The 57,671-nt window shown below is 60.6% G+C and carries 48 protein-coding genes, 2 tRNA genes and 1 pseudogene (2 of these 51 cut by a window edge); 41 read left to right on the top strand and 10 right to left on the bottom strand.

Going from position 1 to position 57,671, the window contains the following annotated elements:
* Nucleotides 1–1,183 carry the 5' portion of an MFS transporter gene (locus HWX91_RS14420; protein ID WP_028194368.1) on the bottom strand. 116 nt of this gene lie to the left of the window's left edge, so 1,183 of the gene's 1,299 nt are visible here — the first part of the coding sequence; its start codon is at nucleotides 1,181–1,183; the stop codon falls past the left edge of the window.
* Between the two features lie 155 nt (nucleotides 1,184–1,338).
* On the opposite strand from HWX91_RS14420, the gene HWX91_RS14415 reads away from it, so the two are divergent.
* Nucleotides 1,339–2,082, top strand: coding sequence for a GntR family transcriptional regulator (locus tag HWX91_RS14415; protein ID WP_028194367.1), 744 nt, complete (start codon nucleotides 1,339–1,341; stop codon nucleotides 2,080–2,082).
* A 219-nt stretch (nucleotides 2,083–2,301) separates the two neighbouring features.
* Nucleotides 2,302–3,612 carry an MFS transporter gene (locus HWX91_RS14410; protein ID WP_028194366.1) on the top strand — a complete coding sequence of 437 codons (1,311 nt, stop codon included), beginning with the start codon at nucleotides 2,302–2,304 and terminating at the stop codon, nucleotides 3,610–3,612.
* A gap of 56 nt (nucleotides 3,613–3,668) precedes the next feature.
* Here HWX91_RS14410 and HWX91_RS41070 read toward each other — a convergent pair whose 3' ends face one another.
* From HWX91_RS41070 to HWX91_RS14390, 5 genes are all read right to left on the bottom strand, one after another.
* Nucleotides 3,669–3,803, bottom strand: coding sequence for a hypothetical protein (locus tag HWX91_RS41070; protein WP_025496059.1), 135 nt, complete (start codon nucleotides 3,801–3,803; stop codon nucleotides 3,669–3,671).
* Between the two features lie 3 nt (nucleotides 3,804–3,806).
* Complete coding sequence (locus tag HWX91_RS14405; protein ID WP_028194365.1) at nucleotides 3,807–4,862, bottom strand: permease; 1,056 nt, start codon at nucleotides 4,860–4,862, stop codon at nucleotides 3,807–3,809.
* A gap of 27 nt (nucleotides 4,863–4,889) precedes the next feature.
* Nucleotides 4,890–5,957: a tRNA 2-selenouridine(34) synthase MnmH gene (mnmH, locus tag HWX91_RS14400; protein WP_028194364.1), complete on the bottom strand. Its 1,068-nt coding sequence runs from the start codon at nucleotides 5,955–5,957 to the stop codon at nucleotides 4,890–4,892.
* Nucleotides 5,958–6,086: 129 nt separating this feature from the next.
* Entirely contained in the window at nucleotides 6,087–7,151 is a 1,065-nt protein-coding gene (selD, locus tag HWX91_RS14395; RefSeq protein WP_028194363.1) for a selenide, water dikinase SelD, read from the bottom strand.
* 113 nt (nucleotides 7,152–7,264) lie between these two features.
* Nucleotides 7,265–7,723, bottom strand: coding sequence for a beta-xylosidase (locus HWX91_RS14390; RefSeq protein ID WP_244144071.1), 459 nt, complete (start codon nucleotides 7,721–7,723; stop codon nucleotides 7,265–7,267).
* Between the two features lie 169 nt (nucleotides 7,724–7,892).
* Between HWX91_RS14390 and fdnG the strand changes: the two genes are divergently transcribed.
* The 35 genes and pseudogenes from fdnG (at nucleotide 7,893) to HWX91_RS14215 (ending at nucleotide 47,995) form a co-directional block, all read left to right on the top strand.
* On the top strand, nucleotides 7,893–10,961 hold the full coding sequence (fdnG, locus tag HWX91_RS14385; protein ID WP_081832918.1) for a formate dehydrogenase-N subunit alpha: 3,069 nt from the start codon (nucleotides 7,893–7,895) through the stop codon (nucleotides 10,959–10,961).
* Between the two features lie 9 nt (nucleotides 10,962–10,970).
* Nucleotides 10,971–11,903, top strand: a complete 933-nt coding sequence (gene fdxH, locus HWX91_RS14380) for a formate dehydrogenase subunit beta (RefSeq protein ID WP_028194360.1) — start codon at nucleotides 10,971–10,973, stop codon at nucleotides 11,901–11,903.
* Nucleotides 11,890–12,555, top strand: a complete 666-nt coding sequence (locus HWX91_RS14375) for a formate dehydrogenase subunit gamma (RefSeq protein WP_025647526.1) — start codon at nucleotides 11,890–11,892, stop codon at nucleotides 12,553–12,555. Before fdxH ends, HWX91_RS14375 begins: the two co-directional genes overlap by 14 nt.
* A 102-nt stretch (nucleotides 12,556–12,657) precedes the next feature.
* Complete coding sequence (gene fdhE, locus HWX91_RS14370; RefSeq protein ID WP_028194359.1) at nucleotides 12,658–13,653, top strand: formate dehydrogenase accessory protein FdhE; 996 nt, start codon at nucleotides 12,658–12,660, stop codon at nucleotides 13,651–13,653.
* Nucleotides 13,654–13,692: 39 nt separating this feature from the next.
* Entirely contained in the window at nucleotides 13,693–15,123 is a 1,431-nt protein-coding gene (gene selA, locus HWX91_RS14365) for an L-seryl-tRNA(Sec) selenium transferase (RefSeq protein WP_028194358.1), read from the top strand.
* The gene (gene selB / locus HWX91_RS14360; RefSeq protein ID WP_028194357.1) at nucleotides 15,120–17,033 is read left to right on the top strand and encodes a selenocysteine-specific translation elongation factor; all 1,914 of its coding nucleotides are present in this window, start codon (nucleotides 15,120–15,122) and stop codon (nucleotides 17,031–17,033) included. The genes selA and selB overlap by 4 nt, the downstream gene beginning before the upstream one ends.
* A gap of 48 nt (nucleotides 17,034–17,081) precedes the next feature.
* A tRNA-Sec gene (locus HWX91_RS14355) sits at nucleotides 17,082–17,174 on the top strand.
* A 1,597-nt stretch (nucleotides 17,175–18,771) separates the two neighbouring features.
* Nucleotides 18,772–19,605: a phytanoyl-CoA dioxygenase family protein gene (locus tag HWX91_RS14350; protein WP_028194355.1), complete on the top strand. Its 834-nt coding sequence runs from the start codon at nucleotides 18,772–18,774 to the stop codon at nucleotides 19,603–19,605.
* Nucleotides 19,606–19,621: 16 nt separating this feature from the next.
* A complete protein-coding gene (locus tag HWX91_RS14345; protein ID WP_028194354.1) occupies nucleotides 19,622–20,035 on the top strand; it encodes a RidA family protein in 414 nt (137 codons plus the stop codon).
* A gap of 76 nt (nucleotides 20,036–20,111) precedes the next feature.
* Nucleotides 20,112–21,476 (top strand): DUF1329 domain-containing protein, encoded by a 1,365-nt coding sequence (locus tag HWX91_RS14340; protein ID WP_028194353.1) that lies wholly within the window; start codon nucleotides 20,112–20,114, stop codon nucleotides 21,474–21,476.
* A gap of 76 nt (nucleotides 21,477–21,552) precedes the next feature.
* The gene (locus tag HWX91_RS14335; protein WP_028194352.1) at nucleotides 21,553–23,382 is read left to right on the top strand and encodes a DUF1302 domain-containing protein; all 1,830 of its coding nucleotides are present in this window, start codon (nucleotides 21,553–21,555) and stop codon (nucleotides 23,380–23,382) included.
* A 73-nt stretch (nucleotides 23,383–23,455) separates the two neighbouring features.
* On the top strand, nucleotides 23,456–25,816 hold the full coding sequence (locus HWX91_RS14330; protein WP_028194351.1) for an efflux RND transporter permease subunit: 2,361 nt from the start codon (nucleotides 23,456–23,458) through the stop codon (nucleotides 25,814–25,816).
* A gap of 17 nt (nucleotides 25,817–25,833) precedes the next feature.
* On the top strand, nucleotides 25,834–26,799 hold the full coding sequence (locus tag HWX91_RS14325; RefSeq protein ID WP_028194350.1) for a WD40/YVTN/BNR-like repeat-containing protein: 966 nt from the start codon (nucleotides 25,834–25,836) through the stop codon (nucleotides 26,797–26,799).
* 88 nt (nucleotides 26,800–26,887) lie between these two features.
* Nucleotides 26,888–28,366: a flavin monoamine oxidase family protein gene (locus HWX91_RS14320; RefSeq protein ID WP_028194349.1), complete on the top strand. Its 1,479-nt coding sequence runs from the start codon at nucleotides 26,888–26,890 to the stop codon at nucleotides 28,364–28,366.
* On the top strand, nucleotides 28,367–29,047 hold the full coding sequence (locus HWX91_RS14315) for a c-type cytochrome (RefSeq protein ID WP_028194348.1): 681 nt from the start codon (nucleotides 28,367–28,369) through the stop codon (nucleotides 29,045–29,047).
* A gap of 217 nt (nucleotides 29,048–29,264) precedes the next feature.
* Nucleotides 29,265–30,398, top strand: coding sequence for a saccharopine dehydrogenase family protein (locus tag HWX91_RS14310; protein ID WP_028194347.1), 1,134 nt, complete (start codon nucleotides 29,265–29,267; stop codon nucleotides 30,396–30,398).
* A 58-nt stretch (nucleotides 30,399–30,456) separates the two neighbouring features.
* Nucleotides 30,457–32,010 carry an AMP-binding protein gene (locus HWX91_RS14305; RefSeq protein WP_028194346.1) on the top strand — a complete coding sequence of 518 codons (1,554 nt, stop codon included), beginning with the start codon at nucleotides 30,457–30,459 and terminating at the stop codon, nucleotides 32,008–32,010.
* A 26-nt stretch (nucleotides 32,011–32,036) separates the two neighbouring features.
* Entirely contained in the window at nucleotides 32,037–33,278 is a 1,242-nt protein-coding gene (locus tag HWX91_RS14300) for a thiolase family protein (protein ID WP_028194345.1), read from the top strand.
* 188 nt (nucleotides 33,279–33,466) lie between these two features.
* On the top strand, nucleotides 33,467–34,153 hold the full coding sequence (locus tag HWX91_RS14295; RefSeq protein ID WP_028194344.1) for a TetR/AcrR family transcriptional regulator: 687 nt from the start codon (nucleotides 33,467–33,469) through the stop codon (nucleotides 34,151–34,153).
* A gap of 172 nt (nucleotides 34,154–34,325) precedes the next feature.
* On the top strand, nucleotides 34,326–35,615 hold the full coding sequence (locus HWX91_RS14290; protein ID WP_028194343.1) for an acyl-CoA dehydrogenase family protein: 1,290 nt from the start codon (nucleotides 34,326–34,328) through the stop codon (nucleotides 35,613–35,615).
* A 542-nt stretch (nucleotides 35,616–36,157) separates the two neighbouring features.
* On the top strand, nucleotides 36,158–37,642 hold the full coding sequence (locus HWX91_RS14285) for a flavin monoamine oxidase family protein (protein ID WP_028194342.1): 1,485 nt from the start codon (nucleotides 36,158–36,160) through the stop codon (nucleotides 37,640–37,642).
* Between the two features lie 10 nt (nucleotides 37,643–37,652).
* A complete protein-coding gene (locus tag HWX91_RS14280; protein WP_028194341.1) occupies nucleotides 37,653–38,309 on the top strand; it encodes a c-type cytochrome in 657 nt (218 codons plus the stop codon).
* 34 nt (nucleotides 38,310–38,343) lie between these two features.
* Nucleotides 38,344–39,021 (top strand): hypothetical protein, encoded by a 678-nt coding sequence (locus tag HWX91_RS14275; RefSeq protein ID WP_028194340.1) that lies wholly within the window; start codon nucleotides 38,344–38,346, stop codon nucleotides 39,019–39,021.
* Between the two features lie 16 nt (nucleotides 39,022–39,037).
* Entirely contained in the window at nucleotides 39,038–39,772 is a 735-nt protein-coding gene (locus HWX91_RS14270) for a hypothetical protein (protein ID WP_028194339.1), read from the top strand.
* Between the two features lie 36 nt (nucleotides 39,773–39,808).
* A complete protein-coding gene (locus HWX91_RS14265; RefSeq protein ID WP_028194338.1) occupies nucleotides 39,809–40,105 on the top strand; it encodes an EthD family reductase in 297 nt (98 codons plus the stop codon).
* A gap of 90 nt (nucleotides 40,106–40,195) precedes the next feature.
* The gene (locus HWX91_RS14260) at nucleotides 40,196–41,785 is read left to right on the top strand and encodes a Re/Si-specific NAD(P)(+) transhydrogenase subunit alpha (RefSeq protein WP_028194337.1); all 1,590 of its coding nucleotides are present in this window, start codon (nucleotides 40,196–40,198) and stop codon (nucleotides 41,783–41,785) included.
* Between the two features lie 10 nt (nucleotides 41,786–41,795).
* The gene (locus HWX91_RS14255) at nucleotides 41,796–43,205 is read left to right on the top strand and encodes an NAD(P)(+) transhydrogenase (Re/Si-specific) subunit beta (protein ID WP_028194336.1); all 1,410 of its coding nucleotides are present in this window, start codon (nucleotides 41,796–41,798) and stop codon (nucleotides 43,203–43,205) included.
* A 104-nt stretch (nucleotides 43,206–43,309) separates the two neighbouring features.
* Complete coding sequence (locus tag HWX91_RS14250; protein ID WP_028194335.1) at nucleotides 43,310–43,621, top strand: high-potential iron-sulfur protein; 312 nt, start codon at nucleotides 43,310–43,312, stop codon at nucleotides 43,619–43,621.
* 44 nt (nucleotides 43,622–43,665) lie between these two features.
* On the top strand, nucleotides 43,666–43,803 hold the full coding sequence (locus tag HWX91_RS14245; protein WP_156034499.1) for a hypothetical protein: 138 nt from the start codon (nucleotides 43,666–43,668) through the stop codon (nucleotides 43,801–43,803).
* Nucleotides 43,804–43,884: 81 nt separating this feature from the next.
* Nucleotides 43,885–44,211, top strand: a complete 327-nt coding sequence (locus HWX91_RS14240; RefSeq protein ID WP_028194334.1) for a HAMP domain-containing protein — start codon at nucleotides 43,885–43,887, stop codon at nucleotides 44,209–44,211.
* A 208-nt stretch (nucleotides 44,212–44,419) separates the two neighbouring features.
* Nucleotides 44,420–44,504 (top strand) — tRNA-Leu (locus HWX91_RS14235).
* Nucleotides 44,505–44,676: 172 nt separating this feature from the next.
* A pseudogene (locus HWX91_RS14230) lies at nucleotides 44,677–45,900 on the top strand (tyrosine-type recombinase/integrase).
* 770 nt (nucleotides 45,901–46,670) lie between these two features.
* On the top strand, nucleotides 46,671–47,123 hold the full coding sequence (locus HWX91_RS14225) for a hypothetical protein (RefSeq protein WP_081832917.1): 453 nt from the start codon (nucleotides 46,671–46,673) through the stop codon (nucleotides 47,121–47,123).
* Nucleotides 47,124–47,133: 10 nt separating this feature from the next.
* Entirely contained in the window at nucleotides 47,134–47,841 is a 708-nt protein-coding gene (locus HWX91_RS14220; RefSeq protein WP_028194332.1) for a nucleotide-binding protein, read from the top strand.
* Nucleotides 47,831–47,995 carry a hypothetical protein gene (locus tag HWX91_RS14215; protein ID WP_156034498.1) on the top strand — a complete coding sequence of 55 codons (165 nt, stop codon included), beginning with the start codon at nucleotides 47,831–47,833 and terminating at the stop codon, nucleotides 47,993–47,995. Before HWX91_RS14220 ends, HWX91_RS14215 begins: the two co-directional genes overlap by 11 nt.
* Before the next feature lie 22 nt (nucleotides 47,996–48,017).
* Here HWX91_RS14215 and HWX91_RS14210 read toward each other — a convergent pair whose 3' ends face one another.
* The 4 genes from HWX91_RS14210 to HWX91_RS14195 all read right to left on the bottom strand — a co-directional run bounded on the left by HWX91_RS14210 (nucleotide 48,018) and on the right by HWX91_RS14195 (nucleotide 53,041).
* The gene (locus HWX91_RS14210) at nucleotides 48,018–49,355 is read right to left on the bottom strand and encodes a flavin monoamine oxidase family protein (RefSeq protein ID WP_244144070.1); all 1,338 of its coding nucleotides are present in this window, start codon (nucleotides 49,353–49,355) and stop codon (nucleotides 48,018–48,020) included.
* A 379-nt stretch (nucleotides 49,356–49,734) separates the two neighbouring features.
* Nucleotides 49,735–50,451, bottom strand: coding sequence for a TetR/AcrR family transcriptional regulator (locus HWX91_RS14205; protein ID WP_042273755.1), 717 nt, complete (start codon nucleotides 50,449–50,451; stop codon nucleotides 49,735–49,737).
* A gap of 184 nt (nucleotides 50,452–50,635) precedes the next feature.
* Nucleotides 50,636–51,466: a phytanoyl-CoA dioxygenase family protein gene (locus HWX91_RS14200; RefSeq protein ID WP_028194330.1), complete on the bottom strand. Its 831-nt coding sequence runs from the start codon at nucleotides 51,464–51,466 to the stop codon at nucleotides 50,636–50,638.
* Between the two features lie 441 nt (nucleotides 51,467–51,907).
* Nucleotides 51,908–53,041, bottom strand: a complete 1,134-nt coding sequence (locus tag HWX91_RS14195) for an MFS transporter (protein ID WP_028194329.1) — start codon at nucleotides 53,039–53,041, stop codon at nucleotides 51,908–51,910.
* A gap of 819 nt (nucleotides 53,042–53,860) precedes the next feature.
* Here HWX91_RS14195 and HWX91_RS14190 point away from each other — a divergent pair.
* The 4 genes from HWX91_RS14190 to HWX91_RS14175 form a co-directional block, all read left to right on the top strand.
* Entirely contained in the window at nucleotides 53,861–54,274 is a 414-nt protein-coding gene (locus HWX91_RS14190) for a RidA family protein (RefSeq protein ID WP_028194328.1), read from the top strand.
* Between the two features lie 27 nt (nucleotides 54,275–54,301).
* Entirely contained in the window at nucleotides 54,302–55,666 is a 1,365-nt protein-coding gene (locus HWX91_RS14185; RefSeq protein ID WP_028194327.1) for a DUF1329 domain-containing protein, read from the top strand.
* Between the two features lie 76 nt (nucleotides 55,667–55,742).
* Entirely contained in the window at nucleotides 55,743–57,572 is a 1,830-nt protein-coding gene (locus HWX91_RS14180) for a DUF1302 domain-containing protein (protein WP_028194326.1), read from the top strand.
* A gap of 62 nt (nucleotides 57,573–57,634) precedes the next feature.
* Nucleotides 57,635–57,671: the beginning of an efflux RND transporter permease subunit gene (locus tag HWX91_RS14175; RefSeq protein ID WP_028194325.1), read on the top strand. 2,324 nt of this gene lie beyond the right edge of the window; 37 of the gene's 2,361 nt are visible here — the first part of the coding sequence; its start codon is at nucleotides 57,635–57,637; its stop codon lies beyond the right edge, outside the window.

Below are 57,671 nucleotides of genomic sequence, written 5' to 3'. Positions count from 1 at the left end.
CCATCGCGAGGCCGTAAGCAATGGCAGCATCGATGCCGATTGCCATGCCGAGAGACATCGAATGACTCATGTAGCCGACGAGGACAGGGAAGCCCGCCGAGGCGATCCGTCCGAAGTTGTAGCAGAATCCGACCCCCGTGCCGCGCATGTCGGCCGGATACAGTTCGTTGAAAAGCGGACCGAGGCTGGCAGGAATGCCCGCGGCGAACAAGCCGAGTGGGAAGCCGAGCACGAGCATTTGCGTGTTGGTCAACGGCAGCATGACATAAGCGAGAACCGTGACGATGCAGCAGAACGCGAAGAGGGCGATATTGCGCCGCCGCCCAATGCGATCGAGCAGATAGGCGCTCGCCATGCAACCGCACCAGAACGCTACGATGACAACCGCCAGATAACCGCCGGTGTTCAGAACCGACAGGTGCCGCTCTTTCGCAAGGAAGGTGGGCAGCCAGCTCATGATCGCGTAGTACCCGCCATGCGCGCCGGTGCCGAGCACGGCGCCGATCACGGTGGTTTTGAGCACACGCGGCTGGAAAACCTGGGTGATCTGCCCGAGCACGGAGGGGCTGGGTGCGCTGCTTACCGGCGCGACGCGCGCCGGCTCCTTCAGATTGCGCCGTACGAATAGAACCAGGCCGGCCGGCACCAGGCCGACGGCGAACATCACGCGCCATGCGGTGTCCGACGGCAACCAGGAGAACGCCACGGCATACACCAGCACGGCCGCGCCCCAGCCAACCGCCCAGGCGCTTTGCACGGCGCCCATAGCCTTGCCGCGATGTTCGGTACGAATGGTTTCCGCCATCAATACCGCGCCTGCTGCCCACTCGCCGCCAAACCCGAATCCTTGCAGCGCCTTGAGAACCAGCAGTTGCGGGAAGTTTTGCGCGAACGCGCAGAGGAACGTGAAGCCGGCAAACCACAGGATCGTCAATTGCAAGGTCCGGACGCGGCCGATGCGGTCCGACAAGGCCCCCGCGATCCAACCGCCCAGCGCCGAAGATATCAGCGTCACGCTGCTGATCGCGCCCGCCTGCGTATGGTCGATGCCGTACGCGGCAATGATCGCAGGAATGGCCAGGGTGAACATCTGCACGTCGAGCGCGTCGAGCCCCCAACCCGCAAAGCATCCCCAAAATGTGTTGCGTTCCAGGGGCGTGCCCTGCTTGTACCACGTGAACATAGCCGTCTCCGTTATGTCATTCATGTAGTCATATATATGACTACATGAATGATCGCCGTAACGTCGTGGAAAGTCATTGAGTATTAACCCTTGCTCACGTCGTTGTCGCGCGATGTTGTACAGTAGTTACTCCTCTGAACAACTATATGAGCACCATGCAAGCGGCCTCTTTTGTGACCAAGCCGGACGATCGGCTGCCCCGTTATCAGCAATTACGTGACGATCTGGTCGGCCGCATTGCTGCAGGCGAATGGGCGCTCGAGGAAGCCATTGCCACAGAGGCGGAGTTGGGGCAGTTCTACAACGTCTCCACCGGAACGGTTCGCAAGGCGATTGATCTGCTCGTTGCCGACGGCGTGCTCACGCGCAGCCAGGGCAAGGGCACCTTCATCCGGCGGCCGCGTTTCGATTCGTCGCTGTTTCGCTTCTTCCGCTTCAAGTCGCGCGACGGCAAACCGGTGCGGCCGACAGCGCGCGTGCTCAAGCGCGAAATCGTCAAGCCCCGCGAAGAAATTCGCGCTGCTTTGGGAATGAAAGCCGCCGAGAAAGCGATCCATTTGTCGCGTGTGCGCCTGATTGAAGGTCAGGCGGTTCTGTCGGAAGAAATCTGGTTGCCGCGTGCGCGTTTCGAACCCTTGGCCACGCTCCCGCTTGGCGATTTCGAAGACCTGCTGTATCCGTTGTACGAACGTCTGTGCCGGCAGATCGTGGCGTCCGCCACGGAAATTCTAAATGTAGAACAGGCCACGTCCGAAGATGCTTCGCTTCTCGATATAGCGGCCGGCAGCCCCGTTATTCAGGTTCAGCGTGTCGCGTCGGACTTCGCCGGCACGCCGTTCGAATGGCGCAGCACTCGCGGCGCCGCCACGACGTTTCAGTACCAGGTGGAAATCCGCTAAGCCAGCGCTCCGCTGGAATCCCGCTGACCCAGCGCTCCGCTGGCATCCCGCAGACCGTACGCGCCTATTGGGGTATCACCTCATGGCGCTCGACGCCAGTTCATATAAACATATATATGACTACATCAATCTGGCCGTTCCCTCAAATTCTGTCGACGTAGCGGCTGACCTGCCGCCTGACGAGCGTCGACGGCGGCCGGCGAGAAAACCGGAGCGGACATGTCTACGCAGGCAGGATTTGAGCAGCAGGTAATGAGGAAGATGGCGTGGCGGCTGATGCCGCTGCTGATCGTCATGTTTCTGATTTCGTTTATCGACCGCCAGAACGTCGGTTTCGCCAAGCTGGAGATGGTGCATGCCCTTGGCATGACGGAAGCTTCATACGGGCTGGGGGCTTCGCTCTTCTTCATCGGCTACCTTATTTTCGAGGTGCCCAGCACGCTGGCGCTGCATCGTTTCGGCGCCCGGACCTGGCTCGCCCGCATCATGATGACCTGGGGCGTGGTCACGGTACTGATGGCATTCGCGCGCTCGCTGCCCGTCTTCTATTCGTTTCGCTTCGCACTGGGTGTGGCCGAAGCCGGTTTTTATCCCGGCGTCATCTACTACCTGACGCAGTGGTTCCCACAAAGCTATCGCACCAAAGTGCTCGGCTTCTTCACACTGGGCAGTTCGCTCGCCAACATGCTGGGCTCGCTGGTGGGCGGTCTTCTGCTGACGTTGGGCGGTACATGGGGCTTCGCGGGCTGGCAGTGGGTGTTTATCGCCACCGGTATTCCCGCCATTCTGATTGCGTTTGTCGCGCTCAGGTTCTTGCCGAATTCAGTGCAGGACGCGCCGTTTCTCTCGCAGCAGGAGAAGGATGTCGTCGTTGCCGCGCTGAAGCGGGAAGCGTCGGAAGACGCCAAATCGAGCCGGCCTTGGGGCGCGCTACTCGATCCGAAGGTTCTCATGTTCGCGCTGACATACATGTTGATGTCGACGTCGTTGTACGGCGTGACTTACTGGATGCCGACGCTGCTGAAAAGCGATGGCGTATCGTCGTCGCTCAACGGTGTGTTGAACATGATTCCGTGGGCGCTCGCGACGCTGCTTCTGCTGTGGCTGCCCGGTAAGCTCAAACGTGAGCGCGTCGTGCTGAAGGCGATGAGCGGGGTGGCCGGCATCGGCGTCGTGTGCTTCGCGTCGAGCCTGATCTTGCCGACCGCGTCGTTGCGCTTTGCCGCGCTATGTCTAGGCGGGGCGTGCATTCCGTTGCTCTATCCGTGTTTCTGGTCGTTGCCCCCGCGCTTCTTCTCGGGCGCAAGAGCCGCGGCGAGCGTGGCGGCGATCAACGCGATCGGCAATCTGGGCGGCTTTGCCGGACAGAATCTGATGCCTTACGTCGGCAAGGTGGCGCACAGTCAGGTCGCGCCGATGCTGGTGCCTACGGCGTGCCTGTTCGCGTTGGGGATTGGCACCGCGCTCGCCGCGCTGATCGGTGCGCGGCGCAGGATGGTGCTCGAGTCGGCGACGATTCGTTCAACGTAGGTCGCGCGTCGGCGCGGCGCCGAAGAATCCGGCTGGCCGCGCGAACGTATCGCGCCTTACGGCCGGAACAGATCGAAGCCGGCCAGCGCGACCACCCCGCTGATCACGATCAGCGCTACCGAATGCTGTCCGAAGTAGAGAAGGGCCGCGGCCGACCAGCTCGTCGCGGCGAATGCTGCAATGCGTTTCATGCCCTAAAACCCCAATGCGACAGCCAGCAAGCCGCTGACCACTCCGCAAACCACAACCGCGAGTGCGACCACCGTCAGCACGCGCTTCGGAAATGAGCGGCCGAGCATCGCCATGGACGGCACGCTGATCAGCGGCAACGTCATCAGCAACGCCCCGGCCGGGCCGGCGGCCATGCCGAACGACAGCATGGCCTGGATGATCGGCACTTCGCCCGCGGTCGGGATCACGAACAAGGTGCCGGCAATCGACAAAGCGACGATCCACAGCAGGCTGTTGTCGATGCCGGGTCCAATGTGCGGAAACAGCCATGCCCGCGCCGCGCCGAGAATCAGCACCAGCACGATGTATTCAGGAATCAGCCGCAGCGTCATGGTGCCGAGGATTTTTACCCAGCGTGTGAACGCGGTACCCGGGTTGTCGGTGGTGACGAGTTGCGCCATCGCTTCGCGCGAGGCTTCGGCTTCTTGCGGCGTCACCATCCGATTCACCAGATAGCCGAGGCCGAACACCGTCACGAGGCCGAGGATGAGCCGCAAGCCCATCCATTGCCAGCCGAGCACGAAACCCATGAAGATTAGCGTGGCCGGGTTGAGAGCGGTGTTACCGAGCCAGAACGCAATCGCCGCGCCCGGAGCCGCCTGGCGGGCGCGCAAACCGGCCACGACCGGCGCCGCGCAGCACGTGCACATCATGCCCGGCAACGACAACAGGCCACCCTTCACCACGCTGCTGAAGTCGGTCCGGCCGAGCGCACGGGCGACCCACTGCGGCGGAATCAGCGCCTGCACCGCCGAGCCCAGCAGAAGGCCAAGCACCATGGCTTGCCAGATCGCCTTACCGTAGGCCAGCGCGTAATTGATGGCCGCCTGCCACGATGCCGCCGGCGCGCTCGATGACGTGCCCATCAGGATCGACTTGCCGATGGAGTGCTGGCTCGCGGCAACGAAGGCGCGGTTGTAGTACGGGAACCACTTCACGTAGAAGAGGCCGACGACGGCGATCAGCAGAAATACGATCCAGCCAAGGGCGACGCGGGGCTGTCGAAGGGTTGATTGCATGATGGTCTTAGCGTTGGTTTTTTTTGATTAGATCACAGCGAGCGCGCTGTGATCGAGTTGCGCAAGCAGTGCTTTGGCCTGTTCAACGACATCGGCGTCATTGGGCCGGAAATGAATTGGCAGTGCATCCGGCAGGCGGACGAAATGCTGATGGCTGCTGCGCGTGTAGGCCGGATCGTAGTGCCGTTCGATCAGTTCTCGCGCGAGTTCAGCACGGCTATTTTCATCGACGAGTTTTTGCCAGCCCATGACACGTTCGCGGCTATGCAAGCCGATCATCTTCTGCAGTTGCGCTTTCAATGATTCGGGGTCGTCGAACAGATGCGCATAGTCGTGCAGCAGGAACGCCGCGCGGTCTTCGTGGCTCGACAGCACGTCGACGCAGGCGGCCTGGTGAAACGTATCGAGAAGCGCGAGCGGCAGCGTGATTGCACCGATCCGCCGGCTCTCCGCTTCGACGAAAACCGGCCGCAGGGGATCGAAACTGCGCAGGGCGCACACCAGCAACGTGTCGAAGCGCTTCTGCGACGGCTGGGCGACACCCGCCCACGCGCCCAGCAGCGAGCCGCGATGCGCCGCCAATGCTTCGAGGTCCAGCGTCTGCGCGCCCGCCTGATGCAGCGCTTCGAGCAGACGCGTCTTGCCGCTGCCCGTCGGGCCGACCAGTGCGATATACCTGAACTGTTTCGGCAATGCGTCGAGCGTGTCCAGTGTCGCGCGCCGGTAGGCCTTATAACCGCCGTCCAGTTGGCGAGCCGGCCAGCCGATCATATTGAAGAGCGTCGTGACCGAACCCGAGCGTTTTCCGCCGCGCCAGCAGTAGATCAGCGGCCGCCAGTTGCGCGGCCGGTCGGCAAACGTCGTTTCCAGATGGTGCGCGATGTTGCGCGCCACCAGCGCCGCGCCGATCCGTGTGCCTTCGAACGGCGAAACCTGCTTGTAGGTCGTGCCGACCAGCACACGCTCTTCGTTGCTCAGCACAGGCGCATTCAGCGCGCCGGGAATGTGATCTTCGGCGAATTCGAGAGGCGTGCGCACGTCGATGATTTCATCGAAATCACCGGCTTGATCGAGGCTGACGAGTAGGTTTTTCAAGGGGTTACGGGCGAAACAGACCGGCTGGAGAAGCGAAATTATCGCATGCGCCGTGAATGCGGGCTGGCGGGCCGCCCAGCCGGGCCTTCGGGCGCTCAGGTTCAGCTCGTCCGCCAGCCGGCCGGCTCCTTAGAGCACTTCGACTCGCCCTTCTCCGCTGACCATGTCGCCGATCACCCGCGCGTCGGCGAAACCGTCGGCGCGGAACAGGGCGAGCACCTCGTCGACCGTGTCCCGTGCGCACGAAACCAGCAGGCCGCCGGAGGTTTGCGGATCGGTGAGCAGGGTACGGGCCGTCGACGGCAGTGAGGCCGGCAGCACGATGTCTTTACCGTAGGCGTCCCAGTTGCGTCCCGAAGCGCCGGTAAAAATCCCGGCTTCAGCGAAGTCAACCACGTCCGGCAACCAAGGCAAGTCCGCATAGCGCACACGGGCAGTCAGATTCGAACCGCGGGCCAATTCCAACGTATGGCCCAGCAAGCCAAAACCGGTGATGTCCGTGAGTGCATGCACGCCGTCGAGCGCGGATAGTGCCGCGCCCGGCCGGTTGAGTTTGGTCGTGGCCGCGATCATCGCGGCATAACCGTTTGAATCGAGCCGGTCTTTTTTCAACGCCGCCGACAGCACGCCCACGCCCAGCGGCTTGCCGAGGATCAGCACGTCGCCCGCTCGGGCACCGGCATTGCGTTTGACACGCCGCGGATCGACCACGCCGATCGCCACCAGGCCATAAATCGGTTCCACCGAGTCGATCGAATGGCCGCCGGCGAGGGGAATACCGGCTTCCGCGCAGACGGACTCGCCGCCCTTCAGCACGGCGGCGATCACGTCGTGCGGCAGCACATTGATCGGCATGCCGACGATCGCCAGCGCCATGATCGGCTTGCCGCCCATCGCGTAGACGTCCGACAGCGCATTGGTGGCGGCGATCCGGCCGAAGTCGAACGGATCGTCGACGATCGGCATGAAGAAGTCGGTGGTGGCGACGATCGCCTGCTCGTCGTTGAGCCGGTAGACGGCGGCGTCGTCGGCGGTATCGTTGCCGACCAGCAGGTCGGGAAAGAACGGCAGCGGCGCGCTGCGTTTGAGCAGGTCGGCGAGCAGGCCGGGGGCGATCTTGCAGCCGCAGCCGCCGCCGTGCGACAGGCTGGTGAGGCGGGGCGAGCTGCTGGTGGGCGTGGGCGTATCGGTCATGGGCGCGAATCTTTGGCTTCGAATGACCGCAATTATGAGGGTTGTCGCCGCGCCGTGTTTGACGCGCGCCATCGAACGGCAACAGTGCGCGCCTCGCCCGACGCTTCGTCTGCTTATTTGTTGCTTCCCGCACCCGTGCCGTAAAGGCCGTTTTCAAAGCCGCCGGCGCCCGAGGGCTTGTGTCCGTTGCCGTTAGCGTTTCCCGCCGTCTTGCCGCGCACCTTTGGCGAGCCGCTGTTTTCTTTCGCTTGCGGCTTGTTTGATTCGTGAACCGCCGAGGCGGCGGGGTCGGGCGTCGAGCCCATCGGCGATGTTCGATTTTCCTGCTGCTCCGAGCCACTGCCCTGGGTGATCTGCGCATAACCAGCCGGACTGAACGCGAGCAGCGCCACGCCGCTCAGGAGGGAAGCGGAAAGGGCCAGCCGGCTCGCGATCAGGCCGGTACGCAAAATATTCAGGCCTTCATTCGCGAAGTAAAAGGTGCGGTTTGATGAAGGCGCAACGAGTCGATCAGACATAGGAGCACAGAATTCCAGAAGTTGAAGGAGAACAGTCAGTGATCGATTCAGCATGAACAATGCCCGACTGCAAGGCGTTCTCGCGCGGGACCACGTCGGCACGGGAAAGAGCGCGTACACAGAGGGATTTCCCCGTGGCTGGCAGCCTGCGAACGTGGCTGCGTGAACACATATCGGCCTCTATAATCCTTATCAGTACCCTAATAAACGCCGAGGCCTTTTCATGCCCCACATGACCCGGCGACAGTTCCTGAAGGTATCCGCAAGCACGCTAGCTGGATCGAGTCTGGCCCTGATGGGCTTCTCGCCGGCACCCGCGTTGGCGGAGGTCCGTCAGTACAAATTGTCGCGAACCACTGAGACCCGCAACACCTGTCCGTACTGTTCGGTTGGCTGCGGCATCCTGATGTACGGACTGGGCGACAACGCCAAGAATGCAAAGTCCAGCATCATCCACATCGAAGGCGATCCCGATCATCCGGTCAATCGCGGCACGCTGTGCCCGAAGGGCGCGAGCCTGATCGACTTCATTCATAGCCCGAGCCGGCTGAAGTATCCCGAGTACCGCGCGGCCGGGTCGAATGAATGGAAACGGATTTCGTGGGAAGACGCGCTTGACCGCATCGCGAAGCTCATGAAGGACGATCGCGACGCGAACTTCGTCGAGACGACGGAAGACGGCAAGAAGGTCAACCGCTGGCTGACCACCGGCATGCTCGCAGCATCCGCCGGCAGCAATGAAGTGGGTTATTTGACGCACAAGACTGTCCGCAGTCTTGGCATGCTCGCATTCGACAATCAAGCACGTGTCTGACACGGCCCGACGGTGGCAGGTCTTGCCCCGACGTTTGGCCGTGGAGCGATGACGAACCATTGGGTCGACATCAAGAACGCGGACGTGATTCTCGTGATGGGCGGCAATGCAGCCGAGGCGCACCCGTGCGGTTTCAAGTGGGTGACCGAAGCGAAGGCGCATCGCAAGGCAAGGTTGATCGTGGTCGATCCGCGCTTCACGCGCACGGCATCGGTTGCGGACTATTACGCGCAGATTCGCACCGGCTCGGACATCGTGTTCCTGGGCGGGGTGATCAACTATCTGCTCACGCATGACAAGATCCAGCACGAGTACGTAAAGAATTACACGGACATGTCGTTTATCGTGCGCGAGGATTTCTCGTTCACGGACGGCCTGTATTCCGGCTATAACGCGGACAAGCACTCGTACGACAAAACCACGTGGGATTACGAGCGCGGCGCCGACGGCTTTGCCAAGGTCGACCCGACACTGCAGGATCCGCGTTGCGTCTATCAGCTGATGAAGCAGCACTACTCGCGCTATACGCCCGAGCAGGTCGAAAAGAGCTGCGGCACGCCGAAGGAGAAATTCCTCAAGGTGTGCGAGATGCTGGCGTCGACGGCCGTGCCCGGCCGTGCCGGCACGATCCTGTACGCGCTTGGCTGGACGCATCACTCGATCGGCGCGCAGATCATCCGCACCGGCGCGATGGTGCAATTGCTGCTGGGCAACATCGGCATCGCGGGCGGCGGCATGAACGCACTGCGCGGGCACTCGAACATTCAAGGCCTGACCGACCTCGGCCTGATGTCGAACTTGCTGCCGGGTTACATGACGTTGCCGATGGAAGCGGAACAGGATTTCGACGCGTTCATCGCGAAGCGGGCGAGCCAGCCGCTGCGGCCGAACCAGTTGAGCTACTGGCGCAATTACCGCGCGTTCCATGTCAGTTTCATGAAGTCATGGTGGGGCGATAACGCCACCGCCGAGAACAACTTCGGCTACGACTATCTGCCCAAGCTCGACAAGTCCTACGACATGCTGCAAGTCTTCGAACTGATGAATCAGGGGAAGATGAACGGCTACATCGCGCAGGGCTTCAACCCGCTCGCGGCGGCGCCGAACAAGGCCAAGATCGGTTCGAGTCTGGCCAAGCTGAAGTGGCTCGTCGTCATGGATCCGCTCGCCACGGAAACGTCGGAGTTCTGGAAGAACTACGGGGAGTTCAACGACGTCGATCCGTCGAAGATTCAAACGGAAGTTTTCCGCTTGCCCACCTCGTGCTTCGCGGAAGAACGCGGTTCGCTGGTGAGCTCGAGCCGTGTGCTGCAGTGGCACTGGCAGGGCGCCACGCCGCCGGGCGAAGCGAGAAGCGATCTGGAGATCATGTCGGGATTGTGGCTGCGCATGCGCCGCGCCTACAAGGAGCAGGGCGGCAAGTACCCCGATCCGATTCTCAACATGACCTGGCCTTACGCCGACCCGGAAAGCCCCACGCCGGAAGAACTGGCGATGGAGTTCAACGGCCGCGCGCTGGCCGACGTCACGGATCCCACCGACAAGACCAAGGTTCTCGCAAAGAAGGGCGAACAGCTGGCAAGTTTCGCCCAGTTGCGCGACGACGGCAGCACGGCGAGCGGCTGCTGGATTTTCTGCGGCGCGTGGACCCAGGCGGGCAACCAGATGGGCCGGCGCGACAACTCGGACCCGACAGGCATCGGCAATACGTTGAACTGGGCGTGGGCATGGCCCGCGAACCGGCGGATCCTGTACAACCGCGCGTCGTGCGACGTCAGCGGCAAGCCGTTCGACCCGACCCGCAAGCTGATCGCGTGGAACGGCAAGACGTGGAGCGGACCGGACATTCCCGACTTCAAGGTGGACGAACCGCCGGAAAACGGCATGAATCCGTTCATCATGAATGCGGAGGGTGTGGCGCGTTTCTTCTCGCGCGATGGTCTGGTGGAAGGACCGTTCCCCGAGCATTACGAACCGTTCGAAACACCGCTCGGCTACAACCCGCTGCATCCTGAGAACAAGGTGGCCGTCAACAATCCGGCGGCGCGCGTGTTCCCGGACGACCGGGCGGCATTCGGCACGCACGAGAATTTCCCGCATACGGCGACCACTTATCGTCTGACCGAGCATTTCCACTACTGGACCAAGCACGCGCGCCTGAATGCGATCGTGCAGCCGCAGCAGTTCGTGGAGATCGGCGAGGATCTGGCGAAGGAGGTGGGCGTGGTGGCGGGTGACCGGGTGAAGGTGTCGTCGAACCGCGGCCACATCATCGCGGTCGCGCTCGTCACCAAACGCATCAAGCCGCTAATGGTCGAGGGGAAGAAAGTTCAGACCGTTGGTTTGCCGTTGCATTGGGGTTTTAAGGGGCTCGCGAAACCGGGCTATCTCGTCAATACGCTGACGCCCTCCGTGGGCGACGGGAATTCGCAGACACCGGAATTCAAGTCGTTCCTCGTCAAGGTCGAAAAGGCATAAGGAAAAGAGATGGCACTGCAATCACTGGATATCAAACGCCTCTCGGCCACGACCTTGCCTGAACCGCAAGTGCGCGAGCCGGTGACGGGCACGGTCGCCAAGCTTATCGATGTGTCGAAATGCATCGGCTGCAAGGCGTGTCAGACCGCCTGTATGGAGTGGAACGATCTGCGCGACGAGATCGGCACGACAACCGGCATTTACGACAACCCGCGCGATCTGACGGAGCATTCGTGGACCGTCATGCGGTTTTCGGAGTACGAGAACACCGAGGGCGATCTCGAGTGGCTGATCCGCAAGGACGGCTGCATGCACTGCGAGGACCCGGGCTGTCTGAAGGCCTGTCCGTCGCCGGGTGCGATCGTGCAGTACACCAATGGCATTGTGGATTTCCACGAGGAAAACTGCATTGGCTGCGGTTACTGCGTGACCGGCTGCCCGTTCAACGTGCCGCGCATTTCGAAGAAGGACAACCGCGCCTACAAGTGCACGTTGTGTTCGGATCGCGTGGCTGTCGGCCAGGAACCGGCTTGCGTGAAGACCTGCCCGACCGGCGCGATCATGTTCGGCACCAAGGAAGACATGAAGCAGCAGGCGGCGGACCGGATCGAGGATCTGAAGGATCGCGGCTTTGAGAACGCCGGTTTGTATGATCCTGCCGGCGTGGGCGGCACGCATGTGATGTACGTGCTGCATCATGCCGACAAGCCCACGCTGTACCACGGCTTGCCGCAGAACCCGAAGATCAGCGCGATGGTGCAGCTGTGGAAGGGCCTCGCGAAGCCGCTGGCGCTGGCCGGTATTGCGTTCGCGGCCATAGCGGGTTTCTTCCACTACACGCGGGTTGGTCCGAACGAGGTGACGGAGGCGGACGAAGCCGAAGCACAGCATGAAGCCGACGAAGCACGCCGTTCGCGGGAGGTAGCCGATGAAGCACGCTGACAACCATCGGCACGTCGTGCTGAAAGATGTGAGGGGCAACAGCCTGATCGAGCGCTACACGCCGAATGAGCGGACGAATCACTGGATCACGGCGATCACGTTCGTGCTGCTGGCGCTGTCCGGACTCGCCATGTTCCATCCGGCGATGTCGTGGCTGTACGCAATCTTCGGCGGGGGGCAGTGGACGCGGATTCTGCATCCGTTTGTCGGCTGCGTGATGTTCCTGTCGTTTCTAATTCTTGCGTTGCGCTTCTGGCATCACAACCTTCTCGACCGCGCCGACATTCAGTGGATGAAGCAGATCGACGACGTGCTGAACAATCGCGAGGACAAGCTCCCCGCGATCGGGAAGTACAACGCCGGTCAAAAGCTGCTATTTTTCACTATGGTAATTTGCCTGCTTCTGTTGCTGGCGAGCGGCATTGTGATCTGGCGGCGCTATTTCTCGTTCTATTTCCCGATCGAGATCATCCGCCTCGCGGCGCTGGTTCATGCCGCGGCGGCGTTCGTGCTGATCGTCGGTATCGTCGTGCATATTTACGCGGCCTTGTGGGTCAAGGGTTCGATCGGTGCGATGACGCGGGGTACCGTGACCTACGGGTGGGCAAGAAAGCATCATCCGAACTGGTTCAAGGAAATAATCGACAAGTAGGATCGGCAAGACGCGCGGCGCGGCTTGCCGCGCACCGTACCCCGAGCCGCCGCCTTTGTTCGACGAACTGCGGCGGCTCTTCAGTTTTCAGAGGTCGATACTGTGGTTCAACGTATTCTTGAAGCCGGCGATATCGAGTCGCTCGATCACACGGCGATTCCCCGCATCCGCACGCCGGAACGGCTGGCGGTCTTCTCGGCACGTGCCGCGCGGCTGCGTCATCTGGCGGCGCTCAGCAATCCGATCGCCGGCTATTTGCGCCTGATGGCCGTGCTGGCGGACGCCCAGCAAGCCGTGATTACCGGCTTCAAGGCTCAGCCGCCGTCCGCAGAGTTGATCGCGAGCGCGCAACAGCATTCCATGCCGCTGATTCCGGCGCTCTCCGGTGTGCGCGATCCGGCGTGGCACGATGTTTTGCTGCAACTGGTCGACAAGGTGCAAGCCGCCGGCCCGCTCACGCCGCCGCTCGAAGCGCTCTTCGCCAGACTGCTGGCACTCGGTCAAGCCGCGCTCGAAGAGCAGGCCGACGCGATCTTCGCGCAGCGTTTCGACGAAGTCGATCCGGCCTGCGCGCCCTTCATCATGGCCGCGCTGCAAGTAGTCTGGACCGATCTTGCCGCCGATGTCGACAGGCGCGACGTGCCGTACCTCGAGACGCCCGGCCTGTGTCCGGTATGCGGATCGCATCCGGTAGCGAGTCTGGTGCGCGTGGGCGGCGCGTATGACAATTACCGCTACCTGCAATGCGGGTTGTGCGCCACGGAGTGGCATATGGTCCGTGCGAAATGTTCGAACTGCGATTCGACCAAAGGCATCGCCTATCATGCTGTCGGCTCACAGGGCGCGGACGAAGCCACCCGGGAAGCCGATTCCAGGAATGCTGCCTTGAAGGCGGAGTCGTGTGACGAATGCCATACTTACCGGAAGATCGGCATTCAGTCGAAGGATTACGATTTCGAGCCGTTCGCGGACGATCTCGCCAGTCTCACGCTGGATCTGCTGATGGGCGCGGAAGGCTATCGGCGCGCGTCGCCGCATCCGTGGCTGTGGCCGGAGCAGGGTAGCGCCGCGGCTGAGTCTTCCGGCGCATCGGACTGAAATGCCACTGAAACCCGACCGAAGAACGAGGATTGCCTTGTGAGCGATGTAACCGGCTCTGAATTGCGCGCGCTGATGGCGCGTGTGCCTTCGGTGGAAAAGGTGATGGCGTCGGCCGAGTTTGCGGCTTTGCTGACCGAGTTCGGCCGCACGCAGGTGTTGAATGCCTTGCGTCACGCGCTCGACACATGGCGCGCCAGTGCGCAGTCTGGCGATGCGCCGGTGAGCGCGCTCGATGTCGCGCAACTGCGGGGTTCGGTCGAGGCCGCGCTGCGCCGGCGTAACGCGGCTCGCTTGCGCAGTGTCTTCAATCTGACAGGCACCGTGCTGCATACCAACCTTGGCCGCGCTTTGCTGCCGGACGAGGCGGTACAAGCCGTGATGAAGGCGCTCACACAGCCGGCCAATCTCGAGTTCGATCTTGATACGGGCAAGCGCGGCGATCGCGACGATCTGATCGACGAACTCATCTGTGAACTGACCGGCGCCGAAGCCGCGACCGTGGTCAATAACAACGCCGCTGCTGTGTTGCTCACGTTATCCGCGCTGGCGTCGAAGAAGGAAGTGATCGTATCGCGTGGCGAGCTGGTTGAGATCGGCGGCGCGTTTCGTATTCCCGACATCATGAGCCGCGCGGGCGCGAAGCTGCGCGAAGTCGGCACCACCAATCGCACGCATCTTAAAGACTACGACGAAGCCATCGGCCCGCAAACCGCGCTTTTGATGAAAGTCCACGCGAGCAACTATGCAATCAGCGGCTTCACCAAGGAGGTCGGCGTCGATGCCATCGCGCCGCTCGCCCACGCGCGCGGTATCGCCGTTGCCGTCGATCTCGGCAGCGGCACGCTGGTCGATCTGACGCAATGGGGCTTGCCACGCGAGACGACGGTGCGCGAAATCATCGAAGCCGGCGCCGATCTTGTTACGTTCAGCGGCGACAAGTTGCTGGGCGGCCCGCAGGCCGGATTGATCGTCGGCCGGCGCGATCTGATTGCCAGGATCAAGAAGCATCCTCTCAAGCGCGCGCTGCGAGTCGGCAAGCTGACGCTCGCAGCACTGGAACCCGTGCTGCAGATGTACCGCGCGCCGGAGAAGCTCGCGGAGCGGCTGACCACATTGCGTTTGCTCACGCGGCCGAGCGACGACATCCGGCTCGCCGCGCAGCGGGTACAACCCGAATTGCAACGCGTGGCCGGCGAACGCTACGCGGTGGTGGTCGAGCCCATGTTCAGTCAAATCGGCAGTGGCGCGTTGCCTGTGGATGTGCTGCCGAGCTACGGACTCGTCGTCCGCACGGCCGATGGCAAGCGCGGCGGCCGTCAATTGCTTGCGTTCGAGAAGCGTTTGCGCGAGATGGCACGGCCGGTCATCGGCCGTATCGCGGACGACGCATTGCGTCTCGATCTGCGCTGTCTCGAAGCCGCCGATGAAGCGCAACTGATCGAGCAACTGAAGGGCGTGCACGCATGATCGTAGGTACGGCCGGTCATATCGATCATGGAAAAACGAGTCTCGTGAGAGCGCTGTCGGGCGTCGACACGGATCGTCTCAAGGAAGAGAAGGCGCGCGGCATTTCAATCGAACTGGGCTACGCGTACGTGCCGCTCGACAATGGCGACGTGCTCGGTCTGATCGACGTGCCGGGTCACGAAAAGCTCGTCCATACGATGACCGCGGGCGCAAGCGGTATCGATTTCGCCTTGCTCGTGATCGCTGCCGACGACGGTGTGATGCCGCAAACGCGGGAACATCTGGCGATTGTGGGACTGCTCGGCATCAGGTGTGGCGCGGTAGCGCTGACCAAGATAGATCGCGTTGACGCTGTGCGGCTGAAGGAAGTCCATGACGAGGTCACAGCGTTCCTGAGCGGCAGCGTGCTACAGGATGCGTCGGTGTTCGAGACTAACGCGCTGCATGACGATGACGCCGGCGTAGCCGCATTGAAGGCGCATCTTCACGCAGCGGCAGCAGAGTGGCGCATGAAGCGCGACGACGGCCTGTTCCGTCTCGCGGTCGACCGCGTCTTTACGCTCACGGGCCAGGGCACGATCGTGACGGGGACGGTGGTGTCGGGACGTGTGACCGTGGGCGACACGATGCTGCTCGCGCCAAAAAATCAGCCAGTGCGCGTGCGCAGCATTCACGCGCAGAATCGTCCGGCCGGAAGCGGTCGGGCAGGCGAACGCTGCGCGTTGAACCTTGCGGGTATCGAGAAGAGCGCAATCGACCGCGGCGACTGGATTGTCGATCCGCGCCTGTCGCAAGCTTCGGAACGCATTGACGTCATGCTCACGTTGCTTGCCGATGCTCCGTTGACGCTGGAGCATTGGGCGCCCTTGCACGTTCATCTGGGTACGCAGCATCAGGTGGCGCATGTCGCGTTGCTCGACGGCGAGCGACTTGGCGCCGGTCAGTCGGCGCGCGTGCAACTCGTATTCGAGCGGCCGGTGTGCGCGCTGCCGGGCGACCGCTTCGTGGTGCGCAATGCGCAGGCCGATCGCACGGTTGGCGGCGGTCATGTGCTTGATCCGTTTGCGCCTTCGCGCAAGCGTCGCTCGGCTGAGCGTCTGGCGTGGCTCGATGCGATCCGGACCATGCTCGATTCCGGCGAACTGAATTCGCTTCTGGCAAAGGCTCCGTTCGGCTTGTCTCGTTCGCTGCTGGAGCGGTTGACCGGCATGCCCGCGGCCATGCTCGCATTGCCGTCTGATACGCGGGTCGTGGAGCTTGTGGGCCATGATGCGTTGTTGATCGCCGATGCATCGTGGCGAGCGTTGAATACGCGGCTGACGACGACGCTGAAGCAATATCACGAGCGTTCACCGGACGAACTTGGCCCGGATGGATCGCGCTTACGGCGGATGGCGGCGCCTCTCGTCGACGATGCGTTATGGCGCGCGCTAATCGATGAAGCGGCGGCGCGCGGCGAGATTGTCAAACGCGGGCCTTGGTTGCATCTGCCGGACCACGCTGTGACGCTTGATGAAGCCGATCGCGCGCTCGCGGCGACGTTGCTGCGGGCGCTGAAAGAAGGGCGTTTCGATCCACCCTGGGTGCGTGATCTGGCAAACGCACATGGCGTGTCCGAAGATCGCGTACGGCAGTTGCTGCGCAAACTCGCGCGGCAAGGTGAGCTTTTTCAAGTCGTGCGTGACCTCTTTTATCACCATGAGGTGATCCGCGAATTGGCCTCGATTGCAAGTTCCGAAGCGCAAAAGAACGCGGGTACGGTAGCGGCGGCGCCGTTTCGCGATGTCACCGGTCTTGGTCGAAAACGCGCGATTCAGCTTTTGGAGTTCTTCGATCGTGTTGGATATACTCGCTTCCACCGTGGCCTGCATCTGATGCGTACGGATACACGGTGGCTCGATCTGCTTTGATCGAGCGTTCGAGTTGCAAGGCATCGTTTGAGTAGTTCAATCACCGTAGGAAGGCATTCGCATCCGGTGGTGCGGCTGGATTTCAAATCCAGTTGAGGGCGTCAGACGCTCTCAGGTCGGTTCGACTCCGGCTGCCTTCCGCCCGGCATGGCTTCTCGGGCAGTTCCAATTTCTTCCTCCGTAAACATCCTCTAGATCGCCGATTTCAAAGCGGTTAATGGGTAAAGATGCGCTTGCTGCTTCCACTGATGTCCCACGCAGTCTCCGCATGAGCTATGGGTAGCGGCGTGGGTTTGTGGGTAGGAATGGAGGGCAACATAGCGGCACAACAGTTGCATGGACTTAGCGCGCTGCGGGTCGCGAAAGAAGTGGTGTCAAGGCATTATGCGGATGGCGGTGGCCTCTACATGCAGATTACTGGCAGTGGCGCTCGCTCGTGGTTATCGGGCCCTGCGGAAGTGCGGACAGATCTTCCGGTGCACGGTGGTGGCCGGGACGGGCAGCGCGTGACCTCACGACTGATCTTGGAGATGCACCTGGGCCCGCGCCAAAATGACACTACGAATTGATCAGAATCCCACGGAGACGGGTGCGCTAATGCGCGGGGGCTATGTAGGCGGCCTCGAAACGAAATGTGCACTTCTGATCGGCATCTTGACCTTCGTACGCACCGGCGGCCGTCGACGAGCGGAGCGGGTCGGAGATCGATCTCGATCGCGCGGATTGGCGTATCCCGACTGCCAGGATGAAGAGGAACGCACAGCGTATCGTGCCACTTTCGAAGCAACTAGTCCTGGCATATGGCGTTCAAACGGCACGTATCAGGAGCCGATGAACGTGCCAGGTCGTATGGGACGAGGCTACGAACGCGCAGAGTCAGAAGGCGAAGAGGACAAGGGCATTTGTGCCACGGACTGAATTCGTTGCTGCGCTCTCTTGTGAAATTGACAGCCATAGGCGCATTCGCACGTTATGCGCCGAAGTATCGTACGTAAATACACTGCACGGACGTTACAGCATGCAGACTTGACTAAAGTCTACTGTCCGACGGTAGACGTGCTTGTTCAGCCAGGGCACGAACGTATATTCGTCGTATGCGTTGCTGCCCACATAAATCCAGTTGCTGAGAATGCTGGACATCATCATCTCCCACTTTTTTCGCCACTAACGGGCCTCGTATCGGCTTCGTGGCACAAGCCGCTCATGACGGCGTTCTGACACCTTTCGATGGCATGGCGCCGGGCCGCTATTCGATTGACCGCAATGCGTCGTTATCCAAAAGGTAGGAGCGCGCACTGCATCAATGCCCCGCTTCGCTCAAAGCGATTCGAAGCCGGTCCTCGTGACCGGCATTCGCGTCGTAGATGTGTGCGGATCAACCTTGGGTCACGACTACCGAAGTTGCAGGTATCCTGCCTGCCAAAAAATTGTACACAAAGACTAAGATAGGTAAGTTTACAAAATAAAACAAGGGAATCTGGATAGACCATCCATGTTTGTTTTCCGCCGCTGTAGGCGGGGTTCGGGTCGCCTGGACTGCTGCGTGTACAGGAACCGTGTTCCGCCGCTAACCATCGATTGGCAGGTTGTGCGCCACCTTTCAAAGGCAGGGAATTCCCTCTCTTTTTTCTTTTTTTTATTTTTGTATTATGACCTAACTTTGGTAGCATTTTCTAGGTAAGGCGCCGCGGAAAGCGTTTGAGACCAGGTCGCCGATTGACGATTCAGGAGTTCGGGCATGGATGAAGTCACGCGCAAGACGTTCGCAGAGGACGGCGCCATTCTGGTCAAAGGCCTGCTCAGCGAGCACCAGTTGGCCCGGTGCAGGCAGGTGTTCGACTGGGGCATGGAGAATCCCGGCCCGATGGCCTGCAGCCTGTTCGAAGGCACACGGCACAAGACGCACAACGACAACGCCAATCCCTTTGCGAAGGGCCGTCTGGACGAACTGGCCGGCGAACTGCCGTTCGGTCAATTGTTCGCCGACCTGTGGGGCTCCGCGAACGTCTGGTATTTCGCCGAGGAACTCTTCCTTAAGAGCGGCGGCACGAGCGGCCGTTCGCCGTGGCATCAGGACACGTCCTACCTGCCATGGGAAGGCATGCACTTCGGCAATGCCTGGATCAGCTTCGAGGCCGTTCCCAAACGCAATGCGCTCGAGGTCGTGCGGGGATCACATCGAGGCCCACGCCACGATGGCACAACCTTTCAAAATGCTGAAGATCCGACTGATCCTCTGCATGGCGGCGATGTCTGGCCACGTCTGCCGGATATCGAAGCTGAGCGCCGCGCCAACCCGGCTGCCTACGACATCATTTCATGGGCGACGGAGCCGGGCGACGTCCTGCTGCTGCATCCGGGCGTGCTGCACGGCGGCGGCGCGGTAGACAGCGCGTTTCCGGATCGCCACACGCTCGTGCTGCGCTTCTTCGGTGACGACGCGGTTTTCAGTCCGCTGCCGCAACCGAGCATCTCGGGCTTCACGCCGGCCGGTGTCCTGTTTGTCGAGGAACTGGCATCGCTGAAGAAGGGCGAGGCTTTTCGCGCACCGTGTTTCCGTCAACTCGTCTGAACGAAGGGGCACCTCCATGACAATGTCCATTACGCGGCAATCGATCGTCCCGCCTGCATTCCAGGCGTTCTATGACGCTTACCACTTTTCACCCGCGACCCGCGTGGGAGACACGATCTGGGTTTCCGGCCAGGTCGGCATCGGCCCGGATATGAAAGCCGGCGAGGGCATCGAGGCGCAGGCCCGGATCGCCTTCGAGTCTCTCAAGGCTGTGCTCCACTCGGCGGGCGCGAGCCTGACCGACGTGGTGGAGCTCACCACCTTCCACACGGACCTGCGCGGTGAAATCGAGGCTTTTTCGGCGGTCAAGGATGCGTACTTCCCGGCGCCTTATCCGTCGTGGACGGCGGTTGGCGTAACACAACTGGCGCTGCCCGAACTGTGCATCGAGATTCGGGCGGTGGCTGTGGCAGGGTGCGGCGAGGGCTGAGCGGTTCATCCCCAATGCGCCAAGGCTGAATCTAACAATACGTACTACGAATCAGTATTGAATCGGAAGGAGAGTCATGATGAGAAAGCACACCATCGGAGCCTTGTCGGCCATCGCGGCTGCCTTGTTGCTCGTGGCCGGGTCGGCCGTAGCCGATGACCTCACGCCGTCAGGCGCCGAGCGCGCAGCCAGCAAGGACGGTCTTGTGCCGGCTTTTGCCGGCCGGGAAACTACGCCTGCTGGCTGGGAATGGGGTAAGGTCCGCAGCGCCTTCTGGAAGCACAAGAACGAGAAACCGCTGTACACGATTGATGCGTCGAACGTCGACAAATACGCCGACAAGCTGTCGCCGGGGCAGATCCAGCTCCTCAAGCAGTTGAAGGGCTACGGCATGGAAGTTTATCCGTCCCACCGCGAATGCCAGCTTCCGGAATTCGCTGAGGAGAATTCGACTGTGAATCTCACAACGGCGAAACTTGCTTCGAATGGCGAGACCGTCGCGGCTGCGACGCTGCCGGGCGTGGTGTTCCCGCAGCCGAAGAATGGTGCCGAGGCGATCCTCAACTACGAGACGCGCTATCGCGGCGAGGGTATCGAGTGGGCGCCGGTTGTCACGACCATTTCGCCGCGTCCGGGCAGCAGCGACTGGATCGACGCGGTCGGTCCCCAGGCGTTCTACTTTCCCGCAGGCAAGGAAGGCAAGACTTCTCCGCAGGACGTCGACCAGTTCAACCTGGGCGCCTACTTCTCGGTCGATTCTCCCGCAGCGCTGGCCGGGCAGGCCTTCGTGCAACGCCAGTACTTCGACAAGGATTCGGAAACCTACTATTACTTCCCCGGACAGCGCCGCGTGAGGCGTATGCCGGCTTACACGCACGATGCGCCGCTGATCGGTTTCGAAAACCAGTACCTGATCGACGAAGCCAACATGTTCAACGGCTCCATCGACCGCTTCAACTGGAAGCTCGTGGGGAAGAAGGAAATGATCGTGCCGTATGACGATTTCGGCGTGTACGCCTTCAAGGACAAACTGCGCGACGTCGCCACGCCCAATGGCATCGCATCTGACCATCGTCGCTACGAAGTGCACCGCGTCTGGGTGGTCGAGGCGACGCTCAAGCCCACGGCGCGCCATGTTGCGTCGAAGAAGGTCTTCTATCTGGACGAGGACAGCTGGCTTGCGCTTGTCGGTGAAGACTATGACGCGCAGGGCAAGCTCTGGAAGGTGCGGGAGAGCTATCCGATTCCGGTGTGGGAGCTTGGCGGCGCCTGCGATAACGAGCCGATGGCGCAGTACGACCTGAACAATGGACGCTACGTGTTCGACGCCTCCTCGATCGGCCAGGGCAAGGACGTTCGCTGGTACCAGCAGATCAACGACCCGCGCTTCAAGACGGACTTCTACTCGGCCGAATCCCTGCGCTCCGTGAGCGAGCGCTGAAATCCGGCGAAGGGTCAGGCGGCCGGCGCGCGGCGGTGACGCGTGACGGCATGAAGAGTAACGGCAGGGGAGATCCATGAAAACGAAGATTATCGGAAGATATGTTGCGCTGTCGCTGGCCATGTTCGGCACGGCCGCAACGAGTGCATACGGCTACGAGTTTGCGACGGGAATCAACGACCTGACGGGTTCGTGGGTGACGAACCTTACAGCGGGCGCGGGTATCCGCACCAAAAACCCAAGCTGCTCGCTCACCGGCGACCCGAATTCATTCGGCTGTGGCGCGGCGGCCAACACCAATCAATGGGGCGTGGGCGACGACGGCGACCTGAATTACCGTAAAGGTCAGCCCTTCAGCACCTACATCAGTGCGACGAGCGAACTGCTCTTCAAGATGCCCAGCGAGGGACTCAAGTTCATGATTCGCGGCACGGGCATGTATGACTTCCTCGCCGGCGACACGAACCGCACGCCGCTGTCGAGCACCGCCGCGGCACAGGTGGTCTACAACGCACAGCTGCTCGACCTGTGGGGCGAGAAGGACTTCACGATCAACGGGCAGAGCGCGCACGTGCGGCTCGGCAATCAGGTGATCAACTGGGGCGAGAGCATGTTCGCGCAGGGTGGCATCAACGCCACCAACTCGCTCGACGTACAGAAGCTGCTGGTTCCCGGCTCGCAACTGAAGCAGGCGCTGCTGCCCGCGCCGATGATCAGCTTTGCTGCCGATCTTTCTCATGGATTCAGTACTGAGGATTACTACCAGTTTACGTGGAATGGCAACCGCTATCCGCCGGTGGGCTCGTTCTGGTCCGTGTCGAACAGCCTGGGCCGCGGCACCGATCCGTATACGGTGAGCACTACCAATCTGAACGTGGCCGGTCCCAGCGCGGGCACGATCGCGGGGCCCAACAGCGGCAACCGGAATGTGCTCGGCGGCATCAATTCCGGCCTCGTCAACGGCGCCTACGCGGGGCCGCCCTGGAACGACATCGGCCTGCCGGTCAACTGGCAGGCGCCGTCGAAGTACCACCCGCAGTTCGGCATGAAGTTCAATTATTCGCCGCGCTCCTTCGATGCGAACTTCGCGCTCTATTACGAGAACTACACCGACAAGTCGCCGGTGCTCTCGTCGCTGGCCAATGGAACGCTGGGCTGGTCGTATCTGCAGAATCGTCAGCTCTTTGGCGCGAGCGCGAATTTTGGGATCGGCAACTGGGCGATCGGCACCGAGCTTTCGTACCGGCCGCATGATGCCGTGGCGCTCTCGAGTTGCTATGGCGCGGGCGGCCCGCTCGACCTGAACACCAACGGCGTGAGCGGCGTGAATTGCCAGCAATGGGCAGACATGAAGAAGCTCCAGTACGACATCAACGGGCTGCTGGCGCTCACGCGCAGCGAGTACCCGTTCCTCAAGCTGCTCGGCGCCGACGAGGCAACGCTGACCTGGGAGCTCACCTGGATCTACTATCCCGGTCTTAGCTCGCAAGGCGTCACGCGCACGGTCGACGGCCAGCAGGTCACGCAGGTGCCACAGGCGGGCTACCTGCCGTGGCTGAACAACAACTCGGGGCTGGGCTACCCGATCGGCATGGCGCAAGGCACTTCGAGTTCGGTAGGCGCGACGATCGACTTCAACTGGACCTATGACGGCACGTTGATACACGGCTGGCAGGTCACGCCGGGGCTGACGTTTGCCGACGGACTTTACGGCTATACCCCGACGCTTACCGCGAACTACCTGCAGGGCGCGAAGTCGCTGAATCTCTACGTGCTGTTCAACCAGAACCCGACCGTATGGCAGGCGGGTATCAATTACACGCTGTTCTGGGGCGGCCACAACACCGTAGGCAACCCCTACGCGGACCGCAACTTCGTTGGCATGTTCGTTACCCGGAACTTCTGATCGTCGAAGCGCCGGTGGGTGGTCTGATGCCGCTTGTTGCGGAAGCCGCCGAAACACTTGAAGGGAAAATGCCGTGTTAAATCGTCTGGTCAAAACACTGGAAAGGGCGTTCTTCGCTCACCGCATGGCCGTGCTCGTGAGCATTGGCCTGTTTACTGCCGTTATGGCGTTTTTTGCCGTGCAGCTGCGCATGGATGCGGGCTTCGAGAAGCAGATGCCGATCGGCCACGAGTACATCCAGACCTTCCAGAAATACCGTTCCGACCTGCTCGGTGCGAACCGGATCACCGTGGTCGTGCGTGCGCGCAAAGGCTCGATCTGGACGAAGGAGGGGCTCACGCGGCTGTACAAGGTAACCCAGGCTGTCACATATCTGCCGAACGTGGACCGCATTGGCGTGCAGTCGCTCTGGACGCCGAACGCCTACGTCAACGAGATCACCGACGAGGGCTTCCGTGCCGAGCCGATCATCTCCGGAACGATCACGCCCGACCAGCTTACGCCGGACGCGGTCTCGCAGATCCGCCGCGCGACCACGCTGGGCGGCTATGTCGGCACGCTCGTTTCGCACAACGAAGACAGCGCCATGATCACGGCCGAGCTCAACGAGCGCGACCGTAACGGCAAGCTTCTCGATTATGTGGCGTTCAATCATCTGCTCGAAGCGCAGATTCGCAAGCCTTTCGAAGACGCAGGCTATGAAATCCAGATCATCGGCTTTGCCAAGCAGATTGGCGATATTGCCGATGGCGCGACGGGCGTGCTCGGCTTCTGCGGCATTGCCCTGATGCTCACGGCGCTCGCAGTCTACTGGTACTGCCACTCGGTGCGCTTCACGTTGCTGCTGATTTCATGCTCGCTGACATCCCTCGTCTGGCAGTTCGGTACGCTGAAGCTGCTGGGCTTCGGACTGGATCCGCTGGCGGTTCTGGTGCCGTTCCTGGTCTTCGCGATTGGCGTCTCGCATGGCGTGCAGCAGGTCAACTTCATCGTGCGCGAGATTGCACATGGCAACAGATCCTTCGATGCTGCGCGTCACAGCTTCAGCGGTCTGCTGATACCTGGCGTGCTGGCGCTGGTCACCGCATTCGTTTCATTCATCACGCTATTGCTAATTCCGATTCCGATGGTGCGCGAGCTCGCTATCACGGCGTCGCTCGGCGTGGCCTACAAGATCGTGACGAATCTCGTGCTGTTGCCCGTGGCGGCTTCTTGCTTCAACTTCACGAAGTCCTATGCCGATAGCGCGCTCAAGCGCAGCGAGCGGCGTTCTGCGTGGTTGCGCGGGCTTGCACGCATCGCCCAGCCGCGTTATGCAGGCGTGACCGTTGCGTTGACGCTCGTGGTATTCGCACTGGCCGCCTGGCAAAGCCGCGACCGCGTGATCGGCACGTTGCAGCCGGGCGCGCCTGAACTGCGCGCGGACGCACGTTTCAACCGTGACGCCACGTCGATCGCGGGCAGCTATGACATCGGCCTTGACTGGCTCACCGTCGCGATCGAGTCGACTGGCAAGGCGTGTGACAACCCGGCGGTCGGCCTCTACGAGGACGCTCTCACAAGCGCGATGCGCACCGAGCCGGGCGTGGTGTCGGCGCAGTCGTACTCGGCGCTGCTGCGCCGCTATAACCAGGGGTACAACGAGGACTACCCGAAGATGAATGTCGTGCCGATCGATCCGGAGAACTATGGAGCGGTGTCCGTGGACGCGGGCCGGGTCAAGGGCTTCATGAAGGCGGATTGCAGCATGACGGCGGTGCATCTGTTCCTCACGGACCACAAGGCCACGACGATCAGCCGGATTCTCGACGACGTGAAGGCATACCGGGCTTCACATCCGTTCCCTGGCATTACGGTGCGTCTCGCAGCGGGCAATGCGGGCGTGCTTGCTGCAACCAACGAGGAAGTCGCAGCGAGCGAACTGCCGATGATGCTCAATGTCTACGCGGCGATCCTGATCCTGGTGTTCCTCGCCTACCGCGACTGGCGCGCGATGTTCGCGTGCTGCCTGCCGCTAACGGTGGCGACCTTCATCGGCTACTGGTTCATGAAGGAACTGCAGATCGGACTGACCGTGGCGACGCTGCCGGTAATGGTGCTCGCCGTGGGCATTGGCGTGGATTACGCGTTCTATATCTACAACCGGCTGCAGGTGCATCTCGCGGGCGGTCAGAACATCGTGAAGGCGGTGCAGCACGCGATGCTGGAAGTGGGTGTGGCCACGATCTTCACCGCGATCACACTGGCGATCGGCGTGGCCACGTGGAGCTTCTCGGCGCTGAAATTCCAGGCCGACATGGGCAAGCTGCTGGCGTTCATGTTCCTCGTGAACCTGCTGATGGCGATGACAGCGTTGCCCGCACTGGCCTCGGTGCTCGAGCGCTGGTTCCCGCGCCGCAAACCGGCGCGAGCGCCCGGACTATTCAGCCACTGAACATGGGAGACATAGTCATGATCAAGATGCTTGTTGCGTGCGCGACGCTGTGTGCGAGTGCGGCAGTCTGGGCCACCCCGCCGGGCACCGTAGCTGACTGGGCGGCAAAGTCCGCCCACGCGTGGGCGGAACCGGCTCACATGATGTTGCTGGACGCCGCGCGTGCGGGAAAGCGCATCGTCGCGGTGGGCGAGCACGGTGTCGTCATCATTTCCGATGATGAGGGAAAGACGTGGCGTCAGGCGCACGAGGTTCCGGTTTCGGCCACGCTTTCGGCAGTGACTTTCACGGATGCGCAGCACGGCTGGGCAGTTGGCCAGTGGGGCGCGATTCTGGCGACGAGCGACGGCGGCGAGACCTGGCAAAAGCAGCGCATGGACATTTCAGTGGATCAACCTCTTTTCTCGGTGCTCTTTTCCAATGCGCAGGACGGCATCGCGGTGGGCCTGTGGTCGCTGATGCTCTCAACGCATGACGGCGGCAAGACGTGGACGAAAGTGACTGTGCCGAAGCCACCGGGCAGCGGGAAGGCGGACCGCAACCTGTACCACATCTTTGCGGACCGCCAAGGTGCGCTCTACGTCGACTCGGAGCAGGGGATGGTGCTTAAGTCCACGGATGGCGGCGCGAACTGGAGCTATCAGGCAACGGGCGGGAAGGGCACGCTGTGGACCGGCGTGGCGCTTCCTGATGGGCGAATCGTCGTGGGGGGGCTGCTCGGCAGTCTGTATCAGAGCAGCGACGGCGGGGCGACGTGGACGGCGCTGAAATCCGGCACGAAGAGTTCGATTACCGATCTCGTGGTGGCGGGAAACGGACTGATGGGCGTCGGGCTCGATGGCCTCGTGTTCCGGCAACGCGAGGGCGGCATGTCGTTCGAGGTTCATCAGCGCGACGATCGGGCCACTCTCACTGCCGCACTGATCGACGGCGCCGGAACGCCGATGCTGTTCTCGCAGGACGGGGTGCTCACGTCCCGCTGAGAGATACCCCTCTCGGCCATCCTAAATCGTTCTCCTTATTAGTGTGAAGGAAAGGGGAGAAGTAATGAAACTGAATTGGGCATCAACAATGGATCGCAAACGCAAGCCGGATACACAGACGCGGCGACAGTTGCTACGCTTTACGGCGGCGGGTGCCGCGTCGCTCGCTGCCAGCGGCATGTCGCTGGCTCAGGCCGCCGTAACGAAGCCCGTGGACGGCGACGTCCTGGACGTTGTGATCATCGGCGCGGGTCTCGCGGGGTTGACGGCAGGCCGGGATCTCAAACTGGCCGGGTGCGATTCGTTCGTCGTGCTCGAGGCACGCAATCGCGTCGGCGGACGCACCTATAACCACGACCTCGGGCACGGCGTCATTTCCGAAGCCGGAGGGCAATGGATCGGTCCCGGTCAGACCGCGATTTTCGATCTGGCACGTGAACTCCAGATCGATACATTTCCTAGCTGGTACGCAGGCAAGACGGTTGTGATGGCGCAGGGCGCCACGGTGGCCCAGGATTTTCATGGCGGCACGGGGGGCGACGACACGATCGGCAACCGGCTTGCCGAACTGTCGCGCGGGGTGCCGTCCGGCGCGCCGTGGAAAGCACCGCATCTGGCGGAACTGGACAAGCTCTCGTATGGCGAGTGGCTCCTGCAACAGGGCGTGAAATACGAGGACGGCTACTTTCTGGCGTTGGCCGCGAAGCTGACCACGGGGGGCGCGCCGGCACAGCTGGGTTTGCTTCACTACTTATCGATGATCAATAGTGCGAGCTGCAACTACACGCAGCTCGAAGCGTTCAAGGGTGGCGCGCAGGAAACGCGCATCGTCGGCGGCTCGCAGTGTCTGAGCATCAAGATGGCCCAGCAGCTCGGCGACAAGGTCCGGTTGTCCTCGCCGGTGCGCAAGATCGCGGGCTGGGATCGCGACGTCGTCGAGGTGTACACCGATCTGGGCGTGGTGAGGGCGCGTCGCGCGATCGTCGCGATGAATCCGGCTCTGTGCAATCAGGTGGTGTTCGATCCGCCGCTGCCCGGCGGACGGGCGCAACTCCAGAAAAATTGGCCCACGAATGCCCCGATGCGCAAGACGGTCCACGTCTACGACAAGCCGTTCTGGCGCGACGCGGGCTACAGCGGAACGATCTTTCAGGTCGGTGGCCCGGTCTTCATGGCGTACGACAACTCGCCGCCCGACGCATCGCTCGGCGTAATCGCTTCATTCGTCGCGCCGGGAATGTTGCCGGACGATCCCGCGAAGGCCGAAAAGACGCTGTCGGCCACTTTTGCCCGGGCATTCGGCGAGCGCGCGCTGCGTCCATCGCAATTCCACGACTACGACTGGGGCAGGGTCGATCCATGGACCCTGCATTGCATCAATCCGATGCCGCCAGGCTTCTGGACCAGGTGGGGCAAGTATCTGCATCCCGAAGTCGGCCGCCTGATCTGGTCAGGGACCGAAACTGCCGATATTTGGGCGGGCGCGATGGATGGCGCCGTGCGTGCGGGCCATCGCGCAGCGCTGCAGGCACTGGCCGGTTTCACTCGACGCAGTGAGGTGGCGTGAATGAAACGGGCATGGATGGTAGGTGTGGTTGCCGTGCTGGCAGGCGTTGTGGGCATGGGCGCGCTCTACGGACGCGATTACCTCGACGGCATGCATTACGAAAAGGCGATGAACGAGATCGACAGGACGGGGGTGGCCGATGGCGGCCCCTGGCCGCAACCGCAGGAGACGTGTTTCTTTTGTCACGGCGCGCGCGGCCAGTCCGTCAACGCCTGGTATCCGGCGCTATCCGGGCAGCCGGAGGCTTATCTCATCGCGCAGTTGCATGCGTTTGCCGGTGGCCAGCGGCCCGACCCCTACATGGGGGCGATTGCGCGGGAGCTTACGGACGAGCAGATCAAGTCGCTGGCAGCCTATTTCGCGCGGCAGACGCCGGCGCAAAGCGAAGCGGTGCGCGCCGGGACGGCACTCGAAAAGCGCGGCATGGCACTTGTGGCAGCGAAAAGCTGCCAGGCCTGTCACGGGGCGTCGTTCATGGGCGCGGACCAGGTGCCGCGTCTCGCGGGCCAGGGCGAAGCCTATCTTGCGAAGCAGCTTGCTGCCTTCCAGACAGGTGAGCGTCATGATCCGAGCGGCGCAATGAATGGGATGGCGGCCACCCTGTCGGGCGAAGACATTCAGGCGGTGGCCGGCTATCTTGCGAGCCTGACGCCGGGCGGCATTAGCGCAGGCACGCAATAGTTGCCATGACATAACGAGCAGGCGCAGTGGAGAGGCAGGGTCATAGCCTGCCTTTTTCAGCTTCACAAATTATGCAATGATGACTAAGATTGGTATTGTGTTCTACAAATGACGAAGCAATCGTCGCAGTGTTGCCGCGATAGCCGGGCAAATGTCGCGGCTATCGAATCGAGCTTGCTCGAATCCACTTTCATTACTCACGTTTCAGGAGACAAACATGGCAAAGCACCCCGTCGTCGTATATGGAGCAAGCGGTTACACCGGCATGCTGATCATGGACTGGCTCATCGACCAGAATATCCCGTTCACCGCGGTCGCGCGCAATGCGAAGCGCACGCAGGACATGATGGCGCAGCGAGTCGTGCGCCTCGAATCGGCGAGCTATGAAATCATCGAGGCCGAGCACAATGTCGATGCGCTAGTGAATGCATTTCGTGGTGCAAAGGTCGTGTGTACCACGGTCGGGCCGTTCTTCGATTTCGGGCTGGTTGCGGTGGAGGCGGCACTCAAGGCAGGTTGTCATTACCTGGATACCACGGGCGAGCAACACTTCATCCGCCAGGCGCGCGACGAGTTTGGCGAGTTATACCGTCAGGCCGGGCTGTTGTTGTCGCCGTCGAACGCGTACATGTACACGTTCGCGGAAATCGCCGCTGAACTGGCACTCGAAACGCCAGGTGTCGATGCGCTCGAGACGGCGACCTTGACACGCGGTCCGCGCGGTGCCGGCGCCGGTGTGAGCGTGGGCTCCACAGCGACCATCTTCGGAGGCTATCGGCAGGAATCCTGCTATCTGTGGGAAAAGACGCTGGTGCCGCATGACAAGCACGCTTCGTTCAACGTCGCCTCCCCCGATTTCCTTCAACCCGTATTCGCGCTGCCGTGGGGCGGTACGTCGCTGCCGGTGTACTTCGAACGCGATCCGCGCGTGCGCAGCTGCATTTCCTGCGTGGGCTTCTACGACAACAACGCGATGCAGATGGTGCACGGGCTCGGTCAGAAGTGGGACGCGGAATACGCGCATCTGCCGCGTGAGCAGCAGGATGCGGTGCTTAAGCAGCTTGTCGATTCCGTGACACCGTCGATGCCGCCGCGCGAGCGCACATCGCTTCATCGCACTGTCGACTTCGCGATCGGCCGTGGTCAGCTTGCAGCGGTCCGGGCGACCCTGCACGGCATCACGCCGTACATTTCCACTGGAGCCATTCATGCCGCCGGTGTCGCCAAGCTTCTCGACGGTGACACCGCCAAGGTTGGGTTTGCGTCCGGCTCGAAGGCATTCGGGCATCGCTATCTGCTCGGGTTTCTCGAGCAGCGCGGGCTCGCACGCGCGACGGTCACGCAGCTCTAAGCGCCGCGAACGCGCAGTTTCGATACAGGTTCAGGACAGATTCAGGGAAACACGGAACATGGCAATCATTGACTTCTTTGACCGCGGTTGGCGCATCAACCCCACCGGCGTCGCCTACATCCAGGACGAGCGCAGCTATTCGTTCGAGGAGGTGCGCGCGCTGTCGTGCCGCATCGCGAACGGGCTGCTTGCAGCCGGCTTCGAGAAGGAAGCGAAGGCGGCAGTCTGGGCCGATAACGACGTCACGGCATGGACCTGCACGCTGGGGCTGTGGCGCGCCGGGGTGGTGTGGATTCCCGTGAACGGACGCAGTGCACCGCAAGAGAACCGGTACCTGCTCGATGCGTTCGATTGCGAAGCGTTGTTCTTCCATCAGGCGTTCGCACCGGCGATTGAAGCGCTGCGTCCGAGTCTCCCCAAAGTCAGGCTCTGGGTCTGTATCGATGCAGATCTGCCGTGGGCGCCGTCGCTCGAGACCTGGAGCGCGGCGCAGCCCGCGACCGAACCGCGCGTCGATTACGACATGGACGACATCGTGACGCTTTCCGGCACGGGCGGGACGACGGGCTTACCCAAGGGCGTGATGAACACGCATCGCGCGTTTCAAACGTACTTCGCGCAGTTCATGATGGCGTTTCCGTATGGCGTGGATCGTCCGGTGAATCTCGCCGCTGCGCCCATGACCCATACCGCGGGGATGCTCTCGCTGCCTTGCACCGCGCGCGGCGGTACGGTGGTCGTGCTGCCCAGGCCGGAACCGGCGCTGCTTCTCACGGCAATCGCGAAGCACCGGGTCACGGAGTTCTTCCTGCCGCCGACGGTGATCTATCGCCTGCTCGATATCCCTGGCATCGAAGACCAGGACTTCTCATCGCTCAAATGCTTCCTGTACGGCGCGGCGCCGATGTCGGTGGAGAAGCTCAAGCGCGCAATCGAGGTGTTCGGCCCAGTCATGGCAGGCGGCTATGGCCAGACGGAAGCACCAGCGTCCATTTCCTATCTCACGCCGGCCGAGCACTTCGAGGGCGGCGAGCTTGCACCGGACGGCCGGCTCTCGTCAGTCGGCAGGCCCAACCCGCTGATTCGCGTCGAGATCATGAACGATCGCGGCGAAATCCTGCCGCAGGGAGAGGCCGGCGAAATCTGCGTGCGCGGCGACCTTATGATGAAAGGCTACTACAAGGCGCCGGAGAAGACCGCCGAGGCGATCATCGACGGCTGGCTGCACACGGGTGACATCGGTCATCTGGACGCCGAAGGATATCTGCACATCACGGACCGCAAGAAAGACATGATCATCAGTGGGGGCTTCAACGTTTATCCGAGCGAGGTCGAGCAGGTGATCTGGGCGCACCCAGCGGTGCAGGATTGTGCGGTGATCGGTGTGCCCGACGAAAAGTGGGGCGAGGCCGTGAAGGCGGTGGTGGAGCTCAACGCGGGTCAGAGCGTCAGCGCCGAAGAGTTGGTGGCGTTGTGCAAGGAGAAGCTCGGCTCGGTCAAGGCGCCCAAGAGCGTGGACTTCATTGCAGCATTGCCGCGCAGCACGGCCGGCAAGGTGCTGAAAAAGGATCTGCGCGAGCAGTACTGGCAGGGTCAAACCCGCCGGATCTGAGTCAGCCACGTTGGGATAAAAACACCATGAGCGATATTTACGTCGTCGGCATTGCAATGACCGTGTTCGGCCGGCACTTCGAGCGCAGCATCGACGATCTGGCGGGGGAGGCGCTGCGCGGAGCATTGAGGGACGCCGGTTGCGATGCCGGGGCGATCGGCGCGGCTTTCTATGCCGGCATCACCAATGGGGCGCTGCAGGGCCAGTTGTCAATTCCGGGGCAAGTCGTATTCAGCAAGATCGGGATTGAAGGGATTCCCGTCCATAACGTCGAAAACGCCTGCGCATCGGGCAGCAGCGCGGTGCATCTGGCGATCCAGACGCTCAAATCCGGCGCCTGCGATGTAGCGCTTGCGCTCGGTGCAGAGAAGATGAATGTCCCTGACAAGGCGAAATCGTTCGCCCTGTTCGAGGCGGGCTGGGACGTGTCGCGCGTCGACGAGAACTTCGCCAGCCTGATGAAGCTCGGCGAAGGCATCGAGCCGCCGCCCGGATCGGAGTCCGACAGGCCATATAGCCGCTTCATGTCGGTCTATGCCGCGCTGTGCCGGTATCACATGAAGACCTACGGCACCACGCAGCGCCAGATTGCCGCGGTGTCATCGAAGAACCATCAGCATTCGGTGCATAACCCCTATTCGCAGTTTCGTCAGGCGTTCACGATCGACGAGGTCCTTGCGGCGCCGCCGATCACGTATCCGATCACGTTGCCCATGTGCGCGCCGGTTTCGGACGGTGCAGCGGCGGCGATTCTCTGTACCGAAGAGGGCTTGCAGCGCATCGGTGCCGACCGCAGCCGCTGCGTCCGGGTTGCAGCGAGTGTCGTGCGCAGTTTCACGCATCGGCGCGTCGACGAGCCGGAGAAGAACATTGGCCGCCTGGCGGCGCTGCAGGCCTACGAGCAGGCGAGCCTCGGCCCCGGCGATATGGATGTCGCCGAGGTGCACGACGCGTCGGCGATGGGCGAGATCATCCAGGCCGAAAATCTCCAACTGGTCCCGCCCGGTGGGGGCGGTCCCGCTGCCGAGCGCGGCGAGTTCACGCTCGGCGGGCGTATTCCCATCAATACATCCGGCGGACTCGAATCGAAGGGGCATCCGCTGGGGGCGACAGGAATCGGTCAGCTTTACGAACTGGTTACTCAATTGCGCGGAGAAGCGGGTGCGCGTCAGGTGCCGGGTGCGCGCCACGCGATTCAGGAAAACGGCGGTGGCTTTCAAGGCATCGAAGAGGCGGCGCTTGCTGTCCACATTCTGAGCAAGACTTGAGGGTGTGCCTATGAGCGGCTACTGCAGTCCAAGATGATCCGGAGCGGGCACGGGCGCTGCTGTGCGCCCCGCCGTGTGAATGGAATTCTAGCCAGGTGTAAGGTATAGTCATGTTTACCTAAGAAGCGGTTTGTGTGACCGCGCTGCCTCTCCTCGGCGAGGAGTCACCTCACTCAAGGCGGAAAGCGATGACAGTGCCAAAAGAGCCAGGCACCCGTAAGCGGCGCACTTCGGGCGCGGCACCTTCCACAGGAACCGCACCGGACGGCCTGCGGGCCCAGGGCGTACGTACCCGCAATGCAATTATTCGTGTGGCAAGGAAACTCTTGCTCGAGAATGGCCCCATGGACTTCTCGCTGCGTGCCGTCGCCCTGAAAGCGGGAATCAGTGTCAGCAACCTCCAGTACTACTTCCCGACGCGGCCTGCCGTCCTGCGGGCGGTCATGGCGCCTGTCATCGATGCTTATCTCGACGCGCTAAAACAGGCGCTCCAGAGCAACACTTCGCCACGCGCGACGATCGAGGCCATTCTCGATCTTGGGCTACAGGACGCCAAGGACTCGAAGAACATCCCGCTGTGGTGGCATTTCTTTTCGTTTGCGTCTACGGACCCCGAGTGCGGCCAGATGCGGGACGACTGGTATGACACCTTGACAAGCGAACTGGCCAAGCTCATTCGCGTTGTGAATCCGGAGCGTGGAGCAACCGAGAGTGCACATATTGCCGTGCTGCTCATTTCCATGGTTGACGGGATAACACTTCATCTAGGCACTGCGCGCAGCAAGCGATCGTACATGCGAGGGTTCGAGGCGATGTTCCTTGAGACCGCGCGTAACCTGGTATGGGGAAAGACCGTGGGCGTCGAGACGGCCTAGCAACCACGAAGCCGTGGCGGTGAAGAAAAAGAAGACGGGGGAATACCCTGTCTTTTTTTTTCGCATTATGTTTTGTATTGTTACCTATGTTTGGTATGTTGATCTATTCAAGGGGCGGCTGGGTTGCGGGGCAGTCCGGTCGACATCAGTCCAGGAGAGGAGGAGTACCGAAATGATTCGACTGCATAAGTTCGTAGGATTGCCGCTGGCAGGTTTGACGGGTTTCGAAACGCCGATGGGCGAGGAAGAACGCGCGATCCAGGACACGGTTCACCGCTTCGCACGCGACGTGCTGAAGCCCGTCGGCCGCGAACTGGACCGCATGACGCCGGAGGAAGTGATCGCGCCCGGTTCGCCATACTGGGTGGCCATGATGGAGAGTGCCAAGCTGGGCCTCGATCCGCAGCTGCTCGCGCAGCTTCCGCCGGACATGGCGGTGCGCACCGAATCGGTCATCGGCGAAGAGCTCGGCTGGGGCGATGCGGGTCTCGCCGTTTCACTCGGCGCCTCGATGATTCCGTCGATGATGGCGCGGTCGATCGACAATCAGGAGTTGATCGACATGTGCGCAGGCAAGATCGGTTGCTGGATGAACACGCAGCCGGACCGCGGTACGGATGCGGCGATCTTGTATCGGGACGAGTTGAGCGCCAATGGCAAGCAGCCGGTGGGAAACCTCACGGCCAAGGTAGGCGTCGACGAGATTGTCATCAACGGCCAGAGTTCGGCCTGGATATCGAACGGGTCAGTCGCGCAGGTCGCGCTCGCGTACATGGCTGCGGATTATGGTGACGGCTTTTATGGCACGGGAGAACGCGGTGCGTTCACGAACGGCATCGGCATGATCGTTCCACTCGATCTGCCGGGTATCTCGCGCGGCAAGCCACTCGACAAGATTGGCCAGCGCTCGCTGCCGCAGGGCGAGATCTACTTCGACAACGTGAAGGTGCCCAAGCGTTTCGCCATTGCGCAGCAGGACGATTATCTCGGCAATCTGGCCTCGACCTGGTCGTTCGCCGGCACACACATGTGCCAGGTGTTCGTTGGCGTGGCCCGAGCCGCGTTCGAGCTTGCGCTGGCGTATTGCCACGAGCGCAAGCAAGGCGGGGCGCTGTTGATCGACCACCAGATGACGCAACTGCGTGTGGGCGAGATGCTGCGCCGGCTGGAGATGGCGCGTGCGATTGCGCGGCGCAGCCTCGCATATTCACGTCTGTCCGCAAAGAGTCATCCGTACGCAACGGCCCAGGCCAAGGTCAGCGTGACGGAAGAAGCGATGAAGATCACGAATGAGGCATTCCAACTCTTCGGTGGCAACGGCACCACGCGCGAATTCCCGATCGAGAAGCTGTTCCGCGACGTGCGTTCCGCGCTGATCGAAGACGGCGAGAATTATCACCTCACGCTGCGTCTGGGTGTGCTGGCAGGGAAGCTCTATCAGAACGGCTGGACCAAGGAATAAGCGCGCCGTCGGCGCCGATGGCGTGGCGCCCTGGCTGCACGGCACCCGAATCTCGGTCAGAGATCGACTAGTGTGAGAGCGGTGTCGTCAAATTCGTTTATTTATAAGGACTACGACTCGAATAGTGTCGCCATATCGAGTTATACGGCCCTCTCGGTTGTGCTGATGCCAGGGCGGATGCCGGTCTGATCCTGATCACTTGAACGGACGTCAAAGTCTCTCCATGCCACGGCGCTCCGGTGCCCGGCCACGCGTCCGACGATGAAATGTCGCGAGGCAATTCTCGAAATACAGGGAATGCCATTTATTTTTTTCGCGCGGTAAATTGGTATCATGACCTATCTTTGGTTTTGTGTTCTACAAATGTGCCGCTGAAGTTGTGGACCCGGCGGTACCGGCCGAGGCGCGCAAATCATTCGGAGAAGCATTTCAGGACGTTCAGTGGTGCGGTGTAAAGACAGGATATTGCGCCTGGCACCTGAGCGCAGCGGTACCGGTGACCCGTTCGGAGCGGGAGCCTTCATCACGTAGACAGAGGCACTATGGCAAGAAAATCTTCCCCAGACGGCGCGGCTAACCCGCAGCGCAGGCAATGGCTCAAATATGCCGGCGCCTCGGCTGCCGTGGGCACGCTCGCCATGGGCACCCAACAGGCGTATGCCGCCGTCACCAAGCCCGTGCCAGGCGCGGACGGCATTCTCGATGTCGCCATCATAGGAGCGGGGCTGGCTGGACTGACCGCCGCGCGAGATCTGCGCCAGTCTGGCTGCGAGTCCTTTCTGGTGCTGGAAGCTCGGGATCGCGTGGGAGGGCGAACGTTCAACTACGACATCCCCGGCGGGTACGTTTCGGAAGTCGGCGGGCAATGGATCGGGCCCGGCCAGACCGCCATCGCGGATCTCGCCCGAGAACTGGGGGTCGGCACGTTTCCGACCTACTACGACGGAAGTACGGTCATGCTGGGCGGTGACGGCCGCGTGGCAATCGATCTGAAGGGCACCTTCGGCACCGACGACGCGATCGCGGCAAAGCTCAGCAGGCTCTCACGCGACGTGCCTTGTGGCGCACCGTGGACGTCCCCGAAGGCCGGCGAACTGGACAAACTTTCAGTTGGCGACTGGCTGGAAAAGCAGGGTATCAAGCCTGAAGACCAGGTTGCATGGCATGACAGCATCAGCCTTTCGGGCGGAGCCGCGCCAGCAAAGATGGGATTGCTGCACTTCCTTTCGATGATCAATTCCGCGGATTGCGACTACTCGCAACTCGACAGCATCAAGCATAGCGCCCAGGAAACACGTTTCATCGGCGGCTCGCAAATCCTCAGCATCAAGATGGCCCAGCAACTGGGCGACAAGGTGCGCATGTCCTCACCGGTTCGCCAGATTTCCGGATGGGATAGCGACGTCGTTACCCTGCGTACCGACCATGGAGAAGTGCGGGCACGGACCGTCGTCATGGCCATCCATCCGGCTTTGTGTCATCAGGTGCAGTTCGATCCGCCGTTGCCCGAAAAGCGCGCGGCGCTGCAGCGCGCGTGGCCCGCGCATTCCCCGGCGCGGAAGACGGCCATGGTGTATCGCCGCCCGTTCTGGCGCGACAAAGGCATGAACGGCAGCATTTTCCAGGCCAACGGCCCCATCCTGTGGGCCTTCGACAATTCCCCGCCCGCCGGGGAGATCGGGGTCATCAATGCGTTCATCAACAATGCGATGGTCCCGTCCGAGCGGGACGCGGCAATGGCCATGCAGAAGCAGCTCTACGCGCAGGCATTGGGCGACGAAGCACTGTCTCCCATCGCTTACCACGATCAGGACTGGGGCCGCGTCGATCGCTGGACCTTGACCTGCGTTTCCGCCATTCCGCCGGGCTTCTGGAGCGCTCACGGCGAGGCGCTGCGCCCCTCGTGCGGCAAACTGATCTGGTCGGGGACGGAGACGGCCAATATCTGGGCCGGCTATATGGATGGCGCGGTGCGCTCCGGCCATCAGGGCGCGCTTCAGGCGCTCAATGCCCTGCGCCGGACGTAGGAGGGTAACGATGAAGAGAACACTATTGATTGGCATTCCTCTGGTTATTGCCATCTTGCTGGCCATTTTCGGTTCCGATCTGCTGGGTCTTTATCGACTTCAGAGCTTTATCACGACGTCGGCAGCCGCCTACATTGCCGATGGCGGCCCCTGGCCGCACGTGGTGGATACCTGTGCCGCCTGCCACGGAGTCAAAGGCAATTCGCTCAATCAGGGGTATCCCAGTCTCGCGGGGCAGCCGGTGCCCTACCTGAAAACGCAGCTTCGCAATTTCGCTAGTGAGGCGCGACGCAATCCGAACATGGGGCCTCTCGCGATGACGATGAGCGATCCGCAGATCCAATCGCTGGCTGAATATTTCGCCAGTGTGACCCCGATCTCGAATCAGTACTTCAAGCCGGATGCGCAACTGCGCGAGAAGGGACAGCGTCTGGTGGCCGCGGGCAACTGTGCAGCCTGTCATGGCGCCCATTTGATGGGCCACGACCAGTTTCCGCGTTTGGCAGGGCAGGGATACGACTATCTAGTCGCGCAGTTCGACGAGTTCGCTTCCGGCACGCGCAGCGAACCCACTGGCGTTATGAAGAGCATTGCGACAGGGTTTTCGTCCGAAGACCGCGAGGCCATTGCCACCTATCTGGCAAGCCTTGACCCGAAGAAAAATTGACCAATCAGATGCAACCGGAGTTGGGAGTTTAGTCATGGACCTCAGATCTGCCGTTCTTGTTCTCTCCAGTGCCTTGCTGGCATTGAGCTCATTTTTCTACGGCTGGAAGTTTGTCAGGAAGAGAAACTATCTTCTCGGACTGGAGATGTGGATTGTTGGTATCTCCTCGACAAACGCCATCGGATTCTTTGTCACCGGGAACGCCGTTTCCTATGAAATATCGCACTTCTTCGACGCGTTTTCGCGTGGCTTCGGCATGCCGATCATCGCTGTCGCGGGTCTGATGGCGATTACGCACGGCTACACGCCGTCAGTTCGACAGGACGTCTCGGTATTCGTCGCCTCGTTTGCACTCACGTTCGTCCTCGTGGGAGCGGATTTCATCGCCCGGATTTTGCCTTACTACTATCTGACGATGTGGATCCTTCTGTCGATCTATCTCCTGTACTTCATCAAAAGGCTTCTGGAAATTGGTGAGATGCTCCGTGCGCTGTTCGCAGGGGTGGCTCTGGTTACTTCGCTCGGCATAGCGACGATTTACGATTTTTACAAAATACCGGGCGAAGAAACGAACGTGTTCTTCAACTTCTACACGCTTGCTTTGTGCTCGTGGGCCTATTTCATGCCGGCGATCTATTACGGCTACTGCGCTTTGGAGCGCGCGAAAAACGGCAGGGTGGTGCTGAACTCGCCCACGGCTTACGGCAACTGACTTGTCCTGGAGAGCAATGATGAATCAGACCTCGCGCAAGGTAATGCGCTTCACGGCCTGGAGCGCCATCATCGGCGGCCTTCTGGCGTATGCGAACGTTGGGCTGTCGGTCGCCGTGACCGGCTCGGACGCGGATATGGTATTGCACGGCGCATCGATGCTGGCCTTGCCACCCGACACCCGGGACCTGTTCCGCTGGTGCATGGTTGCCGATACGCTCGGGTTCTATCTGCCGTTCCTCGTCATCGGCGGATACTTTATGCACGTATTTCGTGAGGAACTGGGCGCGCTCGGCAACATGGTGGCGATGGCTGTCGTGTTGTACGTCATGGTGGGCGTGACCGGCGCCGTCATGCAGTTTGCGATCCTTCACCCACTGGCTCATCTTTACGCGGGCGGCGACGATGCCACAAGAAACGCAGCGGCAGCGGTATGGACGGCGATAGCCAATGCGACGCAAAACGGCCTCTGGTGGATCGAGGGCCCGCTCGTGCTCTTCTGGACGCCTATCGCCGCCAACGTGCTGAAGAACGCGGGCTGGAAGGGATCGATTCTGCTGAAGATCGTCGGTTGGGCTTTCGGGCTCTTCTTCCTGTTTGGCATTTTCCCGGATCTCGACGCGCTTTCGAATGCGAGCGAGATGGTCGTCGTGCTGGTTTTGCCGTTGTGGATGCTGTTGTTCGGCTGGCAGTTGCTGCGCCGTGCTCGAACGGTGCCGGCGCGCTTGCAAGGCACTGGCGCGGCCACCTGAGTCCATTCCCAAAGATATTTCAACACGGAACCGAATATGACTACCCTGATCGTGAGCTACCCGAGTGCTGAAGGCGGCAGTTTTGACCGAGAGTATTACCTTTCGACCCATGCGCCGCTTGTCCGCTCGGCGTGGAGCGGGTTCGGTCTGCGATCGGCGGAGGTCCTGTTTCCATCATCGGAGTCGCAACCATTCGCATGCGTGGCGATACTGCGTTTCAGCGATCAGATCGGAATCGATACGGCACTTTCATCCGCTAAAACCGCCGAGGTGATGGGGGACGTGAAGAACTTCACCAACATCACACCGACGATTTTCTGCTCGGGCGACTGACCGGTCGTGCGGCCGGTGTGACTTCGCCGTTGCCGCCACGCCCGCAATCGTTGCGATGCCCGATATCCATTTGAACAATCAATTTCAATTATGACATTACTGATTGGCATTCCTATGGAAGCTGCCACCGGCGAGCGGCGCGTAGCGACCGTGCCCGAGGTGGTCGAGAAATTGATCAAACTGGGGTTCCAGGCAGCCGTGCAAAGCGGTGCCGGCGCCGCCGCGAATTTTGACGACGACTCCTATCGTGCTGCCGGTGCTGAAGTCGTGGCATCGGCTGCCGAACTCTGGGCCCGCAGCGATATCGTTTTCAAGGTGCGCCCCCCGAGTAGCGAAGAAGTGGCCCTGATGCGCGAGGGCAGCGTGCTGATTGGTTTTGTGTGGCCGGCCCAGAACCCCGAACTGATGCAACAGTTGGCCGCCAAACAGGCCACCGTGCTGGCGATCGATTCGTTGCCGCGCACGCTATCGCGAGCGCAGAAGATGGACGCGCTGACGTCGATGGCTGGCATCAGCGGCTATCGCGCGGTGATCGAAGCCGCGCATGCGTTCGGCCGGTTCCTGGGCGGTCAGGTCACCGCCGCCGGCAAGGTGCTGCCCGCCAGGGTGTTCATCGCCGGAGCGGGTGTGGCGGGCCTCGCTGCAATTGGCACTGCGGCCAGCCTGGGAGCGATCGTGCGGGCCAACGACACGCGTGCCGAAGCGGCTGACCAGGTCAAGTCGCTGGGCGGCGAGTTCGTCAAAGTCGGCTACGACGAGGAGGGCTCGGGCGGGGGTGGCTACGCCAGGGTTATGAGCGAGGGCTTCCAGCAGGCGCAGCGCGCGATGTACGCCCAGCAGGCGAGAGAGGCGGACATCATCATCACTACGGCGCTGATTCCCGGCAAGCCGGCTCCGAAGCTCATCACTGCCGAAATGGTGCAGTCCATGAATCCGGGCAGCGTGATCGTGGACATGGCGGCCGAACAAGGCGGCAACTGCGAACTCACCGTGCCCGGCGAGGCCGTGGTGCGTCACGGCGTCACCATCATCGGGTATACGGATCTCGCGTCGCGTCTGGCGAGGCAGTCGTCCACGCTCTATGCGAACAACCTGCTGCGCGTCGTCGAGGAACTGTGCAAGAGCAAGGCTGGCACGATCCACGTCGATATGGACGACGACGCCATCCGCGGCCTGACGGTCATCAAGGACGGCGACATCACCTGGCCGCCACCGCCGGTCAAACAGCCGACCGGCGTGCCCAAACCCCAGCCGGCCGCTGCTGTCGCGACAACCGCACCGAAGAAGGGCCACGGCGCGGGCGCGCCGATGTCGGCCAGGTCACTGGCCATTGTGTTCGCCTTGGGGGCGCTGGCTTTCCTGGCGGTGGGGCTATACGCGCCAACAGCGTTCCTTTCGCACTTCACAGTGTTTGCGCTGACGTGCTTCGTCGGCTACATGGTGATCTGGAACGTCACGCCGTCGCTGCACACGCCTCTGATGAGCGTGACCAACGCGATCTCGTCGATTATTGCCATCGGTGCGCTCGTGCAAGTCGCGCCGCCGCTGGACAGGGCCATGGGCGACCGGCCATCCGGGCTGATCCTGGATCTTGCGGTGGGCGCGCTGACGCTCACGGCCGTCAATATGTTCGGCGGCTTCGCGGTCACGCGGCGCATGCTGGCCATGTTCCGTAAATGAGCAGACAAGCATGACTTCAAACCTGACTACCGTTTCCTATATCGGCGCTGCGATTCTCTTCATCCTCAGCCTCGGCGGTCTTGCCAATCCCGAAACCGCGCGCCGCGGCAACCTGCTCGGCATTACCGGCATGGCCGTTGCCGTGCTGGCCACCATACTCGGGCCCGGCGTTTCGACTGCGGGCATTCCGTATGTCGTCGGCGCGCTGGTCGTTGGCGGTGCTGTCGGCATGGTCGCTGCGAGAAAGGTACAGATGACGCAGATGCCCGAGCTGGTGGCTGTGATGCACAGCCTCGTCGGTCTGGCTGCCTGCCTGGTGGGATTTGCCAACTATGTCGACACCTCGTTCCAATTCGCAGGGTCGGAGAAGGCCATTCACGAAATGGAAATTTACATAGGCATCCTGATCGGATCGGTCACGTTCGCGGGTTCGATCATCGCGTTCGGCAAGCTCTCGGGCAAGCTCGGCGGCAAGCCGCTGCTGCTGCCGGCTCGGCATGGGCTCAACCTGGCTGCGCTGTTCGCGGTGATCGTGTCCGGTCACGCGTTTCTTCATGCGGACAGCATTCAGGATGGCATGACGCCGCTCGTCGTAATGACAGCGATCGCGCTGCTGTTCGGCGTGCACATGGTGATGGCCATCGGTGGGGCCGACATGCCTGTGGTCGTGTCGATGCTCAACAGTTATTCCGGCTGGGCGGCTGCAGCCACGGGCTTCATGCTCGGCAACGACCTGCTGATCGTGGTAGGTGCGCTGGTGGGCTCGTCGGGAGCGATTCTCTCGTACATCATGTGCCGTGCGATGAACCGTAACTTCATCAGCGTAATCGCGGGTGGATTCGGTACCGCCAGCGGCGCGCCCGCTGCGGTAGGCGGCGCGCAGCCGGCCGGCGAGGTGGTGGCGGTGAGTTCAGCCGAAACCGCCGAACTGTTGCGCGACGCGAAGCGTGTGATTATCGTTCCCGGCTACAGCATGGCCGTGGCGCAGGCCCAGCACACGGTGCGCGAACTCACCAGGCTGCTGCGCGAGAAGGGCGTTGATGTGCGCTTCGCGATTCACCCGGTGGCCGGCCGCATGCCGGGCCATATGAACGTGCTGCTGGCCGAAGCGAAGGTGCCCTACAACATCGTGCTGGAGATGGACGAAATCAACGCCGATTTTCCAGAGGCGGATGTTTCGATGGTCATCGGCGCGAACGATATTGTGAACCCGGCGGCGCAGGAGGATCCGGCGAGTCCTATCGCCGGCATGCCGGTGCTGGAGGTCTGGAAGGCGAAGACGTCGATTGTGATGAAGCGCAGCATGGCTTCCGGATATGCCGGCGTCGACAACCCGCTTTTCTACAGGGACAACAACCGCATGTTGTTCGGCGACGCGAAGGCGATGTTGAGCGAGATCTTTGGAGCGCTGAAAGCCTGAACACTGCGATGTGGCCGACAGCGAAAGCTACTTCTCAAACCATGGGTTTTTGTTATCACGGTGTGCCTTATCGGCACGCCCATTCCACCATAAGGATGACCTGAATGAAAAAATCCCGCCGTACTTTTATGATCACGACCGCCGGTGTGGCTTCGAGTCTTGCGCTCACGCGTCTTGCGTTCGCCGATTCTCCGAAAATGTCCGACGCCGACGCTACGGCGCAGGCACTCGGTTACAAATCGAATGCGACCAAAGTTGACAAGGCGAAATACGCAAAGTATGCCTCTGGCCAGATTTGCGGCAACTGCACGTTCTATCAGGGCAAGACGGGCGACGCGTTCGCTCCTTGCCCAATGTTCGGGGGCAAGCAGGTCGCTGGCAAGGGCTGGTGCAGCGCGTATAGCAAGAAAGCCTGAAGCAATTTCGCGTATCGAAAATCTGTGATAAGAAGGCTGGCCGTATGAGCGCTTTTGCCGGGACGATTCGTTTCAAGGTCATGCTGACGCTTGGCGTCTGCGTGGCGTTGATGGTGGAGGTCGGCATAATGGGCCTGCGCGGCCTGGCGAGGCTACTATCCCGTGAAGGTCGCGACGGCTGATGAGCGCCGACTGGCCGACCGGGTAGCGAAGGTATTGGCCGCCTTCCGGACGCAATCGGCCGCGACGTTGCGCTGAGCGCCATGCAGGCGCGGCAATTGGCGGAGCGCGGCAACGCGACGTTCGAAGCGTTGCGATGGACCGTGCCAGGTGCGATCGGCCTTGGCATCGTCGTGGCCACGACTGCTTCGGTTTGGCTGCGTTGGGCGATCGCGACGTCGCTTAAGGCTGCGCTCGACGTTGCACGGCAAATCGCCGAAGGCCGGCTGGGCAATGCCGAGGGCATGAGCCTGCATGCCGAGTTCGCACAGTTGGTCAATGCGCTGCAAACGATGGATGGGCATCTTCCGGGACGGTACATACGATCAAGGGATCAAGCGATGCGATCCAGTGCGCATCGGTCCAGATAGCCGAAGGCAGCGCGGATTTGTCCTCCGGCGCGAGCCGGCAAACCGAGTCGCTCAAAGAGACTGCGGCGAGCCTGAGTGAGCTGATCCTGTCAGTTCGACGCAATGCGGATCAGGTCCGCCAGGCCGCGGGTTTGCCGTCGCGAGCTCGGCGCTATCCGCCTTGCCGCTGCGGTAGAACTGAATTCGCGTCCACATGCGTTTCTACCCTGCCGGGGTGATGAAATTGGTAAACATAGCGGACTTAAAATCCGCCGCTTCACGGCTTGCCGGTTCGAGTCCGGTCCCCGGCACCAGGAAGTAGTCCAACAAGTTCCGCTGAAATCCGCAAAGTCGCCGCGCCCTAAGGCTCTGTGGTTTTTTTGTTCCTGGAAGGTCTGGCAACGTCTGCGTGCAGCCGACGATATACGGTGGTATTTTTGGTGGTATCTGTCCGAATTTCTGCCGGCTCGCTCGGGAGATACCATCATGCCGCTTACCGACAAGCAAGTCAGGAACGCTCGATTCAATCCCGATGGTGCGGGTAACCGTTTGTCTGACAGCGGACGTATGTATTTGCAGATCGATAAGTCGGGCTCGAAATACTGGCGCATGAACTACCGCTTCGCGGGGAAGGACAAGATGCTCGCGCTTTGCGTGTACCCTGATGTGTCGCTGGCGGCTGCGCGTAAGAAGCGCGATGACGTGCGTGAGAAACTGGCTGCCGGGATTGATCCTGGCGAAGCGACTCGAAAAGCGGGCGGTGCGACTTGCCGCTGCCAATTCGTTTGAGGTGGTTGCGCATGGCTGGATGGATGAGCGCAAGACCTATGTGGAAATTGGCCAGTATCAGAAGACGCTTGCACGGTTCAAGAGTGACGTGTTTCCATGGCTCGGCAGGCGTCCCATCGCTGAAATTGACGCGCCCGAGATTCTGACGGTCCTGAAGCGCATCGATAGTCGAGGGGCGCGCTTCACGGCTCATCGTGTACGGAGCGAGATCAGTCGTATATTCCGCTACGCAATCAAGGAGGGGTATTGCAGGGCTGACCCGGCACGCGACCTTCTGGGTGCAATCCCGCCGTCCCAAACCACGCACTTTGCCGCATTACCGAGCCAACGAAGGTGGGGGAGATGCTTAGAGCCTTCGACGGTTTCTCAGGTACCTTTTCGGTCCTTTGTGCGCTGAAGTTGGCTCCGATGCTTTTCGTGAGACCCGGCGAATTGCGGCAGGCCAGGTGGTCGCAGTTTGACCCGAACAAAAGGGAATGGCGCTATCTCGTTACCAAGACAAAGACAGAGCACCTTGTGCCGCTTGCGACTCAGGCAGTGGCAATCCTTCGAGAGTTGCAAGCGCTAACCAGCAACAGCCCTTACGTGTTCCCCGGCACGCGCGACCGGAACCGCCCCATGAGCGACGCTGCAATCAATGCGGCGCTGCGGCGGCTCGGCTACGACACCCGTACAGAAATTACCGGACACGGATTCCGGGCGATGGCGCGCACAATACTGCACGAGGAACTTGAGCAGAAGCCGGAAGTGATTGAGCATCAGCTTGCGCATACAGTACCCGACAACCTTGGTGCGGCGTATAACCGGACGAAGTTCATCAAGGAGCGCCGCGCGATGATGCAGGCGTGGGCCGACTATCTGGACAGGCTCAAGGTCGGAGCGGAAGTTATTCCTATCGGAGCCACGGGGCCTGCAAGATAATTGCAGCGGGAAAGACTCGCGGTCGCTAGAGAAAGATGAGTGCGCACTGTCAGATCTTCATGGCGAGGCCATGGCGCCCAAAACCGGCGGTAGCCTTTCCTGCCATCCCATTTGCAACATCGTTTTTTGGCAAGCATTTCGTCGTTTTCCGCGAGGTCTACCTGTTGAGTCTGCGAGGTCATGCGTGCGATTCCGTTTGTCTCCTGCTGAAAATCCGCAAGCATATAGGGTCCATTCTGACCACTACGTTGGGCGAGGTCGCGAGATCGACGCGATGAGTCTGTTCACTGGGGGACTGCAGTTCGCGAAGCTCCTGTGACGAGTTTGTTCGGCGCAGTACCAGGCGTCACATCGAAGTGTGCTCCGAGTCTGAGAGGTTGCCACTCCGTGTCTGCAAGGTCATGTGTGTCAGTTTGCGACGTGCATATAACCGGTCTGTAGCAGTGCCCAACAAAGTCTGTTCGTACCGACGCTCAGGTGCGTCAGGCGTCCTGGAACGGTTGGGACTTCAGAGATCGCCGTTGCGTGACGTGTGTAGCGAGTGGTTGCGCGCCTCATGCGGTAGTTTGTCGAGTCCCCCCCTCCGATTCCGCAGCCCAGGTTGTTCCAGTCTGCTGCTCGCGCAAAACATCAAAAAAATATTTTTTGTTCCGAGAGCGTCCAATGTCGTCCGGGGACATCCGGATGTCCAGAGTCATCCTTACGAGGGGGTTGACGCGTCGATTCCCGATTCGCATGATGGTCCCGAAGGCGGTGTACGGGAGCGAATCGTGCCGGTTGCAAAGACCTATACGAGGGAGCGGTGGGATGAATTTGTCCACGCACTGGATGCATTGCCGGAAAAGCCTCGGAACCAGCAACGCGTCAGTGTCAGCGATGCGATGAAGGAAATCCGCGCGCATATCGCTGCGACTCAGGTGAAGGGTTATACGCTCGAAGAGATCGTCCAGGAGGCTGGACGCAAAGGGCTCGACGTCAGCATTGGCGCCGTCAAATATGCGCTGTATCGTCCAGCGCGTTTGGATACAGCGTCCGAAGCAACCGGCCCACAAGAAAGGCATGCGGGGAATTCATCGTCGGGTCGAAAGAAAACCGCAAAGCGGATGGGCAACGCGCATGGCGATGCAGGACAGCAACGGGGGAGGGGAGTAAATCAGCCGGGACCAATGCAGGGTCAGGACACGTTCGCGTTTGAGATCCGGCCTGATATTGAAAATCTCTAGGAGGGCGAGCATGGACATGACGGAACCCATTTATCTGGTCGGCGGTAGCAAGGGCGGTGTCGGGAAAAGCATGGTGACCCTCGCTCTGGCCGATTACCTGCAGCGGCATGATATCCACGCCATGCTGCTCGAAACCGATACGTCGAATCCGGATGTCATGAAAGCGCTTCGGGATGACATGAAGTGTTCCCCCTATGACCTCGATGACGCGGATGGCTGGATCGGGTTCGTCAACTTCTGCGCTGAGCATCGTGGGGCAGCCGCTATTGTCAACACGGCGGCGCGCAATCAGACGGGCGTGACACGGTACGGCGGAACGCTGGCCCGCACGCCTGCAGAACTCGGGCGGCAGCTTGTGGTGTTCTGGGTGATCAACCGGCAACGCGACAGTCTGGAGTTGTTGCACATCTTCGGGCAGACGTTCCCGGATACGGTGACGCATGTGGTTCGTAACGGTTACTTCGGCAAACCCGACAAATTCACGCTGTATCAGGAATCGCAGCTTCGCCGGTCGATCGAGATGAAGGGCCGGTCGCTGGATTTCCCCGATCTGGCGGATCGCGTTGCAGACGAGTTGCGTAGTCAGCGTATCTCGATCCGCAAGGCGGCGCAGACCATGCATATCGGGCAGCGCGCGGAGCTCTTTCGTTGGCGGGAGTTGTGCGACGCGATGTTTTCGCAGGTCATCGGCGTTGACCGGACGGTTCATGAGCAATAGGCCGTCGAGGTCGGTCGACCCCCGGGTGAATCGCGAACATGACGACCCCAAGGCTCGTCTCGCCGTACTTGGCGACAGCTATCACATGATATGCATCGACAACGAGCTTGAAGATGTCGCCCTGCAAGTGACGGCGTTTCTGGCGCCCGCGTAGAAGGCCGGGCACCGCCTGGGAATCAATGACTGATTCCGTTCAATGAGCGAGTAATATCCACCGCAGCCTGGGCACCGGTTTCGATGGCGCCTTCAATGCCTCCGACGCCGATTGCGGCAAAGTCTCCGCCCGCGAAATGGATGCGGCCGTGAGGCTTTCTCATCTGCGGAACCACCTGGGTGAGATTGCCAGGGCGGTGATGAACCCAGCCGCCCTTTGCATAAGGATCGCTCGCCCAGTCATGCCAGGCTGTCTCTATCACTTCGATATCCGGCACGAACGTCCGCAGCGCGTGCTGCACTGCCTCGCGGTCACCGCCGTCGAGCGTAGACGCATCGGAGCAGAAACAAACAATCAATGTGTCGCCATCATGGCGATATTCGGTGCGCGCGGTATTGATGGGATGTTTCCCGACTGGGGCATGGGCAAGAAAAGTCTCGATTTCGCCCTTGACCCGCACCCAGATCTTGCTGGGCTTGATCGCATGCTTCTGCTCGATCATGGTCCGCACCGGCTGGGGCAGCGGCGGTTTGATGGACACATCGCTCAACGTGTTTAGAGGCAGCGCCACAACGACGTGTTGCGCCCGGATACGCTGCCCGTCGCGGGTCGTCACCGTGACTTCTTGTCCGTGGTCTTCAATTGCCGCAACCGGTGTGGACAGGCATAGTTCGGCTTTTGAGTCGGCGGTCATGGCATCGAGCAAACCCCTCGTTCCACCCTCGATGGGCCAGCAACCACCTGATTCACTAAAAGCGGTCCAGTTGCCGAAATAGGTCGCACACCAGAATAGAAACTGTGCCAGCCCTTGTTCGCTCTCTGAGCCGACGAGCGTTGCCATGACGTTGATCAGAAGATCACGATCATGCGTCGAAAGATTCAGCGAATCAATACGGTTGCCGATGGTTTGCTTCTCGATTGCGCTGACGTCGGCTGCTGCGATGTTGCCCGGTTGTGAGAAGTGCAACCGGGCGTCGGCAAAACATTGCTTGAGTAGTGGCTCAGTCAGTTGTGCAAAATCAGCGGGGGTCCCCGAGTGCACCACACCGTCAACGAGCCAGTAGGATTTGGCGATTGACAGCGGTGATACCAGGCCAATGCCGTAGCGCTTAAGTTCACACCAGACATGCGGCTTGGTCCAATGCGTGTAAGTGCCACCCATATCCAGTTGCCGGCCGAATGCTTCACTCAGGTAGGTTCGACCGCCGACGCGATCGCGTGCTTCGAGCAGCACAACCGAGTGGCCTGCCATGCTGAGGTCACGGGCTGCAGTTATACCTGCGAATCCGGCACCAATCACTGCAACATCGTACGAATCTATCATGAAAATTTTCTCGTGAGTCTGCGCGATTGAGCTCACTATAGCCAGTCATTTAAATTTACGCAACATATGTTATTTAAAATGTGGCGTGCAGGATCCACGGCTACCTAGAGTTAAGCAGCAGATCGTCGCTATCGACCAAAGCGAGAAGCCCGATGGCATGTTGCAAGCCGGGCGTGGCGGGCAGTTAACGTGCGATTCGTGCCCGCACCATAGTGATTCGCACTATTGAATATATGCGGAGGTGAGTACTATCTGGGGAGTCAGTGACGGAGACAGTCGATCTGGCGCGAGGCAGAACAAGGCGCTGGCCCGTATCGACCCGTAAGTCAGGATATTCTTCAATTGCGGGGCCGCTGCCCGTTGCTCCGGCAGTCCGCGCCAGTCGCCTGAGCAACTGACGGATTGGCAGGTTCGTTTACTTCGGGCGGCGTGGCGCCGCGTGGATTGGTTCCTTCGTTTCGCCGGCCGGCTGAGGCGGACTAAGCAAGGTAAAGAAGGCATTCGAAAGCGCCTTGAGCCGACGCGGCTTGAAACGCTCCGGCTCGACCGGGAGCATCACCGACCAGCCATCACCGAGTGCACAGACTTGATCTGCGATGATATCCGCAGGAATGTCGTCTCGGATTACGCCCCGATTCTGGTCACTCGCGACTATCGCCGTCAGCTTGAGGCGATACTGGGAGTAACGCCGATGAATGACCGCGGCGACCACGGGTTCGTATTTCGCCTGGCCTAACAGTTGAAACTGCACGAGCCGAGGGTCCCGATCTTTCGCGGTATGCCAACTAATCCATCGTTCCAGAGTCGTTCTGACATCTATCGGCGTTTCGGTAGACTCCAGAATCGTGTCAAACAGATCGAATGAACTCTCCACGAGCGCTTTGACAATTTCGTCCTTGTCTTCGAAGTAGTAGCTCAAAGCGCCTGTGGTGCAGCCTGCCTCGACTGCGATTTTCCGCAAGGATGTGCCCGCGTAGCCTTCTCGCGCGATCACCGCAGCCGCAGCGGCCAGCAGGTTGTCGCGCTTTATTTTGTGATCACCGACCGGTCGCCCTCTGCGACCTGCTGTTGGGGCCTGGCCAGTGCCGGCCGGGCGGTCTTGGCGAGTTTGGGAGGCGACGGTTCGGGCCATAGAAAGGAGGTGGAGTGGTTTGAGCTGCGATGCATTCCGTATGGCATCACATTTAAACGCATTGTAATGCAGTTAAATGCGAAGGCACATTTCTGTTGCCACACCTTAGGACCCGTGTTCCGTTACCTGTCCCGAGGCGTAGCGAGCGCGACGGTCCTTTGCTCAACAGATCGCGAACCGGCGTTTAGACGAGTTGGCGGAAAACAGAAGCGCGGAACGGATCACCCGGATTGAGTCTGGCCATCTCGTCCTTGAAAAAGGGACCATTGCGAGCATAGTGGGGATTCGATTCGGGAAGCGGGCGGAATTGGGCGTCGTCGCCAAAGAAGCGAAGAACCAGCGTGTGGCGGTTCGGGCAGTTGGAATCGACCGGTGCCCCGCCGTGAAGCGAGCGGGGGTGAAGCAACAGCACATCGCCGGGCGTGATAGGCCATGACAGCACATCCCACGAATCGGGGTCTTCTGCAAGGTCCCTGTCAATATGCGGCAGACGAGGGAAAGATCCATCGCCGTAGAGCGGATCGGTGGGATCTTCGGCGTTCCTGAAGCTGGCCCCGTCGTACTGGATGCCATGGTGTGAGCCGCGGATGATCTCGAGCGAGTTCTGCTTCGGAATGGATTCGAATGTAATCCAGGCGTTCCCCCAGTGTTCACCAGCCCATGGGAGGTTCGCCGTATCCTGGTGCCATGGCCCGCGACCACTCTTTCCACCTTCCTTAATGAATATCTCCTCCGCAAAGTACCAGACATGTTCCGAGTTCCACAGATCCTGGAACAGCCTTCCGAATGGCAGCGTCATGACCAGATCATCAAGCTTGTCTTTCGCGAGCAGGTTGCAGTTGTCGATGTGGGTTTGCAGCGCAGTTCCGTCGAGGCCGCGGAATACGTTCGGGCTCGGGTTCGCGACTGCCCACTTGAGTGCGTCGTAGCACTCGGTCAGTTGGGTTTCATTGAGGCACTTCTCGATAAGTACGGCTCCATCGTTGTAGAGCGCGTCTCGTTGGGACTGACTGATCGGCATTGCGAGTCTCCTTCTTCCTAGGGTGGCGAACGCTTGTCTTCGCGACTTGGATTACTGTAGACGACAAATTATATTTACACAACATGTGTTTTTATAATGTATGTCGCGATAAATACTGTCGTCACGACTCATGGGGGCGTATTGATGCTTTCCCGGTCCGGTTGCCGTCACATGAAAAGCCATGCATGCTGTCGAGGCGCGGGAAGATGCGTCTGCGCCTGATTCAGACAGACATTGAGATCGCAGAGAGAGGGGAGACCAGCTTGCCGGGGGGGCGCTAGCTTTGCCGGCTGAAATCAGGCTGCGCCTTACTCAAGGCCGCTTTCACATGCGGCCTGGGCGCGAAGGTGACGCGAAAGTCCCGGACGGACTTTGACGGGCACATGCGGCGGAGCCGTTGTAGCTCCGCGCGAAGCCGCCGAAGCGGCACATGAATCAAACTCTCGACGCTTCGCCAAGCACATCCGCCTTCGAGCGTCCACTTCTGGCGGCCATGCCTTCTGCTATCACGAGGAGCAGCCAGGAGGCGCCAATCAGCACCGCGGACGTGCCAAACAGCATTCTCGCCGAGAAGTGTGTCAGCAGGTAGCCGGCGAAGGAGGTCTCGACAGCGAGGGCGAGTGATTGCAGTGCGGGATAGGCGATGTAGAGGCGGTCCGTGAAGTCGAGGCGCCGGACTATTCCGAGAGAATATGTGTACCCCAGCACCCCAAAGATCCCGTGCACGATGAAGCCGAAGCTGAAGGCCGTGACAGAGTGGCTCATCATCATGGGATAGGTCAGAACGACGAAGGCGGAAGAAATACCCATCACGATTGTGGTATTTATTCGAGCGCCCACGATTGCTGGAACGATAGAGCCAATCATCGACGTGACCAGGCCGATCGCAATGATCGGATCAACGGTCTGTGCGGTGATGCCAACAGCAGCAGCGAGCGAATCGATGAACGTGTAAACGCCCCCCATGAAGACGCCCATGAAGATGGCGCCGGAGAAAGCAGCAAGAATCGGTGCTGTCAACGCACCAGCGCGCTTTCCCTTCTTCGGAGTATCGGCGAAAGCGTGGGGGGGTGTATGGGTTCGTCCGCGGAGTCTGGGTAGTGTCCAAGCGCAGGGCGCAGATGCAAAAAAAATCAGAGCCAGCGCTACCAGCAGACCTCTATCGCCAAAGTGCGGCACTACGAATAGTGGCAGAGCGAACGAAGCAGCGGCCGCCAGAACGAGTGATGCGAACGACGCGAGGCTGTATGCGCGCAACGGGTTTTCCGAGAATCCGAGCGACGTAAAGGAGGGTGTTGCAATGCAGCCCCCCGCCAGTCCCACCACGAACCACCAGTAAATCTGATCTGTTTCGCCTGCGACAAAGGTGATGCCCAATATCCCGAAAGCGGACACCAACAGTCCTGCAAGAGTTACGCCTCTGGCATTCAATCGATACACCCAGATCGGACCGCTTGCCGAACTGATCCCCCAGCCTAAAACCAATGCCGTGCCCAATGTGCCCAGGAGGTCTTCACCGAGCCCGCCGCTCCGATGCAAAGACTGAAAGACCACGGGAAGGACATTCATAATCAGAATGCCTAATGACCATAACCAGCCGGCGCCGAGACATGCCAGCCGATCTGGCGTGTGAGATGCGTGCGGAATCCTTGTCACTCGATTCTCCGAAGTGTGCATGATGACTGCCCTTTGTTCCATCTGACGATGGTGCTGGTTCTCGATGTAGGCATGCCGTAACGTCGGCGTGGACCTCGCGCTTACCGGGTCAGGTCCCCACTGCTGCATGAAGTCAGTACGGATTTATGCTAACGACTGACAAAATAAATAACAAGATGGAACCTGTGAGCTAGGGGAAAGTCCCGAGCGCAGGGCCATTCGTTAGCCTTGTTGGCTCGGGACGCTACCGCCGAAACCCGCTTGTACGGCGGGAGCGACGGTAGCGATTTGCTCCAATGTTTACAAAAACAAGTGTTGTGATAACAGGCATTGTGTAAATTATTTGTTTATGCGATATTGCCTTCACGCATGAGGGGCATCGACTGGATCGATCGAAGTCAACCGCATCACGCAGAGGATATTCAGACCAGCGTTGCGTGGGACCCGCAGATGGACGCGGACGCTCATGCGGGAGCGCAAGCAAAGACCTGACTCGGGTTTTCCCTCGGGCTTCGGGTCCGGCGTCGACACAAGAGAGGTGAGCGCGACTGGAGGGAGGCTACGTCGGCCGGCATGAGTGAACTGCCAGTGATGTATCGGTATAAGTACGGATGACTAATCAATGTTTGCAGAACGCTAGAGTGTTATTTCCTTGGCGATGACCTCGACTGCCGATCCGCTACCTTCGAACACCCTGTTTCCTTCAAATTTTTGAGTAAGGCGACCTGTCTCATGAAATCAACTGATATTCGGCAATCGATCATTCCGTCTTCGTTCCGGTCGAGATACGAGAATTTTCACTATTCCCCTGCAACCGGGGTAGGCGACCTCATCTGGGTTTCGGGTCAGGTCGGCACCGACAGTGAAGGGAGAGTGGGCATGGACATGACGGAGCAAGCCCGATTTGCGTTCGAGTCGTTGAAGTGTGTGCTCGAGGAAGCGGGGGCGGTGCTGGCGGACGTCGTCGAATTGAATACGTTTCACACGCAGATGCGGCGCGACATTGGCGCCTTTGTTGCGGTGAAGGATGAGTACTTTCCGGACAACTATCCGGCATGGACGGCGGTAGGGGTGACGGAGCTCGCTCGTGCCGAATTCTGCATTGAAATCCGGGCGGTGGCAGTCATCGGTTCGGGCGGCCGCTAATTCGGTTGAAATCGTAAGGAGGACAAGATGAGCGCGTACAAATTCAGAGCAATCTCTGTCATCGCGGTAGCTGTATCCCTCGTAGTCGGTACTTCCGTTGCGGCGGAAGATCTCACGCCGGAAGGTGGCGACCGTGCGGCGAGCAAGGACGGTGCCGTGCCGGCCTACGTCGGAAGACAGTCGCAGGACTCCGGATGGGCGTACGGAAAATTTCGCGGCGATTTCTGGAAGCATCGTAACGAGAAACCCCTGTACTCGATCGACGCATCGAATGTCGACAAGTACGCTGCGATGCTTTCGCCGGGCCAGATCCAGCTGATCAAGCAGAAGAAGGGCTACCGGATGGACGTATACCCGTCGCATCGCGAATGCCAGTTGCCGGACTTCGTTCAACAGAACTCGACAGCGAATCTCACTGCGGCAAAGCTCGATGCGAGCGGCGACAACGTGCAGAACGCGATTCTTCCCGCCGTGCCGTTTCCACAGCCGAAAAATGGCGCCGAAGCGATGTGGAACTACCTGATCCGATATCGCGGGGAAGGCTACGAATGGCCGTTGATGGCGACTGTCGTTTCCCCGCGCCCGGGTAGCACCGAATGGAACGATGCAAACGCCCCGCAGCTTGTGTATCTACCTTGGGGCAAGCCAGGTACGACGAAGCCGCAAGACATCGATCAACTCATTCAGGGCGCCTTCTATTCGATCCAGTCGCCGGCGGCGTTGGCCGGCCAGGCTTTTGTCCAGCGGCAATATTTCGATAAAGATCCGGAAACATACTATTACTTCCCCGGGCAGCGTCGCGTGAGACGGATGCCGGCGTATATGCACGATGCGCCGGTTATCGGCACGGAGAATCAATACCTGATGGATGAAGCCGATATGTTCTTCGGGCCCATCGACCGGTTCAACTGGAAACTTGTCGGTAAGCGCGAAATGATCGTGCCGTACAACTCATTTGGCATGTACAAGTTCAAGGACAAGCTGCACGACGTGGCGACGGCGGACGGCATTGCGGCAGACAACCGGCGCTACGAAACGCACCGTGTCTGGGTCGTCGAGGCAACGCTCAAGCCCAACGCACGCCACGTCGATTCGAAGAAGGTTTTCTATCTGGACGAGGATAGCTGGCTTGCGCTCGTCGGCGAGGACTACGACACGCAGGGCAAATTGTGGAAAGTGCGTGAAAGCTACCCGATCCCGGTGTATGAACTCGGCGGCGCCTGCGATACCCAGCCATTCGTGCAGTACGACCTGATCGATGGACGTTACGTTTTCGATCAATCAACGATTGGTCAAGGCAAAGATATCCGGTGGTACGAGCAGATTAACGATCCGCGGTTCAAGGCCGACTTTTTCACGTCGGAGTCGTTGAAGTCAGTCAGCGAGCGTTGAAGATCGTTGTGTAGGGAGCGGGGCGGGCCTGCGCGGGTGACGCACGTTCGCATTTGGCGCAGGCAGGGGAGACGCGATGAGAAAGATTAATACATTTAGATGTACTACCATTTCAATGGCCGTGTTTGCGGCTGTGGCATCGAATGCCTACGGCTACGATTTTACGACGGGAATCAATGACCTGACGGGCTCATTGGTAAGCAACATTACGGCGGGCGCAGGGATCCGGACGAAGAGTCCGAGTTGTTCCCTGACGGGTGATCCGAATTCGTTCGGCTGTGGTGCTGCGGCCAACACGAATCAATGGGGCTTCGGCGACGATGGCGATCTGAACTACCGTAAGGGCCAGCCGTTCAGCACATACGTGAGCGCCACCAGCGAGTTGCTGCTGACCATGCCGAGCGAAGGCCTCAAGTTTATGGTTCGCGGCACTGGGATGTATGACTTTCTTGCGGGCGACACGAACAGAACGCCACTGTCGAGCGCCGCCGCGGCACAGGTCGTCTACAACGCGCAGTTGCTCGATTTGTGGGGCGAGAAGGATTTCACGATCAACGGGCAGAACGCTCATGTACGGTTGGGCAACCAGGTGGTCAACTGGGGCGAAAGCATCTTTGCGAGCGGCGGCATCAATGCGACCAACTCGCTCGATATCCAGAAGCTGTTGATTCCAGGCACGCAGCTCAAGCAGGCGTTATTGCCTGCACCGATGCTGAGTTTTGCCACGGATCTAGGACACGGACTCAGCACCGAGGACTATTACCAGTTCCAGTGGAACGGCAACCGCTATCCGCCGGTCGGTTCGTTCTGGTCGACCACGAACATCCTCGGGCGCGGGACTGATCCCGCTACGATCAACACAAACAATTTCAACGTCGCGGGTCCCAGTGCCGGAACGATCGCCGGGCCGAGCAGCGGCAATCAGAACGTGCTCAACGGGATCAACACGGGCCTTGTCAACGGCGCGTACGCAGGCCCACCCTGGAACGATATCGGGATTCCTGTCTCATGGCAGGCGCCGTCAAAATACAAGCCGCAGTTCGGCTTGAAGTTCAACTATGCGCCGCGTTCGTTCGATGCGAATTTCGCGTTCTACTACGAAAACTATACGGACAAGTCCCCGGTGCTCTCGTCGCTGGCCAATGGGACGTTGAACTGGTCATACCTGCAGAACCGTCAGCTCTTCGGCGCCAGCGCAAACTTCGGTATCGGTAACTGGGCAATCGGTACGGAGTTGTCGTACCGGCCTCATGATGCCGTGGCGTTGTCGAGCTGCTACGGCGCTGGCGGGCCGCCCGACCTGAACACCAACGGCGTCGCTGGAGTCAACTGCCAGCAGTGGGCCGACATGAAGAAGTTGCAGTACGACATCAATGGCATCCTGGCCCTCACGCGCAGCGAGTATCCGTTTCTGAAGTTGATTGGCGCGGACGCGGCGGCTCTGACGTGGGAACTCACGTGGATCTACTACCCGGGCCTGAATTCTAGTGGCGTCACGCGATCGATAAACGGGCAGCAGGTCACGCAGCTGCCGCAGGCGGGCTATCTGACCTGGCTGGATAATGGGTCCGGCCTAGGCTACCCGATTGCCGCGGCACAGGGCACGTCGAGTTCGGTGGGCGCGACGATCGATTTCAACTGGACCTATGACGGCACGCTGATCCCTGGCTGGCAGGTGACGCCAGGCGTCACGTTTGCGGACGGTCTCTACGGCTACACGCCGACCCTCAGCGCGAACTACCTGCAGGGTGCGAAGTCGCTCAATCTCTACGTGCTGTTCAACCAGAACCCCACCGTCTGGCAGGCGGGCATCAATTACACGCTGTTCTGGGGCGGACATAACACGGTCGGCAATCCGTACTCAGACCGGAATTTTGTCGGAATGTTCGTCACTCGGAACTTTTGACGCACTCGCAGTGAGGGACGGCGCACGTTCTGCGCCGTCGAAAGACTTGAAGGGGTAATGCCGTGTTAAATCGTCTAGTCAGCAGTCTGGAACAGTATT

The organism is Paraburkholderia fungorum, assembly GCF_902833645.1.
Classification (GTDB): Bacteria; Pseudomonadota; Gammaproteobacteria; order Burkholderiales; family Burkholderiaceae; genus Paraburkholderia; species Paraburkholderia fungorum.
This window is presented reverse-complemented; position numbering and strand designations above follow the sequence as displayed.

Bases quoted from the DNA above. Each gene is read 5' to 3' on its own strand.
- HWX91_RS14240 (WP_028194334.1), top strand. From the start codon at position 43,885: ATGCAGGCGCGGCAATTGGCGGAGCGCGGCAACGCGACGTTCGAAGCG.
- HWX91_RS14410 (WP_028194366.1), top strand. From the start codon at position 2,302: ATGTCTACGCAGGCAGGATTTGAGCAGCAGGTAATGAGGAAGATGGCG.
- HWX91_RS14275 (WP_028194340.1), top strand. From the start codon at position 38,344: ATGGACCTCAGATCTGCCGTTCTTGTTCTCTCCAGTGCCTTGCTGGCA.
- HWX91_RS14250 (WP_028194335.1), top strand. From the start codon at position 43,310: ATGAAAAAATCCCGCCGTACTTTTATGATCACGACCGCCGGTGTGGCT.
- HWX91_RS14245 (WP_156034499.1), top strand. From the start codon at position 43,666: ATGAGCGCTTTTGCCGGGACGATTCGTTTCAAGGTCATGCTGACGCTT.
- HWX91_RS14390 (WP_244144071.1), bottom strand. From the start codon at position 7,723: ATGCTGAATCGATCACTGACTGTTCTCCTTCAACTTCTGGAATTCTGT.
- HWX91_RS14215 (WP_156034498.1), top strand. From the start codon at position 47,831: ATGAGCAATAGGCCGTCGAGGTCGGTCGACCCCCGGGTGAATCGCGAA.
- HWX91_RS14300 (WP_028194345.1), top strand. From the start codon at position 32,037: ATGAGCGATATTTACGTCGTCGGCATTGCAATGACCGTGTTCGGCCGG.
- HWX91_RS14255 (WP_028194336.1), top strand. From the start codon at position 41,796: ATGACTTCAAACCTGACTACCGTTTCCTATATCGGCGCTGCGATTCTC.
- HWX91_RS14320 (WP_028194349.1), top strand. From the start codon at position 26,888: ATGGATCGCAAACGCAAGCCGGATACACAGACGCGGCGACAGTTGCTA.
- HWX91_RS14265 (WP_028194338.1), top strand. From the start codon at position 39,809: ATGACTACCCTGATCGTGAGCTACCCGAGTGCTGAAGGCGGCAGTTTT.
- fdxH (WP_028194360.1), top strand. From the start codon at position 10,971: ATGGCACTGCAATCACTGGATATCAAACGCCTCTCGGCCACGACCTTG.
- HWX91_RS14185 (WP_028194327.1), top strand. From the start codon at position 54,302: ATGAGCGCGTACAAATTCAGAGCAATCTCTGTCATCGCGGTAGCTGTA.
- HWX91_RS14205 (WP_042273755.1), bottom strand. From the start codon at position 50,451: ATGGCCCGAACCGTCGCCTCCCAAACTCGCCAAGACCGCCCGGCCGGC.
- HWX91_RS14190 (WP_028194328.1), top strand. From the start codon at position 53,861: ATGAAATCAACTGATATTCGGCAATCGATCATTCCGTCTTCGTTCCGG.
- HWX91_RS14305 (WP_028194346.1), top strand. From the start codon at position 30,457: ATGGCAATCATTGACTTCTTTGACCGCGGTTGGCGCATCAACCCCACC.
- HWX91_RS14350 (WP_028194355.1), top strand. From the start codon at position 18,772: ATGGATGAAGTCACGCGCAAGACGTTCGCAGAGGACGGCGCCATTCTG.
- selD (WP_028194363.1), bottom strand. From the start codon at position 7,151: ATGACCGATACGCCCACGCCCACCAGCAGCTCGCCCCGCCTCACCAGC.
- selB (WP_028194357.1), top strand. From the start codon at position 15,120: ATGATCGTAGGTACGGCCGGTCATATCGATCATGGAAAAACGAGTCTC.
- HWX91_RS14340 (WP_028194353.1), top strand. From the start codon at position 20,112: ATGATGAGAAAGCACACCATCGGAGCCTTGTCGGCCATCGCGGCTGCC.
- HWX91_RS14295 (WP_028194344.1), top strand. From the start codon at position 33,467: ATGACAGTGCCAAAAGAGCCAGGCACCCGTAAGCGGCGCACTTCGGGC.
- HWX91_RS41070 (WP_025496059.1), bottom strand. From the start codon at position 3,803: ATGAAACGCATTGCAGCATTCGCCGCGACGAGCTGGTCGGCCGCGGCC.
- HWX91_RS14285 (WP_028194342.1), top strand. From the start codon at position 36,158: ATGGCAAGAAAATCTTCCCCAGACGGCGCGGCTAACCCGCAGCGCAGG.
- HWX91_RS14335 (WP_028194352.1), top strand. From the start codon at position 21,553: ATGAAAACGAAGATTATCGGAAGATATGTTGCGCTGTCGCTGGCCATG.
- HWX91_RS14180 (WP_028194326.1), top strand. From the start codon at position 55,743: ATGAGAAAGATTAATACATTTAGATGTACTACCATTTCAATGGCCGTG.
- HWX91_RS14280 (WP_028194341.1), top strand. From the start codon at position 37,653: ATGAAGAGAACACTATTGATTGGCATTCCTCTGGTTATTGCCATCTTG.
- HWX91_RS14290 (WP_028194343.1), top strand. From the start codon at position 34,326: ATGATTCGACTGCATAAGTTCGTAGGATTGCCGCTGGCAGGTTTGACG.
- HWX91_RS14310 (WP_028194347.1), top strand. From the start codon at position 29,265: ATGGCAAAGCACCCCGTCGTCGTATATGGAGCAAGCGGTTACACCGGC.
- HWX91_RS14405 (WP_028194365.1), bottom strand. From the start codon at position 4,862: ATGCAATCAACCCTTCGACAGCCCCGCGTCGCCCTTGGCTGGATCGTA.
- HWX91_RS14375 (WP_025647526.1), top strand. From the start codon at position 11,890: ATGAAGCACGCTGACAACCATCGGCACGTCGTGCTGAAAGATGTGAGG.
- HWX91_RS14195 (WP_028194329.1), bottom strand. From the start codon at position 53,041: ATGAATGTCCTTCCCGTGGTCTTTCAGTCTTTGCATCGGAGCGGCGGG.
- HWX91_RS14345 (WP_028194354.1), top strand. From the start codon at position 19,622: ATGACAATGTCCATTACGCGGCAATCGATCGTCCCGCCTGCATTCCAG.
- HWX91_RS14220 (WP_028194332.1), top strand. From the start codon at position 47,134: ATGGACATGACGGAACCCATTTATCTGGTCGGCGGTAGCAAGGGCGGT.
- HWX91_RS14260 (WP_028194337.1), top strand. From the start codon at position 40,196: ATGACATTACTGATTGGCATTCCTATGGAAGCTGCCACCGGCGAGCGG.
- HWX91_RS14325 (WP_028194350.1), top strand. From the start codon at position 25,834: ATGATCAAGATGCTTGTTGCGTGCGCGACGCTGTGTGCGAGTGCGGCA.
- HWX91_RS14315 (WP_028194348.1), top strand. From the start codon at position 28,367: ATGAAACGGGCATGGATGGTAGGTGTGGTTGCCGTGCTGGCAGGCGTT.
- HWX91_RS14270 (WP_028194339.1), top strand. From the start codon at position 39,038: ATGATGAATCAGACCTCGCGCAAGGTAATGCGCTTCACGGCCTGGAGC.
- HWX91_RS14415 (WP_028194367.1), top strand. From the start codon at position 1,339: ATGCAAGCGGCCTCTTTTGTGACCAAGCCGGACGATCGGCTGCCCCGT.